Annotated in this window: 55 protein-coding genes, 1 tRNA gene and 1 pseudogene (2 of these 57 only partly in view); 40 read left to right on the top strand and 17 right to left on the bottom strand. The window is 61.7% G+C overall.

The features are described 5' to 3' along the window. The 3 genes in view from HB675_RS07440 to HB675_RS07430 are tightly spaced (at most 29 nt apart) and all read left to right on the top strand, a layout consistent with a single transcriptional unit that may run on beyond the window. On the top strand, positions 1–1,833 hold the 3' portion of the coding sequence (locus HB675_RS07440; protein WP_213877187.1) for an EAL domain-containing protein. It extends 528 nt beyond the left edge of the window; 1,833 of the gene's 2,361 nt are visible here — the last part of the coding sequence; its start codon lies off the left edge, out of view; it ends in the stop codon at positions 1,831–1,833. A 29-nt stretch (positions 1,834–1,862) separates the two neighbouring features. Next, complete coding sequence (locus HB675_RS07435) at positions 1,863–2,705, top strand: DUF3034 family protein (RefSeq protein WP_256737498.1); 843 nt, start codon at positions 1,863–1,865, stop codon at positions 2,703–2,705. Between the two features lies 1 nt (position 2,706). Next, positions 2,707–3,138, top strand: coding sequence for a group 1 truncated hemoglobin (locus HB675_RS07430; RefSeq protein ID WP_213877183.1), 432 nt, complete (start codon positions 2,707–2,709; stop codon positions 3,136–3,138). A 13-nt stretch (positions 3,139–3,151) separates the two neighbouring features. Here the strand turns inward: HB675_RS07430 and HB675_RS07425 are convergent, their stop codons facing one another. The 3 genes from HB675_RS07425 to HB675_RS07415 form a co-directional block, all read right to left on the bottom strand. Continuing rightward, positions 3,152–3,943, bottom strand: a complete 792-nt coding sequence (locus tag HB675_RS07425; protein ID WP_213877181.1) for a siderophore-interacting protein — start codon at positions 3,941–3,943, stop codon at positions 3,152–3,154. Next, entirely contained in the window at positions 3,940–4,488 is a 549-nt protein-coding gene (locus tag HB675_RS07420) for a PadR family transcriptional regulator (protein WP_213877179.1), read from the bottom strand. The genes HB675_RS07425 and HB675_RS07420 overlap by 4 nt, the downstream gene beginning before the upstream one ends. Before the next feature lie 150 nt (positions 4,489–4,638). Next, positions 4,639–6,075 (bottom strand): M48 family metalloprotease, encoded by a 1,437-nt coding sequence (locus tag HB675_RS07415; protein WP_213877177.1) that lies wholly within the window; start codon positions 6,073–6,075, stop codon positions 4,639–4,641. Positions 6,076–6,225: 150 nt separating this feature from the next. On the opposite strand from HB675_RS07415, the gene HB675_RS07410 reads away from it, so the two are divergent. Together HB675_RS07410 and HB675_RS07405 are read left to right on the top strand one after the other, a co-directional pair. Next, complete coding sequence (locus tag HB675_RS07410; protein ID WP_213877175.1) at positions 6,226–6,465, top strand: sulfurtransferase TusA family protein; 240 nt, start codon at positions 6,226–6,228, stop codon at positions 6,463–6,465. Between the two features lie 33 nt (positions 6,466–6,498). Then, entirely contained in the window at positions 6,499–7,569 is a 1,071-nt protein-coding gene (locus HB675_RS07405) for an AI-2E family transporter (protein ID WP_213877173.1), read from the top strand. A gap of 57 nt (positions 7,570–7,626) precedes the next feature. Here HB675_RS07405 and HB675_RS07400 read toward each other — a convergent pair whose 3' ends face one another. Both HB675_RS07400 and HB675_RS07395 read right to left on the bottom strand, forming a co-directional pair. After that, positions 7,627–8,100, bottom strand: coding sequence for a peroxiredoxin (locus tag HB675_RS07400; protein WP_213877171.1), 474 nt, complete (start codon positions 8,098–8,100; stop codon positions 7,627–7,629). Between the two features lie 16 nt (positions 8,101–8,116). After that, positions 8,117–8,677, bottom strand: coding sequence for a glycine cleavage system protein R (locus HB675_RS07395; RefSeq protein WP_213877169.1), 561 nt, complete (start codon positions 8,675–8,677; stop codon positions 8,117–8,119). 298 nt (positions 8,678–8,975) lie between these two features. On the opposite strand from HB675_RS07395, the gene dapA reads away from it, so the two are divergent. The 5 genes from dapA to HB675_RS07370 all read left to right on the top strand — a co-directional run bounded on the left by dapA (position 8,976) and on the right by HB675_RS07370 (position 12,687). Further along, a complete protein-coding gene (dapA, locus tag HB675_RS07390; RefSeq protein WP_213877168.1) occupies positions 8,976–9,854 on the top strand; it encodes a 4-hydroxy-tetrahydrodipicolinate synthase in 879 nt (292 codons plus the stop codon). A 33-nt stretch (positions 9,855–9,887) separates the two neighbouring features. After that, entirely contained in the window at positions 9,888–11,006 is a 1,119-nt protein-coding gene (gene bamC / locus HB675_RS07385) for an outer membrane protein assembly factor BamC (protein ID WP_213877166.1), read from the top strand. Beyond that, complete coding sequence (locus tag HB675_RS07380) at positions 11,007–11,765, top strand: MBL fold metallo-hydrolase (RefSeq protein ID WP_213877164.1); 759 nt, start codon at positions 11,007–11,009, stop codon at positions 11,763–11,765. A gap of 28 nt (positions 11,766–11,793) precedes the next feature. Continuing rightward, a complete protein-coding gene (gene purC, locus HB675_RS07375) occupies positions 11,794–12,504 on the top strand; it encodes a phosphoribosylaminoimidazolesuccinocarboxamide synthase (RefSeq protein WP_213877162.1) in 711 nt (236 codons plus the stop codon). A gap of 93 nt (positions 12,505–12,597) precedes the next feature. Beyond that, a tRNA-Ser gene (locus tag HB675_RS07370) sits at positions 12,598–12,687 on the top strand. A 446-nt stretch (positions 12,688–13,133) separates the two neighbouring features. On the opposite strand, the gene HB675_RS07365 is transcribed toward HB675_RS07370, so the two are convergent. Further along, on the bottom strand, positions 13,134–13,661 hold the full coding sequence (locus tag HB675_RS07365) for a helix-turn-helix domain-containing protein (RefSeq protein ID WP_213877160.1): 528 nt from the start codon (positions 13,659–13,661) through the stop codon (positions 13,134–13,136). Positions 13,662–14,774: 1,113 nt separating this feature from the next. Here HB675_RS07365 and HB675_RS07360 point away from each other — a divergent pair. Beyond that, on the top strand, positions 14,775–15,326 hold the full coding sequence (locus HB675_RS07360; RefSeq protein ID WP_213877158.1) for a hypothetical protein: 552 nt from the start codon (positions 14,775–14,777) through the stop codon (positions 15,324–15,326). 207 nt (positions 15,327–15,533) lie between these two features. Beyond that, positions 15,534–16,178 (top strand): hypothetical protein, encoded by a 645-nt coding sequence (locus HB675_RS07355; RefSeq protein ID WP_213877157.1) that lies wholly within the window; start codon positions 15,534–15,536, stop codon positions 16,176–16,178. Positions 16,179–16,764: 586 nt separating this feature from the next. On the opposite strand, the pseudogene HB675_RS07350 reads toward HB675_RS07355, so the two are convergent. Then, positions 16,765–17,037, bottom strand: a pseudogene (locus tag HB675_RS07350) (DUF4158 domain-containing protein); the annotation flags it as partial. A gap of 342 nt (positions 17,038–17,379) precedes the next feature. On the opposite strand from HB675_RS07350, the gene HB675_RS25780 reads away from it, so the two are divergent. Genes HB675_RS25780 through HB675_RS07330 form a run of 3 tightly spaced genes read left to right on the top strand, consistent with a single transcriptional unit; the run spans position 17,380 to position 20,550 of the window. Continuing rightward, positions 17,380–18,729, top strand: a complete 1,350-nt coding sequence (locus tag HB675_RS25780) for a hypothetical protein (protein ID WP_256737485.1) — start codon at positions 17,380–17,382, stop codon at positions 18,727–18,729. Between the two features lie 10 nt (positions 18,730–18,739). Beyond that, on the top strand, positions 18,740–19,657 hold the full coding sequence (locus HB675_RS07335; RefSeq protein ID WP_213877155.1) for a DMT family transporter: 918 nt from the start codon (positions 18,740–18,742) through the stop codon (positions 19,655–19,657). Beyond that, positions 19,657–20,550, top strand: a complete 894-nt coding sequence (locus HB675_RS07330; RefSeq protein ID WP_213877153.1) for a hypothetical protein — start codon at positions 19,657–19,659, stop codon at positions 20,548–20,550. The genes HB675_RS07335 and HB675_RS07330 overlap by 1 nt, the downstream gene beginning before the upstream one ends. Before the next feature lie 34 nt (positions 20,551–20,584). On the opposite strand, the gene HB675_RS07325 is transcribed toward HB675_RS07330, so the two are convergent. The 3 genes from HB675_RS07325 to HB675_RS07315 all read right to left on the bottom strand — a co-directional run bounded on the left by HB675_RS07325 (position 20,585) and on the right by HB675_RS07315 (position 22,617). Then, positions 20,585–21,487 (bottom strand): LysR family transcriptional regulator, encoded by a 903-nt coding sequence (locus HB675_RS07325; protein WP_256737484.1) that lies wholly within the window; start codon positions 21,485–21,487, stop codon positions 20,585–20,587. Positions 21,488–21,789: 302 nt separating this feature from the next. Then, entirely contained in the window at positions 21,790–22,089 is a 300-nt protein-coding gene (locus tag HB675_RS07320; RefSeq protein WP_213877151.1) for a hypothetical protein, read from the bottom strand. Between the two features lie 183 nt (positions 22,090–22,272). Continuing rightward, entirely contained in the window at positions 22,273–22,617 is a 345-nt protein-coding gene (locus HB675_RS07315; RefSeq protein WP_213877149.1) for a hypothetical protein, read from the bottom strand. A 197-nt stretch (positions 22,618–22,814) separates the two neighbouring features. On the opposite strand from HB675_RS07315, the gene HB675_RS07310 reads away from it, so the two are divergent. Together HB675_RS07310 and HB675_RS07305 are read left to right on the top strand one after the other, a co-directional pair. Then, on the top strand, positions 22,815–23,906 hold the full coding sequence (locus tag HB675_RS07310) for a catalase family peroxidase (RefSeq protein ID WP_213877147.1): 1,092 nt from the start codon (positions 22,815–22,817) through the stop codon (positions 23,904–23,906). Next, positions 23,903–24,469 (top strand): cytochrome b, encoded by a 567-nt coding sequence (locus HB675_RS07305; protein WP_213877145.1) that lies wholly within the window; start codon positions 23,903–23,905, stop codon positions 24,467–24,469. The genes HB675_RS07310 and HB675_RS07305 overlap by 4 nt, the downstream gene beginning before the upstream one ends. On the opposite strand, the gene fahA is transcribed toward HB675_RS07305, so the two are convergent. Beyond that, complete coding sequence (gene fahA, locus HB675_RS07300) at positions 24,466–25,773, bottom strand: fumarylacetoacetase (RefSeq protein ID WP_213877143.1); 1,308 nt, start codon at positions 25,771–25,773, stop codon at positions 24,466–24,468. The genes HB675_RS07305 and fahA overlap by 4 nt on opposite strands. A 110-nt stretch (positions 25,774–25,883) precedes the next feature. Between fahA and HB675_RS07295 the strand changes: the two genes are divergently transcribed. The 9 genes from HB675_RS07295 (at position 25,884) to HB675_RS07255 (ending at position 34,822) form a co-directional block, all read left to right on the top strand. Continuing rightward, on the top strand, positions 25,884–26,777 hold the full coding sequence (locus HB675_RS07295) for an alpha/beta fold hydrolase (protein ID WP_256737483.1): 894 nt from the start codon (positions 25,884–25,886) through the stop codon (positions 26,775–26,777). A gap of 541 nt (positions 26,778–27,318) precedes the next feature. Next, positions 27,319–28,041 carry a sugar dehydrogenase complex small subunit gene (locus HB675_RS07290; RefSeq protein ID WP_213877141.1) on the top strand — a complete coding sequence of 241 codons (723 nt, stop codon included), beginning with the start codon at positions 27,319–27,321 and terminating at the stop codon, positions 28,039–28,041. 12 nt (positions 28,042–28,053) lie between these two features. After that, the gene (locus tag HB675_RS07285; RefSeq protein ID WP_213877139.1) at positions 28,054–29,646 is read left to right on the top strand and encodes a GMC family oxidoreductase; all 1,593 of its coding nucleotides are present in this window, start codon (positions 28,054–28,056) and stop codon (positions 29,644–29,646) included. A 1-nt stretch (position 29,647) separates the two neighbouring features. Next, positions 29,648–31,057 (top strand): c-type cytochrome, encoded by a 1,410-nt coding sequence (locus HB675_RS07280; RefSeq protein ID WP_213877137.1) that lies wholly within the window; start codon positions 29,648–29,650, stop codon positions 31,055–31,057. Positions 31,058–31,109: 52 nt separating this feature from the next. Further along, complete coding sequence (locus tag HB675_RS07275) at positions 31,110–31,607, top strand: heme-binding protein (RefSeq protein ID WP_213877135.1); 498 nt, start codon at positions 31,110–31,112, stop codon at positions 31,605–31,607. Positions 31,608–31,863: 256 nt separating this feature from the next. Further along, entirely contained in the window at positions 31,864–32,715 is an 852-nt protein-coding gene (locus HB675_RS07270) for a transporter substrate-binding domain-containing protein (RefSeq protein WP_213877134.1), read from the top strand. 3 nt (positions 32,716–32,718) lie between these two features. Next, a complete protein-coding gene (locus HB675_RS07265) occupies positions 32,719–33,366 on the top strand; it encodes an amino acid ABC transporter permease (RefSeq protein ID WP_213877132.1) in 648 nt (215 codons plus the stop codon). Next, positions 33,363–34,022, top strand: coding sequence for an ABC transporter permease subunit (locus HB675_RS07260; RefSeq protein WP_213877130.1), 660 nt, complete (start codon positions 33,363–33,365; stop codon positions 34,020–34,022). The genes HB675_RS07265 and HB675_RS07260 overlap by 4 nt, the downstream gene beginning before the upstream one ends. After that, the gene (locus tag HB675_RS07255) at positions 34,019–34,822 is read left to right on the top strand and encodes an amino acid ABC transporter ATP-binding protein (protein ID WP_213877128.1); all 804 of its coding nucleotides are present in this window, start codon (positions 34,019–34,021) and stop codon (positions 34,820–34,822) included. The genes HB675_RS07260 and HB675_RS07255 overlap by 4 nt, the downstream gene beginning before the upstream one ends. On the opposite strand, the gene HB675_RS07250 is transcribed toward HB675_RS07255, so the two are convergent. After that, a complete protein-coding gene (locus HB675_RS07250; RefSeq protein WP_213877126.1) occupies positions 34,819–35,334 on the bottom strand; it encodes a MarR family transcriptional regulator in 516 nt (171 codons plus the stop codon). The genes HB675_RS07255 and HB675_RS07250 overlap by 4 nt on opposite strands. 328 nt (positions 35,335–35,662) lie before the next feature. On the opposite strand from HB675_RS07250, the gene HB675_RS07245 reads away from it, so the two are divergent. The 8 genes from HB675_RS07245 (at position 35,663) to HB675_RS07210 (ending at position 45,335) form a co-directional block, all read left to right on the top strand. After that, the gene (locus tag HB675_RS07245) at positions 35,663–36,928 is read left to right on the top strand and encodes an amidohydrolase/deacetylase family metallohydrolase (RefSeq protein ID WP_213877125.1); all 1,266 of its coding nucleotides are present in this window, start codon (positions 35,663–35,665) and stop codon (positions 36,926–36,928) included. 7 nt (positions 36,929–36,935) lie between these two features. Next, entirely contained in the window at positions 36,936–38,477 is a 1,542-nt protein-coding gene (gene hpxZ, locus HB675_RS07240; RefSeq protein ID WP_213877123.1) for an oxalurate catabolism protein HpxZ, read from the top strand. Then, positions 38,474–39,697 carry an amidase gene (locus HB675_RS07235; protein ID WP_213877120.1) on the top strand — a complete coding sequence of 408 codons (1,224 nt, stop codon included), beginning with the start codon at positions 38,474–38,476 and terminating at the stop codon, positions 39,695–39,697. Before hpxZ ends, HB675_RS07235 begins: the two co-directional genes overlap by 4 nt. Continuing rightward, complete coding sequence (locus HB675_RS07230) at positions 39,694–41,304, top strand: gamma-glutamyltransferase family protein (RefSeq protein WP_345945753.1); 1,611 nt, start codon at positions 39,694–39,696, stop codon at positions 41,302–41,304. Before HB675_RS07235 ends, HB675_RS07230 begins: the two co-directional genes overlap by 4 nt. 61 nt (positions 41,305–41,365) lie before the next feature. Next, positions 41,366–42,406 carry an aromatic ring-hydroxylating dioxygenase subunit alpha gene (locus HB675_RS07225; RefSeq protein ID WP_213877118.1) on the top strand — a complete coding sequence of 347 codons (1,041 nt, stop codon included), beginning with the start codon at positions 41,366–41,368 and terminating at the stop codon, positions 42,404–42,406. Further along, positions 42,393–43,349 carry a PDR/VanB family oxidoreductase gene (locus HB675_RS07220; protein ID WP_213877116.1) on the top strand — a complete coding sequence of 319 codons (957 nt, stop codon included), beginning with the start codon at positions 42,393–42,395 and terminating at the stop codon, positions 43,347–43,349. The genes HB675_RS07225 and HB675_RS07220 overlap by 14 nt, the downstream gene beginning before the upstream one ends. A 272-nt stretch (positions 43,350–43,621) precedes the next feature. Further along, positions 43,622–44,845, top strand: coding sequence for a GAF domain-containing sensor histidine kinase (locus tag HB675_RS07215; protein ID WP_345945752.1), 1,224 nt, complete (start codon positions 43,622–43,624; stop codon positions 44,843–44,845). 79 nt (positions 44,846–44,924) lie between these two features. Beyond that, on the top strand, positions 44,925–45,335 hold the full coding sequence (locus HB675_RS07210) for an ester cyclase (protein WP_213877114.1): 411 nt from the start codon (positions 44,925–44,927) through the stop codon (positions 45,333–45,335). Here the strand turns inward: HB675_RS07210 and HB675_RS07205 are convergent. The 3 genes from HB675_RS07205 to HB675_RS07195 are packed head-to-tail and all read right to left on the bottom strand — an operon-like array spanning position 45,327 to position 47,595. Beyond that, positions 45,327–45,770, bottom strand: a complete 444-nt coding sequence (locus tag HB675_RS07205; RefSeq protein WP_213877112.1) for a MarR family winged helix-turn-helix transcriptional regulator — start codon at positions 45,768–45,770, stop codon at positions 45,327–45,329. The genes HB675_RS07210 and HB675_RS07205 overlap by 9 nt on opposite strands. After that, the gene (locus HB675_RS07200) at positions 45,767–46,132 is read right to left on the bottom strand and encodes a response regulator (RefSeq protein ID WP_213877110.1); all 366 of its coding nucleotides are present in this window, start codon (positions 46,130–46,132) and stop codon (positions 45,767–45,769) included. The genes HB675_RS07205 and HB675_RS07200 overlap by 4 nt, the downstream gene beginning before the upstream one ends. Positions 46,133–46,152: 20 nt before the next feature. Continuing rightward, positions 46,153–47,595 carry an ATPase domain-containing protein gene (locus HB675_RS07195; protein WP_256737495.1) on the bottom strand — a complete coding sequence of 481 codons (1,443 nt, stop codon included), beginning with the start codon at positions 47,593–47,595 and terminating at the stop codon, positions 46,153–46,155. A 297-nt stretch (positions 47,596–47,892) separates the two neighbouring features. Here HB675_RS07195 and HB675_RS07190 point away from each other — a divergent pair, with 297 nt between their 5' ends. The 3 genes from HB675_RS07190 (at position 47,893) to HB675_RS07180 (ending at position 49,456) form a co-directional block, all read left to right on the top strand. Beyond that, positions 47,893–48,156, top strand: coding sequence for a hypothetical protein (locus tag HB675_RS07190; RefSeq protein WP_213877106.1), 264 nt, complete (start codon positions 47,893–47,895; stop codon positions 48,154–48,156). 59 nt (positions 48,157–48,215) lie between these two features. Beyond that, entirely contained in the window at positions 48,216–49,070 is an 855-nt protein-coding gene (locus tag HB675_RS07185; protein ID WP_213877104.1) for an oxidoreductase, read from the top strand. A gap of 95 nt (positions 49,071–49,165) precedes the next feature. Next, positions 49,166–49,456 carry a hypothetical protein gene (locus HB675_RS07180; protein WP_213877102.1) on the top strand — a complete coding sequence of 97 codons (291 nt, stop codon included), beginning with the start codon at positions 49,166–49,168 and terminating at the stop codon, positions 49,454–49,456. A gap of 101 nt (positions 49,457–49,557) precedes the next feature. Here HB675_RS07180 and HB675_RS07175 read toward each other — a convergent pair whose 3' ends face one another. Beyond that, positions 49,558–50,751 (bottom strand): YncE family protein, encoded by a 1,194-nt coding sequence (locus HB675_RS07175; protein ID WP_218626459.1) that lies wholly within the window; start codon positions 50,749–50,751, stop codon positions 49,558–49,560. 141 nt (positions 50,752–50,892) lie between these two features. On the opposite strand from HB675_RS07175, the gene HB675_RS07170 reads away from it, so the two are divergent. The 3 genes from HB675_RS07170 (at position 50,893) to HB675_RS07160 (ending at position 55,018) form a co-directional block, all read left to right on the top strand. Continuing rightward, positions 50,893–51,444 carry a class I SAM-dependent methyltransferase gene (locus tag HB675_RS07170; RefSeq protein ID WP_256737482.1) on the top strand — a complete coding sequence of 184 codons (552 nt, stop codon included), beginning with the start codon at positions 50,893–50,895 and terminating at the stop codon, positions 51,442–51,444. Positions 51,445–51,979: 535 nt separating this feature from the next. After that, the gene (locus HB675_RS07165) at positions 51,980–53,701 is read left to right on the top strand and encodes an ABC transporter permease subunit (protein ID WP_213877100.1); all 1,722 of its coding nucleotides are present in this window, start codon (positions 51,980–51,982) and stop codon (positions 53,699–53,701) included. Positions 53,702–53,713: 12 nt separating this feature from the next. After that, a complete protein-coding gene (locus tag HB675_RS07160; protein WP_213877098.1) occupies positions 53,714–55,018 on the top strand; it encodes a nitrate/sulfonate/bicarbonate ABC transporter ATP-binding protein in 1,305 nt (434 codons plus the stop codon). A gap of 77 nt (positions 55,019–55,095) precedes the next feature. Here HB675_RS07160 and HB675_RS07155 read toward each other — a convergent pair whose 3' ends face one another. Continuing rightward, positions 55,096–55,874, bottom strand: partial view of an acetate/propionate family kinase gene (locus tag HB675_RS07155; RefSeq protein ID WP_213877096.1) — the 3' portion only. It continues 325 nt past the right edge of the window; only the last 779 of its 1,104 coding nucleotides appear in the window; the start codon falls outside the window, past its right edge; its stop codon occupies positions 55,096–55,098.

Below are 55,874 nucleotides of genomic sequence, written 5' to 3'. Positions count from 1 at the left end.
GACGCCGCTTTCGCCAAAGAGCTGCATGAGCTGAGCAACCTCGAAGTATCTTTTCTGGCCGTGGATAAAGGTGTGCCCGGTCAACTGATCACCACTCAGCCCATCGTGATGCTGGACCCCTTGGTGCACTGGATCCAGAGCAATGCCGGTCAAGGCCGCACCATCACCCTCAGCGAGCATGAGGGCCAGCGCTTTCTCAGCCAGGTTCTGATGCTGTCTGGATCGCCAGACGCGGCCAGCAGTCAGGTCATTGCCCTGCTGCAAAGCCCGCTGGATGCGGCTCTCGGCGCTTTTGCCCCACTGGACCACAATATTCTGCTGATCGCCATGGCGGCTCTGCTGGCGTCGCTGATCGGTGCACTGTTGCTGGCTCGCAGCGTCTCTCAGCCGGTGCGGGCGCTGGCCGTCGCCGCCGACCGCATTCGTCTGGGTGACTATCACACCCAGTTGCCCGTACAGCGCGCCGACGAGCTGGGGCTTTTGGCCAACGCCATTCACAGCATGCAGCAAGGCATTGCCGAGCGCGAAGTGCTGCTTGCCCACAATGCCCTCCACGATGCCTTGACCGGTCTGCCCAACCGCGCGTTGGCCATGGAGCGTCTTGGCAGCGCAATCTCCGCCGACCGTCCCGTGGCATTGCTCTATCTGGGGGTCGATAACCTCAAGGCGCTGAGCGACACCGGCGGCCCTGCGTTCATCGACCGCCTGCTGCAACAGATTGGCGAAAACCTGCGGGAATTTATCCGCCCCGGCGATACCGTCGCGCACTTGATCACCGACGAGTTTCTGGTGCTGCTGGAGAACATGGACAGCGCCAGCGCCGTGGCCAGGGCCGACACCCTGCAGCAAGTCCTTTTGCAGCCACACCGGTTCGGCGGACAGGACGTGAGCATCGACTGCCGTATCGGCATCGCCGCCTACCCGGCCGACGGCATCACCGCCGAAGAGCTGCTGGGCCGCGCCGCTATCGCCATGAAGGATGCCGGTGACATGCCGGGTCGCTTGCAGGTCTATCAGCACGGCCGCGACCTGGCCCATCAGCGACAAATCCGCCTGATTCGCGATCTGCGCCGGGCGGCGACCAATGGCGAGCTGATGCTGCACTACCAGCCCAAGCTCGACATTCGCCAACAACGCGTGGTACAGGCCGAGGCCTTGCTGCGCTGGCAGCATCCGCACTTCGGCATGGTCTCGCCGGGCGAGTTCATCGAGCTGGCCGAGCGTACCGGCAGTATCCAGATTCTGACCCGCTGGGTGATCGAAGAAGGTATCCGCCAACTGGCCGAGTGGAACAGCCGCGGGCTGCGCATTCAGGTGTCGCTGAACATTTCGGCCGAAGATCTCACCGGCGGCGACCTGCTCGAACGGGTCCTCCGTCTGCTCAAGCTGCACAACGTACCGGCACAGCAGTTGATTTTCGAGATCACCGAGAGCGCCATCATGCGCGAGCCGGAAGCCGCCCTGAAAGTGCTCAACAGCCTGCGCAATTGCGGCATCAGCCTGTCGGTGGATGACTTCGGCACGGGTTACTCGTCTCTGGCTCACCTCAAACGCTTGCCGGTGCAGGAGCTGAAGATCGACCAATCGTTTGTCCGCGACCTGGATGAAACCAGTGAAGACGCCGTTATCGTTCGTTCCACCATTGAAATGAGCCACAACCTGGGGCTGAAAGTGGTTGCCGAGGGCGTCGAGTACGAACGCAGCCTGCGCTTGCTCGAACGTTGGGAGTGCGATACCGCCCAGGGTTACTTGATCAGCCGGCCGCTGCCGCCCCAGGCATTCGAAACCTGGGTTCGACAGCCCCTTACCGCCCCTTCCATTCTGGTCCATTAACCATGAAACGTTACTTGCCTGCTGTATTCATGGCCATGGCCTGCTCGGTGTCGCTGGCACCTCAGGCCGAGGCTGACGACGGTCGCCTGATCGCCACGGGCGGGGGCACCAGCATCGACGGCGCGGCCGGCGGCGGTATCACGCCGTGGGCAGTCATCACCAGCTACGGCGATGAAGGGCAGTGGGGCGCGAGCGCCTTTGCCACGCGGGTCTGGTTGCCGGACTATCGCCTGGATGTGGCCGGCCTCGCGGCGTCCTGGAACAACCGCGTCGAGCTGTCCTATGCCCATCAGGATTTCAACCTGGGCAGCCTGGTGCACAAGCTCAACTTGCCGCAGGACCACCTGGGCATGGACATTTTCGGCGCCAAGGTCAGGCTGTTCGGCGACCTGATCTACGACCGCCTGCCGCAGGTGTCGCTGGGGCTGGAATACAAACATCAGAATGACTTCCTGATCCCCAGTCTGGTGGGCGCCAAGCGTGACGCCGATGTGGACGGTTACCTGACCGCAAGCCGCCTGTTCATGGGGGCATTCTTTGGCTACAACCTGGTGGTCAACGGCGGTGTTCGCTACAGCCGCGCCAACGAAAACGGTCTGCTTGGCTTTGGCGGTGATCGCCGTGACAGCCGCAGTGTGCTCAAGGAAGGTTCGGTGGCGGTGCTGGTCAACCCCCACTGGGCCATGGGCGTCGAATACCGTGAAAAACCGGACAACTTGTCCTTTGCCGGTGAAAGTGACTGGGCTGATCTGTTTGTCGGCTACTTCCCCAACAAGCATCTGTCCTTCGTGCTGGCGTACGCGCAGCTGGGTGAAATCGCCACGCTGAACAATCAGAACGGCACCTACCTTTCCGTGCAGGGGGCTTTTTAAGATGAGTGCGTTGTGGCGTGGATGGACGGTGGCTTGCCTGCTCTTGCTGAGCGCCTGCGCATTGCAGCCGCCGAAAGACGACAGCCTCTACCGTGAGCTCGGCGAGCGGCCCGGTATCAACCGCATCGTCGAGGGCATGCTGATCAATATTGCCCATGACTCGCGCATCAATCGGCACTTCCAGCATGTCGAGCCGCTGCGCCTGCGCGATCAATTGGTGTTGAAGTTCTGCATGGAGGCGGGTGGCCCTTGCCGCTATACCGGCGACAGCATGGCCGAGGTCCACAAGGGCCAGAACATCGGCAAGGCCGAGTTCAACGCGCTGGTGGAAGACCTGATCGACAGCATGAACGCCCAGAACGTCCCGGTCCCCGCGCAGAACCGCCTGCTGGCGCGGCTGGCGGCCCAACGGGGAGATGTGATCAAGAAGTGATCACGGGCGGGGCTCAGGGGGCATCGTTTTCGTTCTCGTCCAGCCGCCAGTAGCCGGCGGCCTTGACTGCGCCTTCCGCCAGGCCATGATCCTGGATCAACACCTTGCGCAGGCGCCGTGACAATGCGGCTTCCAGGGCAATCCACGCATACAGCTCGCCCTCGGGCAGTTGCAGATCGGCCACTGTGCGTGCCAGCGCGTTATCGCTGGAGTGACGGTTGACCCAGATCACTTCCAGGTTTGCAGCGCTGTTCAGCGGCTGGCGTTCGGCTTCGTTCTCGATTTCGACGATCACCAGCGCGGTGCGTCCGGGAGACAATTCTTCCAGGCGGCGGGCGATGGCCGGAAGGGCAGTTTCATCGCCGATCAGCAGGTAGCTGTCGAAAATGTCCGGCACGATCAGCGAGCTGCGCGGGCCGCCGATGTTCAGGTGCTGCCCCGGTTCGGCTTGCGCCGCCCAGGTGGAGGCGGGGCCGTCGCCGTGGAGGACGAAGTCGATGTCCAATTCCAGATTGGCCAAGTCGATACGGCGCGGCGTGTAGTCACGCATGGCCGGTTTGGGGCCGTCGTCTTTCGGGCCACCCAGTACCATGGTCAACATGGCTTGCTCCTCCTCGGCATTGCGGGGGAAAAACAGCTTGATATGGTCGTCGGCGGCCTGGCTCAAAAAACCGGCCAGCTGTGCGCCGCCCAAGGTGATGCGGCGCATGCGCGGGGTCAGATCGGTGACCTTCAGCACTCGCAACTTTCGGCGTTTGATTTCATGCATGACGCGGTGGACGGCGTTGGAATTGTGTTCGGTCATTGCGCGTTCTCCAGGGCAGGGCTGTCGACGATGGCGCGGGCAGTTGCATTGAGCAGCTCGCAAACCCGCAGAATTTCTTCCGGGGTCCAGCGGCCGTGATGGGATTGCAGGGCGTGACGCACGTTGTGCACGGCTTCATGGATCTCGGGCGGACGATCATGGCCGCGCAGGGAACGTTTGCTGACGTCGATCCGAGTGCGTACGCCCTCCAGGGCAATGGCCTGGTCGATGACGGCCTGGCGCCCGCCATCGGTGATGGTGTACAGCTTCTTGCCCCCCTGAGTGTCGCCGAGGATATGCTCGAGTTCTTCAAGAAAGGTCAGGGTCGGGTAGATCACGCCAGGGCTCGGGCTGTAGGCGCCGTCGAACATTTCTTCGATTTGGCGGATCAGCTCGTAGCCGTGGCAGGGTTGCTCGGCAATCAGTGCCAGCAACAACAGTTTCAGGTCGCCCGGGGCAAATACCCGAGGGCCGCGGCCGCCACGCTCGCGGCCATGACGGCGCTCGAGGCCGTCTCCTTGTCCCAGATGGCGGGGCTCTCTCATGTGCTTTCTCCTGTCTAATTAAGATACATCGTAAGATATATCTTAATTAGACAGCAAGGGCAGGATGAGAATTGTTATCACCGTTTGTCTGATGCATGGATGGGGTCGCATCGCGGGCTTGGGCAGGAGCAGCCTGCGCCATTTGAAATATCATCCCTTCATCAATTCTTTCACCATCCTTTCCTGCTCTTCCAACTCCTTCTGCCGCGCATCGATTCGAGAAGCCAGCTGAAAGTTATCGTTGGCACGGCGCTTGGCGAAGTCCAGTTGCTGCTGGGCCTGGCGGAAATCGCCGGTCAGGGCGAAGTATTCGGCCCGAGCTTGGTGCAGGCCGATGATGTTGCCGTTCAGGCCACGGGTGTCGGCCACCATGTTCCACACGTCTGGATCGTTGGGACGGGTCTTGAGCAGGGCTTCCAGGCCCTTTTCGGCCTCGGCATTGCGGTTCTGCTTGAGCAGTACCTCGATATGGACCTGATTGAGCGGGTAGTTGTCGGGGTACAGCCTGAGCATCTGATCGACTCGAGCCTGGGCATCCGGTACACGGCTGTTGGCCACGTCCAGCTCGATCTCGGCCAGGTTATAGACGATCTCGTCGGGAGATTTGGCCAGCAGCGTCTTGAGGTTGGCCCGCGCATCGTTGAGCTGCCCGCCTTTGATCTGTGCGATGGCCAGCCCATAGCGGGCGGATTCGGACTTGGGGTTTTCATCCAGCAAAGCCTGGAAACGCTTGGCCGCCATTCCCGGGGTGTCTTCATAGATGAGCTGGACCCGCGCGCGCATCAGTTGATAGCGCAGGGTGTCTTCGATACCGCCCGGCGGGAATTGCTCGGCGCGGTTACGGGTGTCGGCGATGCGCGCCTCGGTGATCGGGTGAGTCAGCAGGAACTCCGGCGGCTTGGCGTCGAAGCGATACTGGCGCATCAGCCGCTCGAACATGTTCGGCATGTTGCGCGGGTCGTAGCCGGCTTTCTGCAGGTTGATGATGCCGATGCGGTCCGCTTCCTGTTCGCGCTCTCGGGAGAATGCCAGCTGTGACTGGATGGCGGCGGCCTGGCTGCCGAAGATGGTAGCGACCCCGACGTCGCCTGCGCCGGCCGCTGCCATGACGATCCCTGCCAGCAGTGCGGCCATCACCGGGACCTGCATATGGGATTGCTCCTCGATGCCCCGGGCGAAGTGGCGCTGGGAGACGTGCGCCAGTTCGTGGGCCAGGACCGCGGCATATTCGCCCTCGGTCGTGGCATTGAGGAACAGGCCGCCGTTGACCCCGACGATACCGCCAGGCGCGGCAAAGGCGTTGAGCTCATCGCTGTCGATCAGGATGAATTCCAGACGCCGATCCTCCAGTTGGCTGGTTTCGGCCAGGTGGTAGACGCTGGTCTCGACGTAATCCTTGAGCTGGGGGTCGGACAATTGACCCACCTCAGAGCGCAGGAGTGCCAGCCAGGCGCGTCCCAACTGGTGTTCCTGTTGCGGGGAAACGATGGCGGAACTGGCATCGCCAAGCAGTGGCAGGTCGTCGGCATGCCCCGGCAGCGCCAGCAGGCAGGCCAATGTCAGCAGAGTAGGGCGCAGAAATCTCATGCACAGCGCTCGAAGCGGGAGGAAGCCTTACTGTAGCCAAGTCAACACATGGCGACCAGTGGTGGCAAGGTTCAGGTATCCTAGGCGGCCGATTGGTACCGCCGCCTGCAAGGCGGCGGTTCTGCTGCCGATGCCTTTGCGGAGAGCCCCATGTCCGATGTACTCGCCTGTGATGCCGAAGTCGACGCCAGTGGCCTCGATTGCCCGCTGCCGCTGCTCAAGGCGAAGCTTGAGCTCAACCGATTGAGTCCCGGCGCGGTGCTGAAAGTGGTCGCCACCGACGCCGGTTCACAGCGGGACTTTCGTACCTTTGCCAAACTGGCAGGCCACGAATTGTTACAAGAACAAGCCGATAACGGCGTCTATACCTATTGGCTGCGCAAGGCGTAACCCGCAGACCATTTTTCCTCTGAAGGATTTTCGATGTTCAAGGTGCTTCGCGACTGGATTCAGCGCTACTTCTCCGACGAGCAGGCGGTGGTCCTGACGGTGTTGCTGGTCTTGGCGTTCACGGCGGTGCTGACCTTGGGCGGCATGCTGGCGCCGGTGCTGGCTGGCATGGTGCTGGCGTTTCTGATGCAGGGTCTGGTCAACGGCCTGGAGCGGCTGCGGGTACCGACCGGCATGGCGGTGGGGCTGGTGTTCGCTTTGTTCCTCGGGGCGCTGGCGGTCTTCATGCTGGTGCTGGTACCGCTACTCTGGCACCAGTTGATCACCCTGTTCAACGAGTTCCCCGGCATGCTCGGCAAGTGGCAGTCACTGATGCTGCTGTTGCCCGAACGCTACCCGCACCTGGTCTCCGACGAGCAGGTGTTGCAGGCAATCGAGACGGCCCGGGGCGAGATTGGCAAATTCGGCCAATGGGCGCTGACCTTCTCGCTGGCCAGCCTGCCGTTGCTGGTCAACATGATGATCTACTTCGTGCTGGTGCCGATTCTGGTGTTCTTCTTTCTCAAGGACCGCGAAATGATCAGCCGCTGGGTGCGTGGCTACCTGCCTCGCGAGCGTGCCTTGATCACCCGTGTTGCCCAGGAAATGAACCGGCAGCTGGCCAACTACATTCGTGGCAAGGTCATCGAAATCTTTATCTGCGGCATTGCCACTTATATCGCTTTCGTGGCCTTGGGGCTCAACTACGCGGCGCTGCTGGCCCTGCTGGTGGGTCTGTCGGTGGTGGTGCCCTATGTGGGCGCGGTGGTAGTGACCGTACCGGTGACCGCCATTGCCCTGTTCCAGTGGGGCTGGGGTGACCAGTTCATCTATCTGATGGTGGTGTACGGAATCATCCAGACGCTGGATGGCAACGTGCTGGTGCCGCTGCTGTTTTCCGAAGCGGTGAACCTTCACCCCGTGGCGATCATCTGCGCGGTGCTGCTGTTCGGCGGGCTGTGGGGCTTTTGGGGGATTTTCTTCGCGATTCCGCTGGCCACCCTTTTCAAGGCCGTGCTGGATGCCTGGCCAAGGAATCAGCCAACGGTGGCGCCGTTGCTTTAGATCGGCATCGCCAGTCTGGCACCCAAGGGCTGCCCACAAGGGCCCAGTCGACTCCGATTACGCCGCGTTCAAGCCCTGCGCCGCTTCCAGCACCGCTGCCACATGCCCCGGCACCTTCACGCCGCGCCATTCCTGACGCAGCACACCGTCCTTGTCGATCAGGAAGGTGCTGCGATCTACACCCAGGTACTCCTTGCCATACAGCTTCTTGAGCTTGATCACGTCGAACAGCTGGCAGACCGCCTCGTCCTTGTCGCTGATCAGTTCGAAGGGGAAGCCCTGCTTGGCCTTGAAGTTTTCGTGAGACTTCAGGCTGTCCCGGGAAACGCCCAGCACCACGGTGTCGGCGGCCTCGAACTGGGCATGGGCGTCGCGAAAACCCTGGCCTTGAGTGGTGCAGCCGGGGGTGCTGTCCTTGGGGTAGAAGTAGATCACCACCTGTTGACCCTTGAGGCTGGCCAGGCTGACGGTCTGGCCGCTGGTCGCGGGGGCTTCGAAATCAGGTACGGGCTGGTCGAGGGTGACGGCCATCTTGGCAAACTCCTTGTTACATCGGGTTCTGTGGACGCCACGGTTCGATCAATGCATCCAGATTCAGCGCATCGGCAAAATCGAGGAATTGGTCGCGCAGCCAGCTGATCTGTACGCCGGCGGGCAAGGTCACGGTGAAGGTGGCATTGAGCATGGTGCCGCCGGTCTGCGGTGCCTGGTAAGTGTCGCAGGTCAGGCTTTCGAGTTCGACATTGTGGTCAATGAAGAACTGGCACAGCTCGTTGATGATGTCCGAACGGTAGGCCGAGCTGACATAGGCCACGTACGGCAACGACAGCGGGCGATTTTCCAGGCTGGCGCTGCGCACGATGTTGACGGTGAAACCATGCTTCTTGGACAACGAACCCAGGGTGGTTTCCAGGCGCGCCAAGGCGTCCCAGTTGCCCGACACCTGGAGCACCAGGGCACTGCACTCGCCGTGGCGGCTCAGGCGGGAAGTCACCACCGAGCAGCGGCTGTCGTGCGAGGCACGGCACAGCACGTTGGTCAACTCCATGGGGTTGGGGCCGAGGGCACTGATAACAAGGAATTGTTCGCGAACTGTGGGGGTGGACATGCAGCCTTCCTAAAGCGATGAGCGGTCGAGACGAGGGGAGGCAGGCAATCATGAGGTGCGCAAGGCTCTGGAACGGGGTTCTGGCACGTCACTGGCAGGTGCGGACCGGGCGATTCTGCCCGCTCGTATCGATCAAAGTCTGAAGGGTAGCGAAAAGCGCGCCCGAGGGGAATGCTGGCGGTAACCTCCGTGCGCACCGACCATCAGGCGGACGTGCCTTATAACCGGCGTCTTTGCTTGTGCAAGCCTGATGGCGCCAGTACCATTACCGCTCTCTTTTTCCGGCAGGAGCGGTTGCATGATTGCGGGCAGTATGGTGGCACTGGTCACTCCCATGGATGCACAAGGTGGGGTTGACTGGAACAGCCTGAGCAAACTGGTGGACTTCCACCTGCAAGAAGGCACCAACGCTATTGTCGCAGTCGGCACCACCGGCGAGTCGGCGACGCTGGACGTGCACGAGCACATCGACGTGATCCGTCGTGTGGTGGACCAGGTGGCCGGGCGCATCCCCGTGATCGCCGGCACCGGTGCCAACTCCACGCGTGAAGCCGTCGAGCTGACCGGCAACGCCAAGTCTGCCGGCGCCGACGCCTGCCTGCTGGTGACCCCGTACTACAACAAGCCGACCCAGGAAGGCCTGTACCAGCACTTCAAGCATATCGCCGAAGCCGTGGCCATCCCGCAGATCCTCTACAACGTGCCGGGCCGGACCGCTTGCGACATGCAGGCCGACACCGTGATCCGCCTGTCGAGCGTGCCGAACATCATCGGCATCAAGGAAGCCACCGGTGACATGAGCCGCGCCAAGGCCATCATCCAAGGTGTGAGCAGCGATTTCCTGGTGCTGTCGGGTGATGATCCGACCGCAGTCGAGCTGATCCTGCTGGGCGGCAAAGGCAACATCTCGGTCACCGCCAACGTCGCCCCGCGCGCCATGGCCGACCTGTGCGCCGCCGCCCTGCGCGGCGAAGCCGATCTGGCTCGCGCGATCAACGACAAACTGATGCCTCTGCACAAGAACCTGTTCCTGGAAGCCAACCCGATCCCGGTCAAGTGGGCCCTGAAGGAAATGGGCCTGATGGCCGAAGGCATCCGCCTGCCACTGACCTGGCTGAGCACCCCCTATCACGAACCGCTGCGCCAGGCCCTGCGCCAGTCCGGCGTCCTGGTTTAACTTGAGCCTGCTTATTTTGAGGAAAGACCCCGCATGAAGCGATTGGCCGGCCTGTCCGCCCTTGCATTAGTCATTTCCAGCACCAGCGGTTGTGGTTGGATCTATGGCGAACACGGTTACTTTCGCGATCGGGGCAACGACTACCTCGAAGCGACCCAGACGGCGCCGATGCAGCTGCCCCCAGACGTAAAGACCGACAAGCGTCTCCAGCCCCTGTTGCCGATCCCGACCAACGTGGCCGACCAGACTGCCAACAAGGCCGAGTTCGAGATTCCTCGGCCCTTGCCGCTGCAAGTGGCCGCCGAGGCCAGCGATTACAGTCTGCAGAAGAGTGGCGACTCCCACTGGGTGCTGGCTCAGCACGCGCCGGCTGAAGTCTGGCCTGTGGCTCACCAGTTCTTCGAAGACAACGGTTTCCGCATTGCCCAGGAACGTCCGCAGGTGGGTGAGTTCACCACCGAATGGCAGCGTATCGACTCGCTCTCCGGTGCCCTGGCCCAGCGTCTGCAAAACGCCGCCAGCAGTGCTGCCAGCGAAACCCGCGTGCGCGTGCGCATCGAACCTGGCGTGCAGCGCAACACCAGTGAAGTCTACGTGGTCAGCGTCGAGCGCCCAGGTGGCAGCACCGACGACACGCAGTTTCCGGCCCACACCACCAACGTGCCGGTGGACTCGGTGCTGGTTGATCAGATGCTCGCCGGCATGACCCGGACCTCGGAGAAGGGCGGCTCGGTATCGCTGCTCGCGGCCCACGACTACGACACCCCTTCGCGGGTCGCCCTGACCACCGACGGCAACGGCAACCCGACCCTCAGCGTCGGCTCCGACCTGGATCGCGCCTGGGCCAGCGTCGGCAGCGCTCTGGACCGTGGCCAATGGAAGGTGGAAGACATCAACCGCAGCCTTGGCCTGTACTACATCAACCTCGCCGAAAAAGGCGGCAAGGACGAAGACAAGCCAGGCTTCTTCGCTCGGTTGTTCGGCTCTGCTCCGACCAAGGAAGAGCGCGAGGCCCGCGCCGAGCGCTATCAGGTTCGCCTGAGCAAGGTCGGCGACAACGTCCAGGTCACCGTGGAGAAGAACATCAACACCGTGGCACCGGCCGATGTGGCCCGTCGCGTGCTGAGCGTCATTCAGGACAACCTGGGTTAAGTGCGCTTCGCCAATTTGGGCAGCGGCAGCCAGGGTAACGGAACCCTGGTTGCCAGCAATGACACTTATATCCTGGTCGACTGTGGTTTCTCCTTGCGCGAAACCGAACGTCGGCTTGGCCGGCTGGGTGTCACTGTCGGGCAATTGAGCGCTATTCTGGTTACCCACGAACACGCCGACCACGTGCACGGCGTCGAACTGCTGTCGCGCAAGCACGGTGTACCGGTCTACCTGAGCGAGGGCACAGCCCGCAGCCTGCGTAAACCGGTGAACGCCAGGGGTTATGTGGCCTGCGGCGATACCCTGGAAATCGGTGATCTTCAGGTCGGCGTAGTCGAAGTCGCCCACGACGCCCGTGAGCCGATCCAGTATGTGTTCAGTGACGGCAAGCGCCGCTTCGGCGTGCTCACCGACCTGGGCTCCTGGTGCAACAAGGTGTTGGACCATTATCAGGGCCTGGACGCGTTGATGATCGAGTCCAATCATTGCCGCGACCTGCTGGCGCGTGGCCCTTACCCCAGCTTTCTCAAGCAGCGGGTGGGTGGTGCCTACGGACATTTGAACAACCATCAGGCCGCCAGCCTGGTGGCCGAACTGGAATGGCAAGGCCTGCAGCATCTGGTGCTGGCCCATCTCAGTCGCAAGAACAACCTGCCGCAGCTGGCCCGGCAATGTTTCGTCGATACCCTCGGGTGCGACCCGGACTGGCTTCAAGTGGCCGATCAAGATTCAGGGCTCGACTGGCGTCATATCGCCTAGCCCAACTACCTAGCAAGCGGAGCCCATCATGGAAAAACGTGAAGAACTCTACCGCGGCAAAGCCAAGTCGGTGTACAAGACCGACGACGCTGACCGCTTGATCCTGCTGTTTCGCAACGACACCTCGGCGTTCGACGGCAAGCGCATCGAACAGCTGGACCGCAAAGGCAGGGTGAACAACAAGTTCAATGCCTTCATCATGCAGAAGCTCGAAGAAGCCGGCGTGCCGACCCAGTTCGACAAACTGCTGGGCGACAACGAATGCCTGGTCAAGAAACTCGACATGATCCCGGTGGAATGCGTCGTGCGTAACTACGCCGCCGGCAGCCTGGTCAAGCGCCTGGGTGTGGAAGAGGGCATGAAGCTCAGCCCATACACCTTCGAACTGTTCCTGAAGGACGACGCCAAGGGCGACCCGTTCATCAACGAGTCCCATGTGGTCGCCTTCGGCTGGGGCACCGCCGAAAACCTCGTGCGCATGAAAGAGTTGTCCCTCAAGGTCAACGAAGTGCTGAGCAAACTGTTCGACGACGCCGGCCTGCTGCTGGTGGACTTCAAGCTCGAATTCGGCACCTTCCACGGCCAGATCGTGCTGGGCGACGAATTCAGCCCGGACGGCTGCCGCCTGTGGGACAAGGAAACCCGCAAAAAGATGGACAAGGACCGCTTCCGCCAAGGCCTCGGTGACGTCATCGAAGCCTACGAAGAAGTCGCCCAGCGCCTCGGCGTACCGCTGTAACGCCTTCTGGCGCGCAAGCGTTTGATAGCACGCCGTTTTTTTTGCGCTGGGGGCTTCGCTTCCAGCGATTAGCTTGGTATGATGCGCGCCATTGGAGAGATGCCGGAGTGGCCGAACGGGACGGATTCGAAATCCGTTGTACTGGCGACAGTACCTAGGGTTCAAATCCCTATCTCTCCGCCATTACGTATAAAGCCTCGTAAGTCTTTGATTTACGGGGCTTTTTTGTGCCTGATGGTTTTTCACTTTGCCCACTTAGTTTGCCCACTCCAATCGTCAGCGCCGCTGAAGGGAGTGAACCCCAAAGCTGACGCTTTGTACGTATGCACGAAAGCGGTTAGCTTTCAGCGTGATTCCACGTCACAGCGAATCACTTGCCAGCGGCGACACCATCACCGGTCCTGCCGTACCTCGACCAGTAATACAGAATCCCCAATCCCGCTCCTGCTCTGGCCTTGCTCCTGTCTGTACGTGCAAAGCTTCTGACGATCACGCTCCTAAGATCGTTCTTACTCTCTCTTTCTTGATACTCATTCTTATTACTGTGGGATTCTCCGACGCGACACCGGGAAAATTCCTACTCGTGGCGTGTGGATATTTCCGACTCGTGCAGGGAACAACCCGGCACGTCACGCTGCCTCACGCGTAGGAAGAACCGACACGTTGGCAAAAGGATCGTCTTCAAACTCAGAATCGAACGGTGTACTCGCTGGGATCATTGGCGCTGGCGCCACTGGTGTAGCTGGCGCATGTATCACCGGCACCTCTGGCACCTCTGGCACTGTTGGTACTGGTGCTGCCTTCTTGGCTGCTCTGGGTACGTGTGTAACCTCAAGGTCAGCAAGGATGACATACGTATTCTGCTGCTGGCTCCCACGTACAGGCGTGCGGGTCACCTGAAGGTATCCGTGCTGCTCAAGCGCCTTGAGGAATTCGACGACGGAATCACGGCTGCAATTGATGGCCTCGGCGATAGTTTCCTGGCTCTCGAACCAAGTGGTGCCACGACCCGTGAAGAACTCGTACCGGTCTTTGATGTGCAGCCAGAGATTTTTCTGCATGTGCGTGAGCGCGATCAACACACCGGTGGTTCGTGATTTCCAGTGCGAGGCATGCATGAGGGATTTTGGGAAATGTACGTAGCCGTTGGCTTTCATAGGCGGGATTCTCCTTTGTAAGTTCAAATGTTGATCACTTCCTTCAGCGCTGGGCGCCGCGTTTGGTTTTCGCCGTTAGTGGCGATGTCGTGGATTATACGGAATGGCGCGACGATTTGTCAATATTAAGGGGTTGACAATTTAGAAAGCGCATTTCGAGAGCTTGGGAGGCTCGCACGTAGCTGATGCCTTGTTTGCCGGGATACACACAGCGATTTCGCGAAAATAGCGTGGTCGACGTCACAGGTGCCTTACGGCAGGCATCGAAAAGCGCAATTCAGGAAAAAATTTTCACCCATCTTACAAACCTGTCGAAAGGTCCTACACCAGTTAGCTCAAGGGCTACAGCGTTTTACGCACGCCACACACACACTTTAACCACAAGTTATCCACAGACACGACTGGTTGCATTACCCCTGATGGCGCTTTATCTTGTATCCCAAGCGCAGAAAACCACTACATGTTGGGTTTTCAGGCTTTTGTGCTGGATGCTTATCCTGAACGGATAGCGGAAGGAAAGACTACGGATGAACACGCGAAGTTTGGCGACAGAACGTGTCCACCCGCATCACCCCCGAAGCTGGCATTCGAAAACGCATGACTCTGGAGCGAGCGCCATTAAGCCAACAGCGTGACGGTTTCGTCAACAGTTGGCGATCAGTGGGGCGTTCTCCAGATGAATGCACACCTTTGCAATTCAGAAGAGAATTACCCATATGATCACGCAAAATCGCAGAGCCCGCCGCACGTCCCTCCAGCGCGTCAAATCTATTCACGTGAATGCTTATCCTCGGTGGCGCTTTGGCCGCTGGGAACATGTACGGCAGCATTTCCGTAGCCCTCCGCAGCAGCTGAGCTTCGAGTTCTAAAAAGCCCATGCTCCTTGTCACACGGCAAGGAGCGTTTCCTACCCAAACCGGCCCCCCGGTTTTCAGCCTTATGCTAAGGGTGGGGGTCGTCCTGTGCAGGGCTGGCGAGAATAAGACAGGGCGGTTTGAACGCTGGTAGCGGATTTTCACTGTAGGTGAGAAACGCAAGCACCTGACGCTGGCGGGTGATGGCGTTGTGCGATGGTGGCGGATATCCTCACTGGATCAACCAAGGACGACGACCATGACTGTTCGACTCATAATGATTGTTGCACTGCTGTGCGGGTTAGGCGTTGCGGTCTCGGCTCAAGCGCTCACACAGGAGGAGGCAGATAGAGCCGTCAAAGTAATGAGCGAAAGAGACGCCCAGCAGGCACATGGGCAAAGTGGCCAGCTTGAAGATTGCTTACCGTATTCGTCACCGAGCAACCGTTTCTCAAAAGAATTCCTCGATTGCGTTTCCAGAAATCAAACGGCTGTTAACGCAAAGGAAGCGGAGAAACAGCAGGCTGAAACCGAACAGGCGTTGGAGGCGATGCGCAGAAACAGCCCCTCCCATTCTGGATGGTCGTATCAGCGGTGCGTGATAAAAAACGTACCTGATGCGCAAAACGATCTTTCCGCTCGCACGATTGATCAAGACTGTCAGCAGTACCCCTACTATGCAAAAGAACTGGGCACCGACTTCTTTGGATACAAGACGGCGGATGAATGCACGCTCGACTCTGGAAAAAAGACGGCAAGCCGGATCGCTTACATACTGATTAAACGAGCGTGTGACGGTCTTTACCCGTAAGCCAGTTTCTGCGGAAACTACCCCGCCGCCGTAAGAAAGGTTGCACATCGAAGGCCGATTGCCTGTGCTGGCCAGAGTGGTGTGGCGGTTGGGTGGCGAGTGAACCGACCGGCGTCAGAATGCAACCACTGGGTTGAAAAATCTCAGTTGCCTAAAAGTCAATCTGCCACTACCTTGCTACCTCACCTAAATTTTCAAGGAAGATCAATGAAATCCAGAAATCAGTACACCATTCACGACTTGATCGTTACCAATTATTCGATCGTGCCACTACCGTCTGGTAAATTTCTTCACCAGTTCACTCCCTCCACCACTGACACTGTGTACCAATTCGAGACCAACAACGGCAACGCGGAATTGGAGGAAGGCGAGCGTTACAACATCGGTTTCACTACCGATGCCGCAGGAAGAAAAATCATCGAGCCCTCTTCCATGGGGAAGGCAGATACGGTCAACAAGTTGCTGAGCTATTCGGCGGCGAAGCATTTTTCGCTTGATAAGCTTGTCGAGAATAAAGGCAAGAACGACGACAGGGTCAGGCACCGCGCTACAGACGGCTACTACTGGGGACGGAAGTATGCTTGGCGTCGTTTCGGCTTGGTGATTTCGAAGAACGCCTTCTACAACTATCTTGAAGAGATAGCCCATCCAAACGTCCCATGCCGGACCATAAACGACGACATCGGTGTTCACTCGAACGAAGAGTCCATCGCGTTCAAGGAAGAAGGGCTCGAAGATGCCATGGATAGACTGATCGAAACGGCAGAGCGGGTAGGTCGCTACTTTAAGTCGCCCCGGTACAGCAAAAAGTTTCAGATTCGCCCGATCCCTGCGATTTCTGACAAGAAATAATCCCCGCTGATTTTCAGGCCTTGCAAGGGGTGGGGGTCGCTTGGTGCATGGCTGGCGAGAGTAAGACGGGGCAGTTTGAACGCTGGCGACGGAGCATCGAGCCACCTGCTTAACGCAGGCCACCAGTGGCAAGGCCAGTTCTGACTAATTTCATAATAACCCTTGGGGTTCGCTGGCCATGGGCAGGCTGGAATGATCGCTGATGTGCAATGGATGTCACTCGCTGGCTTTGGTGCAGAGACGACAAAGCCCGCGCAAGCGGGCCTGTAGTGAGCCTGTGAAGGCTGTTATGCACTGGTCATCAGATGATGAATTGATCGTACGTTGCGTCTGTCTCGCTCTGTGTCAGGCCGATGTATGCCATGGTGATTGCTGGGCTTGAATGGTTGAGCACCTTGCAAATCATCTCGATGCTGATGCCAGCGCTGTGCATGACTGTTGCCGCTGATGCGGGATTGCCCTATACGCCGACGCAACGGTGCCCTACGCGATACGACTCACAAGGCAAAGCTGGAAAGGATTTACAGTGCGACAAGTCGGGTCAGTGAAACTTAAGCAGGTGGGGCAATTCGACCTCAGCGACCACACGCTCACCGTATTTTTCCCAGCTTTCGGGAGCAGCCTGAATCTGTCGTGCCACCCATTTAACGACCAGATCTGGTAGCACGCTGTCGCTGGCCAAAGCATAACCGGGGTAGCGCAGCAGACAGAGTTGCACGGCAAAGCCAAGCCGATTGGCATCACCCCGTCGCTGACGGATCAGCGATAGGTCGGACTCGTTGAAGGTGTAGTAGCGGATGAGGTCGTCCTGGCTTTCCGGCAGCGCAAGAAGAGTGTGGCGCTCTGACGCTGAGAGTATCGAGCGACGAGGCCGTTGGCGAACTGGGTAGGCAAGTCACCTGTTCGATCTGAAGCGCAGCGGGAAGAAGCCTTCGTACCATCCGAGCTGAGCACCTTCATTGGATGCGTAAGAAACCTGAGCAGCGGTAACACCTGAGGTGCAGGTCAGCTAAAAAGATTTAGCTTTTTAGCTGCCCTGGCATGCTCGTCACTGTTCTAGAGCGGGTCTTGCCTCACGGCAGAATCGAAATTACCGAATCCACTCAGCGAAATTTCTTGATAGTCGCCCATATCGCCGGAGCCTACCTTCACGCCCTTCGAGCACGACGCTCGACCAAATGATGGGATAACGGAGATTGATATGTTCGAGCGCTATCTGGATCGGAATGTAAACGTTGAAGCGGTCGCAGCGCCCGAGGTGGGGAGTACTATCGGCGCGCTTGAGCAGGCGCTTCGTGACCCCGAAGATCGACGTCCAATACCACTTTACGTAAACGCTTTGCGAGAGTTGCGCAAAGGCTCACAGGCGATCAGTGGGCACGGGGACGAGATTCGCTTTTCGCATACCGCTCATGCGCGTCTGGGGGCCGTTGCCACCGAGCTTGGCCTGAGCGCAGGCCACTATAACTTCGATACGTCCGGCAGCCCGCTGATTGTGCGTGAGTCCACGGGCGAGCACGTGATCTCGCCAACTCACTTTGAAAACGGTGCCTACTTCAGTCACCCCCATGCGGATCATCAGCTTGAGCAATCGACTGCTGATCTTCCCAAGATCCAGGTCGGCAAATACGTGCGCCTGGGACGTAACGCAGCAATCAACGCCGGTGGCGATGTCTATGTGGGGGACGCCGTCTGGCTCTCCCCAGGTTCGCAACTGCTGCGTCAGGATCATGATCCGTACGGTCGTCCGTCGGTGGGGTCTCGGACGGTAGCGATGACACGCCTCCCTGCCGTGCGCCTGTGCGATTACGCGTGGGTCGGGCGCGAAGCGATTGTCGGTTGGAACGCGGATTACCTGGGCAAAAGCAGTATCGTCGGATTGCGTAGCGTCGTGAACAGTTGGGTGGGCGACTACTCGATCGTTGGCGATCAAGGAAAGGTCCTCCAGTACCTGCCCTACAAAGCTTGGCTGATGGAGCGCTTCCAGCCAGCGGTTGAGCAAACCCTCCAAATCAGTGACTGGGCGGCGGTCAATTCGGACTGGCTTACGACGTACCGCGACAACCCTCTGCAATCGGCCCATACCGCAACGGAGGTGAAGGCACTGCTTGCAAACCTTCCCTCGTCGTCGTCGGTGCTATTGGTCGGGCCGCAAGCAGCGCAACTGGCGCCGTGCTTTGGGGAGCATTCGACCGATATCATTTCCCACTCCCGTGAGCACTTCGCCGCGTTGCTCCAATGGGCACAGGATAACGGCCAACGCCGCCTTCGCGTCCGTGGTGATCTGAGTGCAGCTGCATTGCCTTTTATCAGCGGCGGCCATTACCACTACCGTCGCAAGTTGGGCTACGGGGTGGTCATCATTGGCAGCAGCGATAGCAACGAACCCGCCGCCGACCTAGCCGAAGGGCTGCGAGTCTGCGCACCGGGCGGGGTGGTGCTTTACCCGCTGCCTGATTTGGAAGCTTCGCAGGATCTTCCAGGTGACTGGCAGAGACTGGCGGACATTCGTCTGGGCGCGCAGGACTTCGCCGTCCTTCAGAAAGCTTGAGGTGACGACGATGCCCTATCTGTATTTATCCTTGGCTGCCATTTTCTGGGGCGGCAACTACGTCGTCGGCAAGCTGATGGTTGTCGACATGGACCCGATACTTCTGTCCCAGGCTCGGTGGCTGCTGACCAGTGCACTGTTGTTGATCATCAACCTACGGCCGCTTGTTCGCTCCGCTGGTGAAATCCGCAAGGCCTGGTCAACATTGACCATGCTCGCAATCTGCGGCCAAGTGCTTTTTCCGCTGACGTTGTACATCGGTCTGCAGTACACGACATCGCTTAACGCGGCGATCTATCTTTCCGCAACGCCGTGCCTGGTGTTGTCGATCAATCGTTTCGTGTTTGGCGACACCATCACTCGGGGTAACTGGCTGGGCGTATTGGCCAGCACAATCGGCGTCGCTTGGTTGGTCACCATGGGACAGCTCTCGGATTTGAGCTTCCTCAAGCAATTCAACAAGGGCGACCTATGGACGATGCTGTCGGCTGCCAGTTGGGCGTCGTATTGTGCGTTTCTGCGCACCAAACCCAAGTCGATTCCTGGGCAAGCCTTCGTCACCTATTCGGCCGTTGTCGGGACTGTGCTGCTAGTGCCGTTCACTCTGTACACGCTCTATCAGCCTGCAACAGTCGGGGTGTTTGAATCGCTCAAATCGGTAAACCTTTGGGGCCTTGCCTACCTGGTTATCTTCCCATCCTATCTGTCCTACCTGTTCTGGAATCGCGGTATCGCTGAGATCGGAGCTACCCGTGGCGAGATCTTCACGCACCTGGTTCCCCTGTCCGGTGGTGTGCTTAGCATCATTTTCCTGGGGACGCCGTTGCACACCTACCATTTGGTCAGCCTGCTGCTGATTGCTGTCGGGGTGGTCATGTGCTCAGCCAAGCCAAAGCTCCAGCTCGCCGCTAAAGTGGAGGCTGCGTAATGAGAAAACTGACCGAATGGCTTTCTGACAATGGCACGCGTTGGGTAGAGATTTCCGAGGACCCCGCCAGCGTGTCGCGGCGAACAGTCTCAGGATTCACACGCAGTATCGATGTGCTCAGAAACCAATTGCAGAGCGGGTTGGAATGGGCGGATTTTCTTCACGGTATCGAGATCCACTCAGACGACGGCTATCGTGTTAACGGCGCCAGAACCGTGGTGCCCCTGCAGACTCAAGAGCCGCGAGACTGCTGGGTTAGTAGCTTTGGTTACACCCATCGGGAGGTCAACGGCGCCGCTGCCCCGCAGCGTGACGCCCCTGACTGGTACTTCAAAGGCAACGGCAGCGGCGTTGTGATTTCAGGGGGGGAGGTCACCACACCATTCCATGCCTGCGGCTCAGGTTATGAGGTGGAGTATCTCTGCGCGTACCTGGTTGATGAGCTGGGTAACCCTCGTTACTGCGGATATACCTTGGCCCTGGACTTTTCAGATCCGGATTTGCGCCATCGCCATCCAAGCCTTGCCGGCCTGTCAAAGCTTAGACAAACCGTCATATCGCCTGAGCTGATACTTGAGCTACCGCCCTTGAGCACAGTAGTCAGCAGCTCGGTTGTTCGGGATGGCCGACTGATCTGGCAGAAGTCGTCGAAGCTTGGGCTGGAGCAGCTGAACGTCTCACTGCCGGAGCTTGAAGCGATGCTGTTCCAGCATGACAGCTTCTGCGAACCTGGCTCTCTGCACTTCGTCTTGCTCGGCGCATCTATCAGCACCGACAGGGATGGATTGCGTTTGCAGCATGGCGATGTCATCAGGGCCAGCTCAGAGATCGGAGATCTTGATATTGAGGTAGCCTACGCCGATGAGGTGGTCCGGTGTTCCTGTAACAGTTGAGCCCATTGAAACGTAGCGGGATAGTGCGGGTGGTTCAATTAGCCCGCCTTTCACTCTCAATCACCGAGCATCTCGTGCCTTTGCTGGGTAGGAGAATCCAGTCCTCTAATCTTCTCGCCGCCGAGTAAGGTGAGGTGTCTGCGAAAACGAATTCTGTGCTGAACAGTGAAAATGAGCCCGTCAGCGCCAGGCTATTCACGTTGTAGCTGTCGGTTAGCGCGTCTACCAAGGACTTCGGCACAAGGGATACGCCGGCTCCGGCAGCAACCTGGGAAAACAGTAGCGCGTAGGATCCGCACTCCACGATCCGTGTTGGGTTAGCCCGATGGAGGGTCAACAATTCCTTCAGGTTACGGTGTGAGGCGCTTTGACTGCTATTGACCAGGAACTGGTAGCCACTCAAGCAAGCAAGATCAACAGCGGGATGTGTGTGTCCGTAGATCAGCACGAGCGAGTCGTCAAAAAGCTTTGATCGGCCCAAATGTGGTGGGGCCAACCCGGCACCGACGATGGCCGCGTTGCAGGTTCCCGCTTGGAGCGCTTCGATGAGGTGGGTAGAGCTCCCCACAGTGACATCAACCTGCAGATCTATCGCATTGCTGATGATGCGTTGCAGCAGCGGCTGCCTTGCGATGGTGATGTACTCGATCACACCCAGCCGGATTCGCTGGTTTACCTTTATGCTTCCCAAAGCCGCATGTGCACGAGAAGTCAGCTCAAGGATTTCAGAGGCGTAACCGTACAACTCTTGTCCGGCCCTAGTGGCGACGATCCGGCGGCCAACCCGTTCAAACAAGCGTACTCCAAGCCGGGACTCCAATGTCTTGATACGAAAAGATATGCTCGACTGAACCCGATTCAAGCGAACCGCCGCCTGCGTCACACTGCCGTGATCAACGATCGCCTTAAAGGCTTCCAGCTCAGCAATTTCCATCATGGAATGGGTGAATCCTTTATATTGTGGGGAGCCCGCCACGAATGATAGCTATTTGCCGCTCGTCGTTGGATGAAAACATGCCCTCAAAGCCGCAAGGAGCCAGTTTGGGAGTCTTGCTGTGGACGCTGATGTCGAAGTGACCCATTTGCTGAAATTTCATTGACCTCTGCTGTTGCCCAGTAAAGCCCTTCCTGGGACACGATCTGGATGCCGTTGAATGGCATTCAGTAGGACTATCTCTCCGCCCTATATAAAAAAGCCCTGCAAAGGCTGATTTGCGGGGCTTTTTTTCGTCTGCAGTTCTAGCGTTTGTCCACGGCACTCGTCCACCCGCGCAGGTGGCGGTGAGCGGTCTCAAGATCCGTCATACTTCTATTTTCGACCCCAGCGGAAATTCGTGCGTGGCTGCGATGACTCCACAGCCCGACGGCCGCAACCACCGAGAGCAAGGAAAGCAGGCCGGTTGCCGAATTTTCGACGACACCGCAGGGGTCCCACCCCGAAAATCCGCTGAAGACGGGTTGGCCGATGGCCGCCGCCGAAAACTCCCACAGCCCGAAGACGCCAAGCGTAAACAGTACACCGGTCAGAGCGGTTCTCATCGGTTCTCCTTGCTCTGTGCCAGAGCATTCGCTGAAGTGCGTCAGGGCGATCAGCCCGTACTCACTGCTACGACAAAAAGATAACCAATATTTCACAACTTTTTGACATTCGTTTTTTCAATTCAGTCTATCGACATGACCAATAGTCTGCGCGCGGACAGAGGAGCGGTGCCCGCAGCCGGACTACTTCCCCTGGGCCTGGTCGATGAGGGTTTCCAGGCGCGCCGAGGCCTGTGCCTGCTCCATTCCCTGGGGGCGGATGGCATCGGATTTGGTCGCCGCTTCGCGCAGGCAGGCGATCACTGCGGGCGCCTCGGCCGGCTTGTCGTCGAGGTGGCAGCTCACGGCAAAGCCGCCCATCAAGGCGCGATCCACACCCGGCAGGGTGGTGAAGGTCGGCCAGACCAACTCAAGCCGGGCCTTGATCAGCTCTCCGCTCTTCTGGCCGTGGCTCTGGCTGTAAAAGTAGGTGCCAACCAACCCCGCGATAATCAACGGAATCAGAATGTTCAGCGTGCTGCGGTTCATGCCCGGCGTTCCTTGAGAATGGGTGGCCCGGCATGATGCCGAGCCGTCCAGGGCCAGACAAGTTAATCCTCGGCTATACCGGAGAATGGCCCATGATCGAGTTTCAGAAGCTTTAATAACCCCCGCGTGGAATTAACCCTGCGCGCGTTCGTCCCATCTGTACCTGAAACGTGGGCCCCTCGGGCCTGGAGCTTCTAATGCCGGAAACACGATCAGACTCGCCCGCTGTTCCTTTAAGTCCCGCCAGTACCCTTCTGCGCCTCGGCGTCATCGCGGTGGTGGTGGCGGTTGCTGCTGGCGCTTTCGCCTACGTTCGCGGTGTGTTCGACCCTGGCCGCCTGACACCCGATGCCTTGGTCGATCAATTACAGACCGACAACGGGGTGTTCCCCGGCTACCGCCGCAACCACGCCAAAGGCGTGTGCGTGGTGGGCTACTTCGAGAGCGCCGCGCCGATCCGGCAGTATTCTTCGGCCAAGGTTTTTCAGGATGCCCGCACACCCGTGGTCGGCCGTTTCGCGCTGCCCACCGGCAGCCCTTACTCGCCGGATACCGCTGCGCCGATTCGCAGCTTCGCTCTGCGATTCTCCCAGTCCGACGGCGAGCAATGGCGCACCGGCATGAACGCCATGCCGTCTTTCCCGGTGGGCACGCCCCAGGCATTTCTGGAGATGCTCAAGGCCAGCGCACCGGATCCCGCGACCGGCAAGCCCAACCCCGCCCACATGGGCCAGTTCTTCGCCGCTCATCCCGAAGCAGCGCCGTTCCTGGCCTGGGTCAAGACCGCGAAACCCTCGGCCAGCTACGCCACCGAAACCTACAACAGCATCAATGCATTCTATCTGGTGGACGGGACCGGGCAGCGCCGCGCTGTTCGCTGGAGTGTGGTGCCGCACCCCGGCAACGGTGTCAGCGAGCCCGGCCTGCAGAGCGGCGACTTCCTCGACAAGGACCTGCAGCAGCACCTGGCCGCCGGACCGCTGCATTGGGACCTGAAGATGACCATGGCCGAGGCGGGCGACCCTGTGGACGATGCCACCAAAGCCTGGCCGGCAGAGCGCGCGCAGGTGATCGCCGGCAGCCTCACGATCGAGAAGGCCGAGGCGCAGAACGATGGCGAATGCCGCGACATCAACTACGACCCGCTGATCCTGCCCAATGGCATCCAGGCGTCAGGCGACCCGTTGCTGCCCGCGCGTTCGGCGGCCTACGCGACCTCCTACCTGCGCCGCACCAGTGAAGTCGATCAGCTCAAGAACGCCCATGCCGACCAGGAGCCGCGCTCATGACCCCGCACCGCGAACACTTCGCCCCCGTGGCGCGCCTGCTGCACTGGGGCATGGCATTGCTGCTGATTGCCCAGCTGTTCATCGGCGCCGGGATGGTCGCCTCGGTGTCCGAGCGGCATGAATGGCTGATCAACCTGCACAAGCCGTTGGGCATTGCCTTGCTGGCATTGGTGATCGTGCGCCTGATCGTGCGCCTGAGCACCCGCCAGCCGCCGTTGCCACGGGACCTGCCCGAGGTGCAGAAGCTGGCGGCCAAAGCCTCGCACCTGTTGTTGTATGGGTTGATGTTAATTCTGCCGCTGGTGGGTTGGGCCATGCTGTCGGCGGCGGGCGATCCGATCATGCTGGCCCCGTCCATCCGCCTGCCGGCGCTCATCGGGGCTGATCCCCATGCGTTTGCATTACTGCGCAAGGCCCATGGGTACCTGGCCTATCTGTTGTTCTTGACGGTGCTGGTGCATCTGGCGGCGGCGTTGTTTCACGGGCTGATTCGCCGGGATGGGGTGTTGCAGAGCATGGCCAAGGGCAAGTCCAGGCGCGGTATCCCGCTCGACGAACACTAGCGCCCCCACTCGAACGCGGACACGACAATCCCTCGGCACTCGCCAAAGCCTATGGAGGCAAAGCCCTCGCGCGCGCAACGGGCGCGAAGGATCACTTCGTCGCCATCTTCAAGAAACCGGCGCACTTCACCCGACGCCAGCGTGATCGCTTTCTTGCCGCCGTCGGTGATCTCCAGCAGGCTGCCGAACTGTCCGGCAGCCGGGCCGGACAAGGTCCCCGAGCCGAACAGGTCCCCGGCTTGCAGCTGGCAACCATTGATGCTGTGGTGCGCCACCAACTGCGCCACGGTCCAGTACATGTGGCGAGTGCTGCTCAGGCTCAAGCGCTGGGCCGGCAGTTGCTGGTGGCGCATGGCTTCGGTGCTCAGCAACACCTCCAGCTCGATATCCAGCGCGCCGGCCGCTTGATCCTGTGCATCCAGTAAATATCCCAGCGGTTGCGGGTCGCCAGTCGGGCGTTTGGGTTGGGCCACACGAAAGGGCGCAAGCGCCTCTGCCGTCACCACCCATGGCGAAATACTGGTCATGAAGCTCTTCGACAAGAAGGGCCCTAAAGGCTGGTACTCCCAAGCTTGGATGTCCCGCGCCGACCAGTCATTGAGCAGGCAGAAACCGCCGAGGTGTTCGCCGGCCTGGCCAATGGTAATCGGTTCGCCCAACGTATTGCCCTGGCCAATCCAGATGCCCAGCTCCAGTTCGAAGTCCAGGCGCTGGCAAGGCCCGAACACCGGCGCGCTCTGGCCAGGTGGCAGCGTCTGGCCATTGGGTCGGCGTACCGGCGTGCTGGAGGGACGAATGGTCGAGGCGCGGCCATGATAGCCGATGGGCACGTACTTGTAGTTGGGCAGCAGGGGGTTGTCGGGACGCAACAGCTTGCCGACGTTCTGCGCGTGTTCGATGCCGACGTAAAAGTCGGTGTAGTCGTTGATCCGGGCCGGCAGGTGCATCTGGCAGTTGGCAGCCAACGGCAGGACCTGCGTGCCCAGTGCTTGCAGCTCGGCACGCCAGGGGCTGTGTTCTTCCAGCAGTTGCACCAGTCGCTGGCGCAGGGCCTGCCGAGGCCCGGCGCCCAGTTCGAAAAAGCGGTTCAACTGGCCGTTGGCGGTGGCTTGTACCGCACGCAGGGCCTCGCCCTCGAAGAAGCCGGCAGCCGCTTGCAGGTCGAAGATGTGATCGCCGATGGCGACGCCGCAGCGGGGGGCTGATCCGCCGGTGTCGAAAATGCCCAGCGGCAGGTTTTGCAGGGGAAAGTCGGGGTGATGGCGGGCCGAGGGGATCCAGCTTTTAGCGATGGACAAAGGCATGGGAGGTTCCTGTCCGGGGTGGGGTGATCAAAAGGGGAGTGTGAATGCGAGCAGTGCTTTTCAGAGATTAGCTGCACGCGCGGTGAACACGGTTTCAACGTTGGAAAGCCATGGGGCTGATACGCCTTGAACGTATTGGCAAAACAAGAAAAAATATTATCGCTCGGCCTTGGCACGCCGCGATTCAGTTCGCGGGCCGTTTGGGGCGAACACGCCGGCTTGAGGCCGGTTTATTCGTTTTTGAGATTAATACACGGATGTCTGAAATGCCTCGATCTCCCATTCTCCTCATCCACGGCCTGATCGGCAGCCTGCGGGACCTGCTCCCTGTGTTCGCTCGTCAGGGCATTCAAGCCTTCGCCCCGGATCTGCTTGGCTACGGCACTTTGCAGGATACGGCGCCCTCCCTCATCCACCTCGATGGACAGGTCGCCCATCTCGCCTGCTGGCTGAAGGAAAACAATATCGAACGGGTCAACCTGCTTGGCCATTCCGTAGGCGGCGCTGTGGCCATGCGCTTTGCCCGCGCGTATCCAGAACGCGTTGCCTCCGTCATCAGCGTGGAAGGCAATTTCACGCTGTCTGACGCCTTCTGGTCTGCCGGCGTGGCCCGCATGGCCCCTGTCGAAGCCGAGGCTATGCTGCGCGATTTTCGGGGTGCGCCAGGTGCGTGGCTGGCCAGGTCCGGTATCGATGCGACGCCGGCCAATCTTGAAATGGCGGCGCGACTGTTGGCCAATCAGCCGGCTTCCACCCTTCAGGCGACAGCTTGCTCGGTGGTCGACGTCACCGGAGCACCCTCGTTTCTGGAGGGCGTTCAAGCCGTGTTTGGGGGGGCGATCCCGGTGCATCTGGTGGCAGGAGAGCGCTCGTTTTCCGGCTGGAATGTCCCTGCCTGGGCATTGGAGAGCGCGGCCAGTATCACGCGGCTGCCAGGTGGGCATTTGATGATGGTGGAAGACCCGGAGGGGTTTGTTTCGGCCATGGCCGGCATGCAGAGATGACCCTTTAAAAGTGCAACTCTTCTATCACTGTCAGGGGTCTCGGAAGCCACGCGTGAGTGTGTGGGAGCCGCCCGTGGGCGCGATGGCATCACCGCGCAGTACCGTTTCACCGCGTCGCCTGCATCGCGGCCAGCCCTGCTCACAAGTGCAAGTGCCGGCCCAGCCCATGGCGGGCAACTATGGATGCTCTTGCACGCCATCATGCGGTATGTAAGATGAAACATTGACGCAAAGCCATCATTCAACTTGTCTGGAAGTACGCTTAACTAATTTGTCATTTTGACCTGAACAACCCCCGACCTATTCTTTCCCCCCTTAGTTCTATCTACCCTGTCGATAGACTGAATCTGCAAAAATAATATCAAACTAACGTTACACCTTGGGTATGTTGTTTTCGCTTGAGACCGTTCTCACTGTCGCTGCAAAGCGGACAGGTTCTCATTCAACAATAGCGCCCCACGCCGCCCTCGAACGAACTTCGCGAGGCGACAGTGTGTGCACAAGGATTCTCCGTGCAGTCTGTTACCTAAGGTTTGACGCCATGGATCGAAGAAGCTTTCTGATAGGTGCCATCTCCATTCCCCCCGTGCTGGGTTTTCTGTCGTCGAACGTCGCTTTCGCGGTTGAAGATTCAGAGACTAGCTTCCTCAAGGTCAGCCGGGTGCTGATCGGACGAAATGACCTTTCCCCGGACATTGCCCGGCGCATCGAGACGCTGCTGGCGCAACGCGTCCCCGGTTATACGCAGAAGATCAACGAACTTGCCCTGACCTGTACCTCGGCCATGCAGGACCCCAGCCAGCGCACGGCGCTGCTCAAGGGTTTGTCGGTGGATGACCTGGATTTCGCCCTGGCAATCGCCAAGCCCTGGTACCTGGGCTACGTAGGTACGCCGTCGGGGTCGATCCTCAAGGACGATGCCGTGTTCGTGACCTACCTGGATGCCCAGGCCTACGAGGTGGTGAGCAAGGATCTGCCGCGCACCTCGTATCCGCCGGGCGGGCAGGGGTGGTGGCAGGCGGTACCGGAAGGGGTGACGTCGCCGGCGATGCCGGAGCGAGTCACGGATTGGACATGGCAACCGGAAGGGGCCACGGGAGTGATCGCCAAACCGGACCCCGCCTGGCGGGCGTTCGGCATGGGTCAATACGCCAGCGTCGAGCTGGCACGCGCTGCGTTGCCTGGCGCGAAGGCCAAGCCCACGCGCCCGGCGGGTAATACGGCTGGCGCGGCGACCACCCCCAAGACCAACCCCACCCCTTGATCGGAGCTGACCATGGCAGATTTTGATGCAGATGTGATTGTCGTCGGCTCCGGGGCCTTGGGTTCGCTGGTGGCTTACGAAGCGGCGAAAGCCGGGCGCAGTGTGATCATTCTGGAGGCGGGCCCCGAGATTCCGGACTGGAAGGTGACCGAGAACTGGCGCACCTTGCCCGAGCGCTACAACTGGAATGCGCCATTTGGTGATGTGCCCCATGCGCCCAACAGCCAGACGCCGGGTTATCTGGTGCTGGACAACGCGCCCATGAAAAACTTCCCCGGCACCCTGCGCGTGGCGGGCGGCACCTCGCGGCACTGGACGGCATCCGCCTGGCGGCCATTGCCCGAGGATATGAAGCTCAAGACCAGCTACGGTGTGGGCCGCGACTGGGCGCTGGACTACCACGAGCTCGAGCCGTTCATCACCGAGGCCGAATACCTCATGGGCGTCAACGGCGTCGACATCGAGGACCAGTCCGGCGGCCATCAGCACGGCTATCCGCCGCGTTCCAAACCCTTCCCTCTGCCGCCGGAAGCCAAGCCCTACATGTTGCAGCGCATGCAGATGCGCCTGGCTGCCAAGGGCTATCGAGTACTGCATGCATCGTCCTCGCGCAGTTCACAACCGTGGAACGGTCGGCCCGGTTGCGTCGGCAACAACATGTGCCAGCCCAACTGCCCGATCAATGCCAAGTATTCGGGGCTGATGACCTTGCGCATGGCTCAGGAAGCCGGCGCCAAGCTGCGCACCGATGCGGTGGTGGACAAGATCGAGAAGGGCACCGATGGCAAGATTACCGCGCTGTCCTACTTGAGCCCCAAGGGCCAGCGCACCCGGCTGACCGCGCGGCAATTCGTGATCGCCGGCCATGGTTTCGAAACACCGAAATTGCTGCTGCTTAACGATCTGGCCAACAGCTCCGATCAAGTCGGGCGCAACCTGATGATTCACCCCGGCACCGGCTTCACCTTTTATGCCGACGAGCCGCTGTGGCAGGGGCGCGGGCAGTTCATTTCCGGGGCGATCCTGGAGCGGCGCAATCAGGCCGACCGCGACCGGGTGGCCGCCATGCACTACGACGTGATCAACATCATCTGGACCGATCAATTCGCCACCGAGCTGCTGACCAAGGAAAAGCTCATCGGTGATGATTTCGAAAGTGCCTTGCGTGATCGCCTCTCGCGCTTCGTGCAGATCCAGACCATGACCGAAGACTTGGCGCGGCCCGATAACCGCATCACCCTTAACCGGGGATGGAAGGATGCCATCGGCCTGCCGGGCCTGAACCTGCACTATCGGCTGGACGATTACAGCCGCGCCACCCAGGCCAACGCCATCGACGATTACGCCAACTTCCTCGAGGCGCTGGGTGGCACGCCCGCGTCGCCGCCCACCGACTGGACCGGCCAGGACCACGTCATGGGCACGGTGATCATGGGGCACGACCCCAAAGACTCGGTGGTCGATGCCGATCTGCGCACCCACGACCATCCCAACCTGTCGCTGGTGACCACCGGGGTCTTTCCCGCCTCGGGTTCGGTCAATCCGACGCTGGCCGGCATGGCCCTGGCGATTCGCGCCGGGCGCCGCATCGCGGCGGAGGTGTGACATGGTGATCAAGTCTGCTTATGGTTTTGCCCTTGCCGCCGCCCTCAGTGTGCTGACCTTGCCCGCGCTGGCCCAGGACAACGACACCGACGCCATCAGCCGCGGCCGCGCCGTGGCAACGGCGGGAGACTGCTCGGCCTGTCACCAGGACCATCGTCCCGGTGGCTCGGCCTTTGGCGGCGGGCTGGAGATCGTCTCGCCGGTGGGCTCGATCTACGCGTCCAACATCACCCCGGACAAACAACACGGCATCGGCGCGTGGACCTTCGAACAGTTCCGCGACGCGATGACCAAGGGCGAGTCGCCGACCAAGGGCATGCTTTACCCGGCCATGCCCTATACGGCCTACACCAACATGAGCGACGACGACCTGCACGCGCTCTATACCTACCTGATGACAGGTGTGCAGCCGTCCGACCACGAGCCGCCGGTGACCGAGTTGCCGTTCCCGTTCGTCCGCCAGGCCATGCACGCTTGGAACCTGCTGTTCCTGCACACGGCAGGCAGTGCCGGGGCCACGGCGCCGGCCGGCTCGGTGGCGCGTGGACAGTACGTGGCGCAGGCGCTGGAGCATTGCTCCACCTGTCATACGCCGCGTAATGACTTCTTCGCCGAAAACACCAGCAAGCTGCTGTCGGGCGCGCAGGTCGGCAGCTGGTTTGCGCCGAACATCACCTCCGACAAGACCGGCATCGGGGCCTGGAGTGACGAGGAGCTGACGCAATTCCTCACCCAGGGGCATAACGATCACGCGTCGGCCGGGGGCGACATGGGCCTGGCCGTGCAGCGCAGCCTGTCCAGGTTGCCGCCGGAGGACATCCGCGCCTTGGTCGCCTACCTGCGCAGCCTGCCGCCGGTCTCCACGCCCCATGCCGCCGGCCGGGCGCATGCGCCGGCGCCGGTGGACGTGGCGGCGGTGGAGCCACAGCAGCACTTCGATATTGCCACTCTGGCCAACGGCAGCAGTCGTGATGGTGCGCAGTTGTACCAGTCCGCCTGCGCCGCCTGCCATGCCGCCAACGGTACGGGCACCGTCGACAAGACCCATCCGGATCTGGCGAGCAATTCGACGGTCCTGCTGGCGTCGCCGAATAACCTGATCCTGACCATCGCCGAAGGGGTTCACCGTACGGTCAATGGCCAGAAAACCGCCATGCCCGGCTTCAGTGCCGACCTCAACAACGCGCAGATTGCGGCCTTGGCCACCTATGTGCGGCAAACCATCGGCGGCCTTGCCTCGTCGCCGGCCATCACCGTGGAGGATGTGGTCAGGGTGCGTGGCGGCGATGTCCAGCAGAACTGGCTGACCCACTATGCCAAGCCGCTGGCCATCGTCGGCCTGATCGTCCTGGCGATCATCGTGCTGCTGATCGGCAGCCGTCTGAAGCGCCGCAAAGTCATACCCAACTGATTTCCCTTTAGCGCATGGCATACCGCCTTGCGCCTTTTTCGAAGAGATAACCATGAAAGCCATGTTTCAAAAAACCGGATTCCAGAAAGCGGCCCTCGGCCTGGGCACCGCCTTGTTGTTGAGCGGTTTTGCTTCGCAGGCCAGCGCTATCACCAATGTCCCGGTGCTGCAGGACAGCGACGTGATGAAAATCGTCGACGCGGCGAAGAAATCCATGGACGCCAACCACACCAAAGGCTGCATCGCCGTGGCCGACGCTGACGGTCAGTTGCTGTTCATGCAGCGCCAGGAAGGCTCGGCACCGGACTGCCTGGAGTCGGCTGAAGGCAAGGTCAGGACTGCTGCGCGCTTCCAGGAGACCACCAACACTTTCTACAAGATGCTGAACCAGAACAAGCTGGTGATGGTGGCTGTGCCTGGCCTGGCGCCACTGCCCGGCGGCGAGCCCATTCGTCACAACGGTGTGGTGATCGGTTCGGTGGCGGTCAGCACGCCGGATGGCGACCTGGACTTGAAAGTCGTAGCGGATGCGTTGGCGGCAATCAAGTAAGGCCGTTTTGGGCAGGTCGGTCTTGTCGGGGATATCCGACGGGCCGGCGCTGCCGATAAACGATCATCTGTGAGGCATACCACCTATTAATTGGTTTTTTTTGGTGCGCGACCAGCCCTGCGAATATGGCTGTCTCTGTAGATCCAATGGCCTTCACAAAGCCATCTCCCGACCTTGAGCCCTGACATAATAGGTGGCATGCCACTTGCTTTGTCGGTTGAGCGCAGCCTGCGCTCTCGACGACAAGGGAATTCTCATGACCACTCTATTGCAGACCCTCCAGCGCCGGCTGCGTGCGCGCGCGCCGTTGTTGACTCTGGCCATGGCCTTGACCGCCACCCTGGCCCATTCCACCCTGACCCAGGCCGGCACCCTTGATGAGGCCAAGAGCCGGGGCTACTTGCTGGTGGCTACTGAAGATGATTACCGCCCATTCGAGTTCATGGATGAGGGCAAACCCACCGGCTACGATAACGAATTGCTGGCCCTGGTGGAGAAATCCACCGGCTTGAAGATTCGTCAGCAAGTGCTGCCATGGGCCGGGATCCTGCCCGGCGTCACCACTGGCAAGTACGACATGGCGCTGTCGGCGGTGCTGGTGACCCAGGCGCGCAAGGCGACCTTCGATTTCACCTCGCCGACGGCCGAAGTCACCACCTACTTTGCCACCAAAAAAGGCAGCCCCATCCTCAAGCCCGAAGACCTGATCGGCAAGACCGTGGGCGCCGAGACCGGCAGTGCCATGCTCACCGACCTCAAGGATTTCGACGCCAGACTCAAGGCCAAAGGGCCGGGCCTGAAAGAAATCGTCGAGTACCACGGCTACCCCGAGGCCTATCAGGACTTGGGTAACGGCCGCCTCGATGCCGTGGCCAATACCGACATGTCCTTGCAGGACCTGATCAAGCAACGCGGCGACATGTTCGTCATCGCCCAGCCCATCGGTGCGCCGACCTACCTGGCCTGGGCCGTGGCCAAGGGCAACAGCAGCGTGCTGAAAGCCGTCGATGCGGCGCTGCTGGACGCACGCAGGAGCGGCGAGATGTCGCGCCTGCAAACCAAATGGCTGGGCAAGAGCCACGACGACATGCCGCTGGACGTCAACTGATCCATGACCGCTTACGACTACTGGAGCATTGTCGTCGGGGCACTTTCGACGGTGGGCGTGTCGCTGGCCAGCATCCTGCTCGGCGTGCCGGCCGGGCTGGGGCTGGCATTGCTGCGCTGGGGCAAGGTGCCGGGGGTGACACAACTGGTGTTCCTGTATGTCAGCGTCATGCGCGCGTGCCCGGCGGTGACGCTGATCCTGCTGATCTTCTTCGCGTTGCCCCAGTTCGGCATTTCCCTGGATCCGGTCACGGCCGGGATCCTGGCCTTGAGCCTGTCCACGGCGGCGTTCAACTGCGAAGTCTGGCGCGGCGCGCTGATCGCCTTCCCCAAGCAGGAATACGATGCGGCGCTGGCCTTCGGCATGCGTCGGGGTTTGCGTCTGCGCCTGATCGTGCTGCCCCAGGTGTGGCGCTCCAGCCTGCCGGGGCTGGTCAATGAAATGACCATGCTGCTCAAGTCCAGCCCGGCGGTGGCGGTGATCGGCATGGTGGACATTACCCGCGCAGCTCAGAGGGTCGGGTCGCGGACCTATGAGCCGCTGCCGCCGTTCATTTTTGCGCTGTTGATCTACAGCGCGCTGGTGTATGGGTTGATCCGCCTGCAACGGCGGCTGGAACGGCGCAGTAGTGGGCAAGAGGCGTTCACATGAGCCACGACTTCCTGACCATCTGGGGACAGTTGCCCGACATTCGCAGCGGTTTCATCAACACCGTGATTCTGGTGGTGATTGCTGCCAGCGTCTCGCTGCTGCTGGGCATGCTGTTGACACCGATGCTGATGTCCCGGCGCCGCGGTATCGCCCGGGCCGCCAACCTGTTCTGCGACGCCATGCGCTGCGTGCCGTTTCTGCTGTTCGTCTACCTGATCTACTTCGCCCTGCCGTCCATGGGAGTGCGCCTGTCCAACTGGAGCAGCGGGCTACTGGCGTTGGTGCTGTACAACGCGGCCTACATGGCGGTGTTGCTGCGCGGCGCCTGGCTGGACCTGCCGGTGGACGCCATCGAGTCGGCGCGGGCGTTCGGCTTTCACGGTTTTTCCCTGATCCGCCGCATCATCATGCCGCCGGTGTTGATACGCGCCTTGCCGGGGCTGGGCAACCAGTTGATCCAGATCGTCAAGGACAGTGCCTTCCTGTCGATTATCGCGGTCACCGAGCTCACCAGCGTGATGAACGCCATCCAGTCGACTTATTTCATACCTTTTGCTGCGTTTCTCTCGGCCGTGCTGCTGTACTGGCTGCTGTGCCTGTGCATCGAGATCCTCACCAGCATCCTGACCCGCTTGGCCGAGGAACGCCGCCCATGAATGCTCTCCCGACAACGGCCCTGGACGGTCTCGCCGTCAGCAGTGGCAAGGTATTGCAACTGCAAGGCCTGTCCAAGTGGTTCGGCGACAACCACGTGCTCAAGGACGTGTCCCTGGACGTTGCCAGCGGCGAAGTGGTTTGCCTGCTGGGGCCGTCCGGCTGCGGCAAGTCAACCTTGCTGCGCTGCATCAACTGGCTGGAGCAGCCGGACGCCGGCAGTGTCTACCTCAAGGGCCAGCGCATGGGCGTGAACAAGGGCGGGGTGAAGATGAACGACGCCGGGCTGGCGCAGATGCGTGCGCGCATCGGCATGGTCTTTCAGCATTTTGCCCTGTGGCCGCATTTGAGTGTGTTGGACAACCTCATGCAGGCGCCCCTGCACGTGCAGAAACGCTCCCGCGACGAAGTGCGCGAGGAGGCGCTGGCGCTACTGGCGCGGGTCGGGCTGGCCGACAAGGCGCACATGTTCCCCTCCCGGCTATCGGGTGGCCAGAAGCAGCGCGTGGGCATCGCCCGGGCGTTGGCCATGAAGCCGGACATCCTGCTCTTCGACGAGCCCACCAGCGCCCTCGACCCGATGCTGGTGGGCGAGGTGCTGGAAGTCATGCGCGGGCTGGCGGGGGAGGGCGCAACCATGGTGATCGTCACCCATGAAATGGAATTCGCCCGCCAGGTGGCCAGCCGCGTGGTGTTCATGGACGCCGGCCACATCGTCGAAAGCGGCGCGCCGGAGGCCTTTTTCTCGGCACCGCAGACGCCCCGGGCGCAGCAGTTTCTGGCGCGTTTTCGCCCTGCCTAGTTGTCGTCACGCAGCTTGAACGGCGCACTGCCCAGATCGTTGTTGGCCTCCACCAGGCGGATCAGTTGCAGCATGAAAAGGCTGCGCTGGTCGGCGGGAATGTGTTCGATGGTGCGGTCGTGGGCGCGCTGGACGTTGGCGTCCATTTTCTTCAACAGGTACAGGCCCTTGCGGCTGAGCTTGACCCGCTTGACCCGCCGGTCCTCGGTGCTCTGGCGCCGCTGCAGCAGGCCGCGTGCCTCAAGACGAGGAATCACCTCGGCGACGCTGGTGCGCTCCAGGCCGATCTCGAGGGACAAGGTGTTCTGGTCCATCTCGCCGTGGGTACCCAGCGCGGTCATCAAGCTGTACTGCACCGGGGTGATATTGAACTCGCGGGTTTCATCGAGAAACAGGCCGCAGTGGATCTGATGCAGACGACGGATCAGGAAACCCGGCCGGCCCAGCAAGGCCGACCGGCTCAGGGCGAGGTTCAGCTCGGTCTGCACATCATCGTCTTGCGTCGTACTCATGGGTCACAGACCACCTTGGCTGGAAAAGAGCCCCGATTATAAAGCACAAAGGGGTATGCCTCCTTGTTTTTGATTGCCCCTGAAATGCCTCGTCCAGCTCATCTGATAGGAGGTATGCCACGCGATGCTTCAGGGTGGTGCGTGGCGATTTCTATTGGTGCAGTCACAGAGGCCGGCAGAGGACTTCAAGACGCCAATAAAGAAGGTATACCACCTAAATAAAAATGATTATTTATCAATTAGTTGAATCCAGTATAGGGTTTATTTTTTTCGCATTGGCATGCTGATTGCGTAGTCCTGTCTACCTTCTTTTGACCCGATGCCTGCCATGAAAAAAATCCTTCTCCACAGTGGTCGTGTGATCGATCCCGCGAACCATATCGACTGTGTCTGTGACGTGCTGGTCGAAGGCAGTCGCATCGCTGCCGTCGGCGCCTTGCTGGCCAGCCATGACCGCAGTGACGTCGAACTGATCGACTGCAGCGGCCGGTTGGTGCTGCCTGGCTTGATCGACACCCACAGCCATGTCTATCAGTACGTCACCGGTCGCTTCGGCCTGAATGCCGACATGTGCGGCGTGCACTCGGGCGTCACCACCCTGATCGACCAGGGCGGCGCGAGCTGCATGACCTTGCCGGGCTTTCGCAAGTTCGTTGCCGAGCCGGCCGAGAGCCGCGTGCTGTCGTTCATTTCTGCTTACCTGGTGGGTGGCCTGGAAGGGCATTTCTACCCCGAGCTCTATCGCCCGGAATGCGCGGATGTCGCTGCCACGGTGAAGTCGGCTCTGGCCAACAGCGACCTGGTCAAGGGCATCAAGGCCCATGCCGAGCTGGGTGGTTTTGCCCGCTGGGGGTTGGACGTGATGAAAAAAGCTTCGCAGATCGGCGAGCAGACCGGCTTGCCGGTGTACATCCACTTTGGCCAGCTGTGGCCGATGCCGGACGAGCCGGCCTTCGAGATCGACCCGGACAGCATCTTTCCCCAGGTGCTGGAGGTGCTCAAGCCCGGCGATGTGTTGGCCCATCCGTTCAGCCGCCACCCCGGTGGTTTCGTCGAGCAGAGCGGGCAGATGCATCCCTTGGTCAGTGAGGCCATCGAGCGCGGTCTCAAGGTGGACGTGGGCCACGGTTCGCACTTCAGCTACAAGATGGCCGGCAAGGTACTGGGCGCCGGTGTATTGCCAGACACCCTGGGCTCCGACATGCATGGCTATAACACCACGGTGCCAGCCCCGGCCGGCACACCGGACGAGCATCCGGACGAAGAGCATCTGTTTACCGGTACCTCGCGCTTCAGCCTGGTCTCGGCCATGGTCAGCATGATGGCGCTGGGCTTGAGCCTGGAACAGGTGGTGCCGATGGTCAGCGTCAATGCCGCGAAAATGGCCAACATGAGCGATGCGCTCGGCACCCTGGGCGTGGGCCGCGAGGCGGACATCAGCGTGCTCAGCGACGAGCAGGGTCGTTGGCTGTTGCGCGACAACGAAGGCACCGAGGTGATCGCCAAGCGCATGTTGCAGCCGTTGTTCTGCCTGCGGGCCGGCAAGCGTTTCGACGCTACGGCGTCGATTCTGCCGGTGCCCCATGCCGTCTGAGCGACCGATGACCGCGCCTGAGCTCGCACTGGCCCCTGCCTTGGCGCGGCTGTATGCGGTGCGCCCGATGTGGACGGATGTGCGCAGCGCCGCAGAGGCTGTCGGGCTGGCGCCAATGACGTTGCTCCACGCCGGGCCGCCGTTCGCCGACCCCTGCCAGCCAAGCGCGCCGGTGCTGTCCTCGGCGGTGCTGTGCTGCCTGTACGAAGGCTGGGCTCGCAGCGAAAGCGAGGCTCAGGGCTTGATCGCCAGCGGGCAGGTGCGCCTGCGTCCGGCTCAGGACCTGCGAGTGGTCACGCCTTTGGCGGCGGTCATCTCGCCCGCTACCACGTTGGTCGAGGTGCGTGATGGCGTAGGCGCGCGCAGTTGGTCGTTGTTGGGCAGCGGCAGTGGACCGCAGATCCGTTTCGGCACGCGCAACCCGGCCGTGCTCGACCGCTTGCGCTGGCGCGATGGCCGCCTGGCAGCCGTGCTGCACCAGCGCTTGCAAGCGGCGCCGGTGGCGTTGTTGCCCCTCGCGGTCGCTGGCCTTGAGGGCGGCGATGACCTGCACAGTTGCACCACGGCGGCCACCACGGCGCTGCAGCACAGCCTCGGGCTGGATGACCTCGACGTCACGGCGATGCTCGACAGTACGCCGCTGTTCTTCCTGACCCTCTGGATGGCGGCCTGCCACTTGATGCTGGACGCCACCTGTGACCCGGCGCGGCCTACCCGGCTGGTGCTGGCGCTGGCCGGCAACGGTGTGGATGTCGGCGTACGCCTGGCAGATCAACCACAACGCTGGCTGACCGCGCCCGCTCATGTCCCCGATGGCCCGCGTATCAAACCTGGCGCCACGCTGGCCAGCCCGATGCTGGGCGACAGCGGGGTAATCGATGCTGCCGGTTTCGGCGCCCAGGCCTGGCATCACAGCATCGATGTGGCGCGCTCGATGAATCCCTGGCGCTCGCCCGGCGAGTACCGTCGCCCAGGCTGGCTGCGGGGTGAGCACCCCCTGTTCGCCGGGTTCCATCTGGGCAGCGCTATCGACGCCAGCCGAGTGACCTTCGACCAGCCTGCCCCCTGGGTGGCGATCGCCATGCTCGATGGCGCTGGCGAGCAAGGGTTGCTTGGCCGTGGCCTGTGCCGGATCGATCCCGCGCTGTTCGGTGCGCCGGCGCAAGCGGGACCGCACATCAATCAACCGCACACCCTGGCGGCCTTGACCGAGCAGTTTGCCCATTACGAGCAGGCCCTGATCAGCAACGACATCGCCGTGCTCGACGCATTGTTCTGGAACAGCCCCCACACCCTGCGCTACGGCCCTCGCGAACACCTGTACGGTTATGCAGCGATTCAGGCTTTTCGTCAGGGCCGGCCGGCGACCGGTCTGGACCGAGCCATTGAGCAGAGGTCCCTGACCACCTTCGGCAGCGAGTTCGCCGTGACCCATATCGTCTTCAGCCGGTTCGGCCAGCCGCGCCTGGGCCGTCAGACCCAAAGCTGGGTGTGTTTTGCCGGCGAGTGGCGCATCGTCGCGGCCCACGTCAGTTGGATGGATCTATGAACAGGGCGCTGCAACCCGGCCTTCACGGCGCATTCATGGCGCAGGGTTTCGGCCTGCTGGCACAGCGACCCGAGCCCGTGGGCGTGCAGTCGCTAGCCGGCGTGCGTCTGGCGGTCAAGGACGTCTATGACGTCGCTGGCCTGACCTGCGGCGCCGGCAACCCGCAGTGGCTGCAAGGGCAACCCCAGGCCCGGGTGACTGCCGCGTCGGTCAGCACCTTGCTGGCGTGCGGCTGCCATTGGGTCGGCAAAACGGTCACCGACGAATTGACCTACAGCCTGGCGGGGATCAACGTTCACTATGGCACTCCGATCAACCCGCTGGCGCCAGAGCGTTTACCGGGTGGCTCGTCGTCGGGTTCGGCGGTGGCCGTCGCTGCGGGCTACGCCGACCTGGCGCTGGGCACCGACTGCGGTGGCTCGGTGCGTTTGCCGGCGAGCTATTGCGGGATCTGGGGGATTCGCCCGAGCCACGACCGGGTTTCGGCCGAGGGCTGCTTCACCTTGGCGGGCAGCTTCGACACGGTAGGCTGGTTCGCTCGGGACGGCCAGACCCTGGCGCTGGCCCTGGACTGCCTGTTGCCAGCGTCCACCGAGGCCACTGGGGTGTCCCGGCCACGGCTGATCGTCAGCGAGGACGTACTCGGCTTGCTGGACGACGATGTCCGCGACGCTTTCGAAGCCTGGCTCAAGACGGCTGCCATCGACCCTGAGCGTCTGCCCCCCGGCCGTTTGCCATTGGCTGAATGGGCGGCGGCCTTTCGTACCCTGCAAGCCGGTGAAGTCTGGCAACGGCACGGCGACTGGGTCAGTCGCGTTTCGCCGCGCTTCGGGGCAGACGTGGAAGGCCGCTTCGAAAACGCCAGCCGCATCACCAGCGAACAGCGTTGGCAGGCGGCACAAACCCGGCTCCAGGCCCGCAGCACGCTTGCCCGACTTTTGGGCAGCGATGCCCTGTTTCTGCTGCCGCCGGTCCCTGCTGGTGCACCGCGGCTTGACGCGTCGCCGGCGCAGGTCAGCGAAGTGCGCTTGCGCTCGCAGCAATTGCTCTGCATGGCCGGGCTGGCGGGCTTGCCGCAAGTGGTCATGCCGTGGCGGCGCTTTGACGGCGCGCCGTTGGGGCTGTCGCTGATGGGCGCCCATGGCACCGACCATCAGGTGCTGGAGGCGGCACGTTTTCTGTATCGACAATGCATCCAGCCTTTGGAACCTGCCCCGTGAAAACACACAGCCTCAACCCCATTCGCGGCACCCGTGCCATGGCTGTGGCGCCTCATGCCTTGGCGGCGCAAAGCGCGCTGGCGGTCATGCGTGAAGGCGGCAATGCAGTGGAGGCGATGATTGCCGCCGCGGCCACCATTGCGGTGGTCTATCCCCACATGAACAGCCTGGGCGGCGATGGCTTCTGGCTGATCGCCCGTCCCGGTCAGCGGCCCATGGCGCTTGACGCCTGCGGCGCGGCGGCCATGGGCGCGACGCTGGACAGCTATCGCAATCAGGGCTTGCAGAGCATTCCGTTTCGCGGCGGGCTGGCGGCCAATACCGTGGCCGGTACCGTCTCCGGCTGGGAGGCGGCGTTCGACTGGCAGCGCGAGGCCCTGGCCGGCCGGCTACCGCTGTCGCGCTTGCTGGCGGACGCCATCGAGTACGCCCGCCAAGGGATTCCGGTGACCGACAGCCAGCGCCGCTGCACCCTCGCCAAGCAGGAAGAATTGGTCGGGATTGCGGGGTTCGCCGAGACCTTCCTGCTCAACGCCCGGGCGCCGCTGGCCGGGCAGCGGTTTCATCACCCGCGGCTGGCCGATACGCTGGAGCAATTGACGGTGGCCGGTCTGGGGGATTTCTACCGAGGCGAGCTGGCGGAAAATATCGCCCGCGAGCTGGCAGCGGCCGGTAGCCCACTGCGCTTGAGCGACCTGAGAAATCATGCCGCGCAATGGCGCAAGCCGCTGGTGCTGAGTCATTCCCGCGGCGAGGTGTACAACTTTCCACCGCCCACTCAGGGGCTGGTGTCGTTGCTGATCCTCGGCCAGCTCGACCGCCTGCTGACCCCGGACATGGACGCCCTCGGCGCGCCGTTCGTGCATGCCTGCGTGGAGGCGACCAAGCGGGCCTTCGCCATTCGCGATCGGCACATCACCGACCCGGCCTACATGGCCGATCAGGCCCAGGATTTTCTCGACTCGCCACGGCTCGATGCCATGGCCGAAGCCTTCGACCCTTCGCAGGCCGCGCCTTGGGGCAAGGGCGTGGGCCCGGCCGACACGGTGTGGATGGGCGTGGTGGATAACCAGGGCGTGGCCGTGAGTTTTATCCAAAGCCTGTACCACGAATTCGGCAGCGGCCTCGTGCTGCCCACCTCCGGCCTGAACTGGCAAAACCGGGGTTGCAGTTTTTCCCTCGACCCTGCAGCACGCAACCCGCTGACGCCGGGACGCAAGCCTTTTCATACGCTCAACCCGGCCATGGCCCGGCTGGAAGACGGCCGCACCCTGGTCTACGGCAACATGGGCGGCGACGGCCAACCGCAATCCCAGAGCGCAGTGTTCAGCCGCATCGTGCAGTTCGGCATGAACCCGCAGGCGGCCATTGATGCGCCGCGCTGGTTGTTGGGTCGCACCTGGGGCGATGCCAGCGACAACCTCAAGCTGGAGTCGCGCTTTTCCAGGGCCTGCCAGGAAGCACTGGCCGCCAAGGGCCACGACTTGCAAGTGCTCGATGATTACGACGAAAGCATGGGCCATGCCGGCGCCATCGTGCGCCACGCCGACGGCCTGCTGGAAGGTGGCAGCGACCCTCGCAGCGATGGCGCCGTGGCCAGTTGGTAACCGAACAGGCAATACAACCGGGGCCGTGCCCGGTTCAACCGATATCGACAAGGTGACCCTGATGAACTGCAGAGAACATTTGAACCAGCTGGACACACCGCTGGAGCCGGCATTGCTCAATGACTGGCACGTGGTCGCGGCCAGCGATGAAGTGGTGGCGGGGACCTTGTACCCGACTACCCTGTTTGGCCGCGACCTGGTCATCTGGCGCGACTCCCAGGGCCAGGCCTATGTCTGGGAAGACCTGTGCATCCATCGCGGGGCACGGCTGTCCAAGGGCTTCATCGCCAGTGACAAAGTGGTCTGCCCCTACCACGGCTGGAACTACGACGGCACCGCCCAGTGCACGCTGATCCCGGCGTCACCCAATGAAACCCCGATGAAGAAAGCCAAGGCCATTGCCCACCACGTCAAGGAAGCCTATGGCCTGCTGTGGACCTGTCTCGGCGAGCCGGAACACGAGATCGCGCCGTATGAGGAATGGCACGACCCCCGCTACAAGAAAGTGGTCTGCGGACCGTATCGGTTCAAGTCCGGCTACCGCGCACTGGAGAACTTCATGGACCCCACCCACTTCCCCTTCGTCCACGCGGGTGTCAACGGCATCCTCGAAAGCCCGGACCCGATCGGCCCTTACGACGTCTGGGAAAAAGACGGCTACCTGCACACCGACGAGGTGCGCCTTACCCAGCCCTACGGCGACCCGCGGGAAGTCCCGGTAATTGCCTATTACGCCTACAAGGTGTTTCGCCCGGGCGTGGCCTACTTCAAGAAACGCCTGGTGATCTCCGACCCGGAGCGTGCCCATGAAGGCAACGAGGCCGACCGTTTCTGCACCTTCTTCACCATGCAGCAGGTCAGTGAAACCGAAAGCATCATCCGCATCACCTGCGCCATGAACTTCGACCCACAGCCCAGCGATGCCGACGTGCGCCGCCGTCAGGACTTGGTCTACGCCCAGGATGCCGCCATCGTTGACACCCAGCGCCCCGAGCGCATTCCCACCGACCTGCGCGAGGAATTGCACCACCGTACCGACCTGTTGGGCATGAAGTACCGCAGCTGGCTGCGTGCCATGGGGATCCGCTATGGCGCCGTTTGAAGCGGGGAATTGCCGTGTACGCCTGACCGGTATGCGCTACGGCGCGCAGGATATCGTGCTCTATGAACTGGAGGCACTGGACGCCGCCGACCTGCCCAGCGTGGAAGCCGGGGCGCATCTGGACCTGCACATCCCGGGAGGCCTGGTCCGCCAGTATTCACTGGTGGCGCCGCTGTGCGATGCCCGCCGCTATGTGATCGGGGTCAAGCGTGAGGAGCGCGGCCGCGGCGGTTCGTTGTGGCTGCATGACCATGCCCGGGTCGGTCAGATCCTGGACGTGAGCGCGCCGCGCAATCATTTCGCACTGGTGCACGATGATGCTCCGGTGATCCTGCTGGCCGGTGGCATCGGCATCACGCCGATCTACTCCATGTACCGCGCGCTGCTCGACCAGGGCCGCGCCGTGCAGTTGCACTACTGGTGCCGCACCGGCGAACACGCGCTGTTCCGCTCTACCCTGGAGGGGCAGAGCGGCGTGACGTTGCATTATTCCCGGCACATCGACCCTGGTCGCAAGTCACTGGCCCAGGCCCTGCAGGGCATGGCGGATGACGCCCATGTTTACTGCTGCGGGCCGCAAGCCATGCTCGACGAGCTGGAAGACATCGGCGCTGACCTGGGGCCACGTTTACACCTGGAGCGCTTCCAGGCTGCTGCGCCAGCCGCGGTGGCCGAGCAAGGGTTTACCGTGGTTTTGGCGCGGTCCGGCAGCGAAATGCTGGTCAGCCCGGGCGAGAGCATTTTGCAGGTGCTGTGTGATGCGGGGGTGGATGTCATGTATTCCTGCGAACAGGGCATTTGCGGAGCCTGTGAGGTGCGGGTGCTGGAGGGTGAGCCGGTTCATGCCGACAGTGTGCAGAGCGCCGAGGAGCATGTTCGGCGGGGGACGATGATGGTGTGTTGTTCCAGTAGTCGGTCGAGTCGGTTGGTGTTGGATCTGTGAAGCAAGTTGCCGGCAGACCGGCGAATGTGGCCGGCGCAGCAGTACCACGATTCGCCCTTGAACCGGCTTTTCGGGTCGCGATAACGAGCTCGAAGTAGCCCCGGCTGACCTCCGCCGGGGCTCGCGCCGACAAGACAGTTACAGATGAGCGGTGATTTTTCTCTGCGCCGGCGAGGGCCGGTGGCCGTACGAGTGGGGTATTCTGCACGGGCTGATGGCCCTTGGCCCCTTGCGGACCCGCTCATTCGACTGCCCAGGAATCGATTTCAATCGTGACTCAACCCTCGCCTGACTCACTCGATCCGCCCGTACAGGACTTCTCCAGCAGCGTGGCCGCCGTCGCCAGGATCGACGCGGTGCCGCTGATTCTGGAAATGGTCAAGCAGACCACCGGCATGCGCTTCGCTGCCGTGGCGCGGGTCACGGACCGCAACTGGGTAGTCTGCGCGGTGGATGATTCCATCGAGTTCGGCCTGGTACCCGGTGGGCAGTTGGTACTGGAATCGACCATCTGCCACGAGATCCGCCAGCATCGCCAGCCGGTGATCTTCAACCACGCCAGTCAGCACCCGGTGTTTTCGCAGCACCACACTCCCCGGACCTACAAGCTGGAAAGCTATGTGTCCATGCCCATCATCACGGCCGATGGCGAGTTCTTTGGCACGTTGTGTGCCATCGATTCGCTGCCGGCGCATTTCGACGAGGCCGTGGTGCTCAAGACCCTGGGGCTGTATGCGCAGTTGATCGCCATGAACCTGGACCTGTATCAAGGTTTGCTCAAATCCGAAGATGCCCTGGCCGATGCCACCGAAGTCGGGCGCTTGCGCGAGCAGTTCATCGCCGTACTGGGCCACGATTTGCGCACGCCCTTGAGTGCCGTGCGCATGAGCGCCGACCTGCTGGAAACCCGTATCGCTGACCCCCGCAGCCTGAGAATGGTCCAGGCCATTCGCAAGAGTGCCCTGCGTATGGGCAGCCTGATCGAAGACGTGCTGGACTTCGCTCGGGGCAAGTTGGGTGGGGGGATTCCGGTCAAGCCGGTAATGACCGATGACCTGCAGGGGCAGTTTGCCCTGGTGATCGCCGAGTTGCGAGCGGCTCATCCGGAGGCGCACATAGAGGCGACGTTGGAGGTGTCGGATGGGCTCTACTGCGATGCCCGGCGCTTGACGCAGTTGCTCTCCAACCTGCTGGGTAACGCCATTGTCCACGGCGCGAAGGGCGAGCCGATTCTGGTCCGCATTCACACCCGTGACGACACGCTGGTGCTGGCCGTGCGCAATGCCGGGCCAGCCATCGCCGGCGAATTGATGCCGCTGTTGTTCCAGCCGTTCCGCCGCGCTGAAGCCGGCCAGCGGGAGGAAGGACTGGGGCTGGGATTGTACATCGCCCACCAGATCTGCCTGGGGCACAAAGGCACCCTGCACGTGCAGTCCGAGGAGGGCTGGGGGACAGAATTCGTGGCCACGGTGCCCGCACGACTGAAGTGGACGTAACGCGCCGGTGAGTGGTTGATTTATACAGTCTGACTGTATAGTTTGGGTATTTCATATTCGTTCATTCGAGGGTGATCCCATGTCAGCCGCCAACAAGGCCGTCGTTCAACGCTTCAATCATGAAGTCATCCAGGCTTGCCAGCGGGAGGTCTTCGAAGCCTTGGTGGCGGAGGATTTCGTCAATCGCACGGCACCGCCCGGGCAGCCCGCAGGCCGGGAAAGCCTGTGGATGACCTTTCACGATGTGCTGCACCCTGGCTTGTCCGAGCTCAAGGTCGAGATCCTCGATCAGATCGCCGAAGACGACCGGGTGACCACTCGTAAACGCATCACCGGCCAGCACACGGGCGCGCTCATGGGCATTCCGGCCACGGGGCGCGCAGTGCTGATCGAGGTTATCGATATCGTACGCGTGCGCGATGGTCAGTACGTTGAGCATTGGGGCATGAACTCATTGGCCAGCGTCCTTGCCGGCCTGCGTTCAGCGTGATGGGCCGTCGGCGGCCAGCAGCTTTTCCAGAATCTGCACGGCGGCACCCAAGGTCTGTCGTTCCGCGCTGCTGACCTGTTGCGCCAGCCGAGTGGCCAGCCAGTCGCGGCGCTGGCGCTGCTCGGCGAGTAACAATTCAAGGCCTGCGGGCGTCAGTGCAAGCAATTGCTTGCGGCCGTCGTTTGGGTCCGCTGCCCGGCTCACCAGTTGCCGGGTTTCCAGCTGAGCCACCACCAGGCGCATGCTCTGGTGCTTGACCTGGCGATGGGCCGCCAGCTCACTGACACTGGCGGGGCCATGACGGTCGATGAAACCCAGGGTTTCGGACTGGGCCGAGGAGGGCGTCTGCGCCTCGCCGCGCACCTTGCGCACCAGGTTGCCGACGACCTGACGCAGCGCTTCGGCCAGCTGCTCGGGGGCAGTGAAATCGGTCACGGCGTGTCGCCAACCAGCTCGGCGACAGCGGCCAGCATCGCCCCAATGTCGAACGGCTTGTCGAAGACCCGGGTAAACAGGTCTGGTGCCGAGCGGCCCTCGCGGCCCTGGCCGCCGGTCATCAGGATGATCGGCAGATGCTCGAACGCCGCGCGCTTGCGAATCTCGCGGGCAAACTCGGCACCGTTCATGCCGGGCATCATGTAGTCAGTGATGACCAGGGATGGACGATCACGCTCGAGGATATCCAGGCCTTTGCGCGCACTGGAGCCCTTGACCACCATGTACCCCTCGTCCTCGAGGGCAAAGGCCAGGATGTCCGCTATCACATATTCGTCATCGACGATCAGAACGGTGCTCATCTCGATTCGACTCCGCCCGCTCACGACTTCGCAATCGTGGAGGCACTACCGGACCAGGCAGACTCCACATGAGTGAAAGCCGTCCTCAGGTCGAGACCCTGATCGTTGATCACCACTTCGAACAAGGCCGTGTCATAGGTGCTGTCTCTCATCTTGAGTACGGACAGCAGGCGCTTGAGCTCGGACTGGTGCTCGACGAAACGCATCAGCAGCAGGTTGTCGACGATGCTCGAGAGGTCGGGGGTGGGCGCATCGATCTCAGGGCCGAACAGCCCGCGGATTTCCCAGGTGGCGAACACCAGTACGCCGCGGGCGCGCATCTCACCCATCAGGGCACTGAAGAACCCGCTCAGCCGGGCGGGGTGATTGCAGGGGATGATCATGCCGCCAAAACTGTCGATCACCAGCCGCTTGATGTGGTATTGGTCCACCAGCGCAATCAGCCGGGCGCCCAGGCCATCGAGCAGGCCTTCGGTGGTGGGTTGCCAGACGATGTGCAAGGCGCCGGCGTCGCGCATGGCCTGAAAGTCGTGCCCCAAGGCCTTGGCCTTGAGGGTCAGGCGATCGGGCGTTTCGTAGAAGCCGAAATGCAGCCCCGGCTCCTCGGCGGTGGCGGCCGAGAGAAAGTTGATGCCCAGGGTGGTCTTGCCCACGCCCGAAGGTCCCAGTGCCAGGGTCACCGAGGCGCGCGGCAGGCCGCCTTCGGTGACGCGATCCAGTGCCGGGACGCCGCTGGTCTGGCGCGCCATGTCGGTCTCGCGCAATTGCGAGGGATGGCTGTAGAGGGTTTCCAGGCGCGGGTAGACCACCAGGCCGTCATCTTCGATCACGCATTCATGCAGCCCCGACAAGGCGCCGCTGCCGCGGGTCTTGCGCAGCTGGATGCGCCGCACCGAGCGGGTGCCCATCAACTCTTCGCCCAGTTCGATGACGCCGTCGACCATGGTGTGTTCCGGGCTGCCGTCGTCCAGCCGCGAGCTGGTCAGAAACAGCACCGTGCAACCGGCAAAGGCCGCGTGGCCCTGCAGCTCGGCGATGAATTTCTTGGTGTCGATGGGCGATTCGGCCTGGGACCGGGCGTTAAGCAGGCCGTCGATGATCAGCACCGAAGCCTTCTGCCGGATCATCTCGCGGCGCACCAGGCGCACCACTTCGTCCAGGCCTTCGTTTTCCAGGGTGTCGAAGGCGCTGACAAACTGGATGTCATTGCCGATGTAGCGCGGGTCGAAAAAGCTCAGGGTGGACAGGTACTGGAACAGCCGTTCATGGGATTCGGACAGCAGCGTGGCCACCAGCGCCCGGCCGCCCTGACGGATGTGGTGGAACGCCATCTGGTTGGCCAGGATGGTCTTGCCTGATCCTGGCCGGCCTTGAACGATGTAGGAGGCGCCGGCCACCAGGCCGCCTTTCAACAGAATGTCCAAGCCGGTGATGCCGGTCTCGAGGCGTTTGAGCTGTTCCAATGTCGGGCCTGCCTGGTCAAGAAGGGATGAGTGATGACGGCCATCCAGGCCATCGCAATGACTCATGGTGAAAGGATTCTAACCCCATGGGCGTCTGGACAACAGGCAGCGGTGCCTCACCTGCCGGACGAGGCAAGGCCTTGGAGCGTGTTCATGAAATTTTGGAAAGCTGGCGGGCGAAAGTGTTCCGTCGCAATCGCCTACCAATCGTCAGCTCGCGGGCTCCATCGACGCAGGCTGGCGTCTGACTGAAGGAGCGGCCTGCAGTGTGAAAGGGCCGAAAACCCAAGGGATCGTATGACGTTCATTTACCAGGGGCCGGCCGAGGTCTTTTTTTCCCCCTCAGATACACCCGAGCTTTCCATCGTGCCGAGTGCTGCCCACACCGTGACGCTGACCGAGCTGGCGGTCGGCACCTACGAAGTATCATTCCTCAGCTCGCCGCCTGACGAAAGCGGCGCTTACCTGAAGATCATCCTGCCGGACGGCTCGGCCCACGGCGGGCGCATTACCTCGCGCAACGGCTCGCTGATGGCCTTTCTGGGCAATGTGATCATCTGACCGGGGCGCAGCGCATGCTGACTGAACGTGTCGATTCTTTATCAAAGGAGCACCGCACCATGGCAAATGACTCAAGAAATACGCCAGTCTGGTTCATCACGGGTTGTTCGACCGGCTTCGGCCAGGCCCTTGCCCGGCTCATCGTGGCACGTGGCTGGCGGCTGGTGGCTACCGCGCGCGACAAGGCGCGGGTTGCGGACCTGGCCGAGGGCGCGCCGGATCGCGTGCTGACCCTGGACCTGGACGTTGGCCGCAGCGAACAAGTCGAGGCGGCGGTGGCCGCGGCCAATGAGCGCTTCGGCCGTATCGATGTACTGGTCAACAATGCCGGCTATGGCTACCAAAGCTCCATCGAGGAGGGCATCGAAGCGGACATCCGCGCGCAGTTCGACGCCAACGTGTTCGGGTTGTTTGCCGTGACTCGCGCGGTCCTGCCGCTGATGCGCGCCCAGCGCAGCGGGCATATCATCAACATCACGTCGGTGGCTGGCCTGATCGGCTTTCCGGGGTCTGGCTATTACGCCGCGTCCAAGCATGCCGTAGAGGGTTTTTCCGATGCGTTGAGTGCCGAGGTCAAGCCGCTGGGCATTGCTGTGACCTGCGTGGAGCCGGGGCCGTTTCGCACGGATTGGGCCGGACGTTCGCTGCACCAGACGCCGTCGAAGATTGCCGATTATCAAGACACGGCAGCCAAGCGCATGACGTCCACCGCCGAAGGCAGCGGCAAGCAGGCTGGCGATCCGGTGCGGGCCGGCGAGGCCATGATTGCCCTGACGCAGACAGCAACACCGCCGCGTCATCTGCCGCTGGGTGCATGGGGATTCGACGCGGTGGTTGCCGACCGCAAAGAGCGACTCAAGGCGATCGAAGCGGTGCGCGATATCAGCCTGGGCACTGATTTTCCAAAGGATTGAGCGAGGTGATCGAAAATCGCTGACGGGTTGGTTATGCTGGGCTGTGATCGATCATAGTCCGGCATCCGCCCGCGAGGGTGACCCAGGAGGCATACATGAAGCCATGGCTGTACACCGCAATTTTTTTAGCCTGCGTGCAGAGCGCCCACGTAATGGCGGCAGGCAAGAGCTTTCATGGCACGCCCTGCAAAAACGACGAGGAGTGTTCCAGCCTGGCAGGGGGGTATGAGTGGGCCAAGAGCGAGAAGCTCACCGACAAGTCCTCCTGCAACACGCCCACGGCGACCTTTAACCAAGGGTGCCAGATCTTCATCAAGGAAAACGCCGGCAAGCCTCAGCCGCCAGACGGCAATGAAGACGACGATGATGGGGATGAGGAGGATTGATCGCCAGTTCTGCCATGCAGGCTCCCCAGGGCTGAGTCTGCTCGGGAAGACAATGATCGTCATTCCCGCGCAAGCCCTGCCTTGGAGGGGACGCGACAGGCTTATCGCGGTGCGCTGCGCAACGACGACGGGCCGCCGTCGATCTTGATGCGCTGGTGGGTGTCCACCAGACGCCCGCCTTGCAGGCTGTACAACCCCAGTTGCTTCTCGACGTTGAACTGCACGATCAAGTGTTTGCCGTCGGCGCTGAACACCATGCCCTGGGACGAGTTGCCGTCCGCCACATCGTTGACCTTCTCGGCGTGACCGTGCTCCAGCTTGAACAAGGTCACCCGGCCCTGGGGGCGAAAGCCGGGGTTGTCCGGCAGCAGGTTGGAGCCATCGATGGACTGGGCGGCAATCCAGTGGCCATCCGGTGAAATCGCCACTGCCTCGGGTACCGATGGCACAGTGATCTGTTGCACCGCGCGAAAGGGTGTCTTCGACACGTCGATCAGTGTCACGCTGTCGGCATCCCCGGCCAGACGCCCTTTATAGCCAGCCAGTCCCGCGAGCCCGACGTTGCTCACTACGGCCCAGTGACCGTCACTGGAAACATCCACGGTATAGGGCGCAACGCCGGTGCTGACGCGGTCGCCGCTGTCCAGCCATTGGCCGTTCTTCAGGTCGAGCACGGCCAATCCCTGTTCGTCACGCAGCGAAGCAAGGACATGCTGCCCATCATGGGTGAACGCCACGCCCGCCAGGCGTTTTTCACCCAACTTGATGCTGCCCAGCACCGTGACCTTGTTGCCTTCTATACGCAGCGGGCGTACGCCGCCATCGACACAGGTGACCATGCCCCACTGACCGCTGCGGTCAAAGGCGACCGCTTGCGGGTGGCTGCCCAGGTCGACGCGGCTCACGGTGGCCGGCTGGGTGCTCAGGTCCACCACCTGCAGGAAGGTGTCCAGCACCAGTGTCTGCGCACCATGGTCGTAGCGCGTTGGCGCGGCCACCAGCGCCAGCTTGCCATCGTGGCTGATGGCGGCGGCCTGGGGCGGGCCCTGAATGCCATTTTCCACCGGCACCGTCTGCGCCACCCGGGGTGGAAACACACTGGCGTCGAGCACCGTCAGGGAGTCGGGGCGGGCAGGTTCGGGGTAGGTGTCACGCCCTTGCACGCGCTGGTATTTGCCGTCATTGGACGAAACGATCCAGTCTGCGGCGTGCACCGCGTGGCTGGCCAGGAGCAAGAGTGCAGGCACACCAAGGGCCTTGAGGGTATTGCGCAGCAGGTAGGGTGCGATAGGCAAGGCAATGTTCTCGATAAAGTGGATCTCATTATGGGCTGAGACTATAGCTCAGGGTCGGCGCTTTACTTTTGTCGATCGCCGAATACTATCAAGTACATCTGCCTGGACCGCGAATCAACGCTCCAGCCCGTGGGAGAGAGCATGCCGACTATCCAGGAACTCAACCAATTCATCGCAGACCCGGTCTTGCAGGAGAGCGTCACCCAGGTCTGGAAGCTGGTGGGCGAACATTTCGAACAGGCCCAGGCGACCTTGCCTGCCGAACAGGCCATGGCCCGGCGCGAGCTGTCGTTCCATGATCACGTGCGTCTGCTGGGCTATTTGTGCGTATTGCTCGAAGGGGTGCCCGGCGACCTGGTGGAAATTGGCGTGTGGAAGGGCAAGTCGCTGGTGCTGATGAACGAGATCAGCAACCGTCAGCGCCGCGTCATCGGCATCGACCCGTTTGTACTGCCCAATCAGTTCGAAGAGTTCGACCACTATCGGCGCGCGCTCTTGCCCGATGCCTTGTTCATTCGTGGTTTTTCGGAGTTCTGCGGCGAGCACTTCTACAAGATGGCGCCCAAGGTGGCCCTGCTGCACATCGACGGTGGCCATACCGGGCGCAACGTGCTGCTCGACCACCCAGCGTGGTACCCGGTGGCTTTGTCGTCTTCGATGATTATGGTGACCACCAGTACTCGCCCGAGGTAGGGCCTGCGGTGGACTTGCTCAGGGCCACGGGTTACTTCAAGGATTTTCATGTGCTGGGCTGCGCTTGCGGCTTTGAAAACAGTTATGTGTTGCAGCGGCTCGGGTAATTCGGCAGCGGCTCCGATGCCTTGCATGAAACTCCCGAACGCAGCATTGACCCACCGTTTGACCAAGCGTATAAAGCCTGCGCCCATACTTTGGGCAGCCCTTTTTCTATGAAGAGAGCCATGGACAGTATTCCCGGTAGTCGGCAACCCGCCAGCCTTGATGGCGGGTTGCATGATCAAAACACATATACACGACAGTGCCCGCAAGGGGCCGGTCGGATGAGCCCGCTACCTGGCTGAAGCCTCGTTTTGACTCACCTGCCCGGTCCCTGGGGTCGAGGTGAGTCTATGCAGTACATCTTTTGCACATCTGCCCGTCTCCGGGGCGAAGCCGGCCCTGATCAAGTTGTCATAATTCCGTCATCTACAAGCCTCACCCTGCGTGCGGCTGACGAATTCCAGGTCACGCTTTCCTGAGGCAACTTTCCATGGCCGCACTCTTTAGCATTCCGCCACGGCTGCGTGGTACTGCCCCCAACCGTTGGGACTGGCTGCTGTTGCCGCTGGTCCTGGCGTTGCTGGTGCTGATGGCTTTCGGCGCCGCCCAGATGAGCAAGCCGTTCATTGTCGGGCAGGCATTGCCCATCTCGCTGGACCCGATCAACCTGCCGTATTACCTGCTGCGCACCATCCTGCGGATGTTCACCGCGCTGCTGGTGTCGCTGCTGTTCGCTTTCGCCTTTGCCTATGTGGCGGCCAAATACCGGGCCGCTGAAAAAGTGTTGATTCCGTTGCTGGACGTTTTGCAGTCGGTGCCGATCCTGGGCTTTCAGGCCATCGCCATCGCGCCGTTCATTGCCCTGTTCCCCGGCAACCTGCTGGGGGTGGAGTGCGCGGCGATCTTTGCCATCTTCACGTCGCAGGCGTGGAACATGGCGCTGAGCCTTTACCAGTCATTCCGTACCGTGCCACCCGAGTTGAGCGAAGCCGCGCGGATTTTTCGGCTGTCCGGCTGGCAGCGTTTCTGGCGTCTGGAGCTGCCCTTCGCCATGCCGGGGTTGCTGTGGAACATGATGATGTCGATGTCCGGTGGGTGGTTCTTTCTGGTGGCCGCCGAAGCCATTACCGTCGCCGGTCAGGACATCAAGCTGCCCGGTATCGGTTCCTACATCGCCGTGGCCATCGACCAGCGCAACCTGGGCGCCATCGGCTGGGCCGTCGGGGCCATGCTGGCGGGCATTCTGGTCTATGACCAATTGTTCTTCCGGCCGCTGCTGGCCTGGGCCGACCGCTTTCGCTTCGAGGACACCCAAGGCGAAACCGCCCAGCGCTCCTGGGTGCTGGACTGGGGCCGGCGCAGCCGCTGGGTGCATGCCCTGACCCTGCGCATCAGCCGCTGTTTCCAAAAGGCAATGGGGTGGTTTCCATCGCGCGGGGACGGTACGGTCGCCCCTCGCCGCACCATGCGTCTGCCGATCTGGTGGCCGCGAGTGTGGGACGTGATCCTGACGTTGCTGTGCATTGCCGCGTTCACCGAACTGGGCCTGTTTGTGCATCAGGATGTCGGCTGGGCCGAGGCCTGGCATGTGCTGGGCCTGGGTTTCCTGACGTTGATCCGGGTCATGGTGCTGATTGGCCTCGCCTCGCTCGTATGGGTACCGCTGTCGATCTGGATCGGCCTCAACCCGCGCTACTCGCAGAAGGTTCAGGCGTTGGCGCAGTTTCTCGCGGCCTTCCCGGTCAACTTGCTGTTCCCGCTGGTGGTGGTGGGGCTGGTGCATTTCCAGCTCGACCCGAATATCTGGCTCAGCCCGCTGATGGTCTTCGGCACCCAGTGGTACATCCTGTTCAACGTGGTGTCGGGTGCCGCCACCATTCCCTACGAACTGCGCCTGGCGGCCGATAACCTCGGTCTGCGCGGCTGGCTGAAGTGGAAGCGGGTCTACCTGCCGGCGGTCTTCCCCAGCTTTGTCACCGGGGCCATTACCGCCAGTGGTGGCTCGTGGAACGCCAGTATCGTCTCCGAGTACGTCACCTGGGGTGACACCTCGCTGCAGGCCCAAGGCCTGGGCAGCTATATCCGGCAAATGACCGATGCCGGTGACTTTCACCGCATTGCCCTGGGGATCGGGGTGATGTGCATCTACGTGATGCTGGTCAACCGCTTTTTCTGGCGCCGCCTGTACTTGCTCGCCGAAAACCGTCGTTAAGGGGTGAATGAAATGACTGCCGAAACCTTGATCGAACTCAAGTCTGTCAACAAAGGCTTCAAGGCCTCCGACGGCACTCTGCGCACAGTGCTCGAAGGCGTCGATCTGCGCCTGCATGACCGCGAAATCGTCGCCCTGCTGGGCCGTTCGGGCTCGGGTAAATCCACGCTGCTGCGTATCATCGCCGGGCTGGTGGGCGCTGACCACGGGCACGTTACCTACCGTGGGCAGGCGATTCACGGGCCGGTGGCCGGGGTGGCCATGGTGTTCCAGTCTTTCGCCCTGTTTCCCTGGCTGACCGTGCAGCAGAACGTCGAACTGGGCCTCGAAGCTCAGGGGGTGGCCGCCGCCGAGCGCTCGCGCAAGGCCAGCGATGCCCTGGAGTTGATCGGCCTGTCCGGCTTCGGTGGTGCGCTGCCCCGCGAGTTGTCCGGCGGCATGCGCCAGCGCGTGGGCATTGCCCGGGCCCTGGTGACCAATCCGCAAGTGCTGCTGATGGACGAAGCGTTTTCGGCGCTGGACGTGCTCACCGGGCAGACCCTGCGTGACGACATGCTGGAGTTGTGGGACGAGCAACGCATCGACACCCGCAGCATCCTCGTGGTGTCCCACAACATTGAAGAAACCGTGATGATGGCCGACCGCATCGTTGTGCTGTCCAGCGACCCCGGTCGCGTGCGCGCCGAACTGCGCATCGAACTGCCGCGTCCGCGCGACGCCGACTCGGAAGAGGTGCGAGCGCTGATCGCCAAGGTCTACGCCATGATGACCCAGTCCAGCGGCTCGACCCCGGCCGCTGCCGCCGGCGCTCTGGAGCTGGGCTACAGGCTGCCGGACGCCGACGTCGGCAGCCTGGAGAGCGTGCTCGAATTGCTCGCCGACGAGCCGTTCAAGGGCAAGGCCAGCCTGGCCCGGCTCGCCGAAGAAACCGAGCTGCCCGACGATGAGCTGTTCCCTATCTGCGAAGCCCTGGGCCTGCTGGGCATGGCCCATCTGGTGGACGGCGAACTGCGCATGGACCGCCAGGGCCAGCACTACGTCAACGCCCGCCAGGCCCGCCGTCAGGACCTTTTTGCCCGCCAGTGCCGGGGGCGCGTGGCCTTGGTCAACTTCATCCTGGACGGCCTGCGCGCCGACCCGGGTGGGGTGCTCTCGGAAAAGACCGTGCTTGATCGTCTGGAAGACTTGATGGACGACGACGAAGCGGAACGGGTGCTCAAGGTAGCGGTAGAGTGGGGGCGGTATGCGGAGTTGTACGAGTATGATTTCCACACGCGGCAGCTGACGCTGCGGCGCGAGGGGGTTGGGGTTTCCTGAGGGGGGCTTGCTTGTCGAGGGAGGTCATCAAGACTCACCGGCCACCCGCGCGGCCGGTGGCCGTCCTTGATAAGATTTCACGCCATGCATCGCGCACTCAGCCGCGCAATCTCCTCATCCTCCAGTGAAGGCAACACCCGAACTTTGCCCTCCACCTCCAGCCACCCAAGCCCGGCGCAGATGCGCTGGCGCACAGGTGTGTCGTGCTCGCCGATCCCGCCGGTGAACACCAGCAGGTCCAGCCCTTCCAGCACCGCCACCATGGCCGCGATCTGTTTGCGTGCCGCCTGGCAGAACATCTCGATGGCCAAGGCCGATTGCGGGTCAGAAGAAGCCGTTTCATGCAGTTTTCGCATGTCGCTGGCCACCCCGGAAATGCCCAGCAGACCGGATTGATGATCGATCAACTGCTCCAGCGCCTGAGCATCCATGCCTTGCTCGCGCATCAGGTAGATCAGCACGCCAGGGTCAAGGTCGCCGCTGCGGGTGCCCATGATGATCCCGCCGCTGGGGGTCAGGCCCATGCTGGTGTCCACGGAGCGGCCCTGTTTGACGGCGGTGACGCTGGCGCCGTTGCCCAGGTGCACGATCACCAGCCGGGAGGGCAAGGCCTCGCCCAGTTGGCGGACGATGGACGCGCAGGACAGTCCATGAAAGCCATAACGGCGGATGCCCTGTTCGCGCAACCTGTGAGGCAGGGCGAGGGTGTGCGCCAGGGCGGGCATGTCAGCGTGAAAACCGGTGTCGAAGCAGGCCACCTGGGGCAAGTCGTTGAAGTGCTGCCGGGCCTCGGTAATGACGGCCAGCGCCGCCGGCGTGTGCAAAGGCGCAAAGGCGCTGGCGTGGTTGAGCTGCT

Origin of the sequence: Pseudomonas sp. dw_358 (assembly GCF_018449655.1) — a bacterium.
Classification (GTDB): domain Bacteria; phylum Pseudomonadota; class Gammaproteobacteria; order Pseudomonadales; family Pseudomonadaceae; genus Aquipseudomonas.
The sequence above is the reverse complement of the archived record's forward strand: the minus strand, read 5'-3'. Positions and strand labels throughout refer to the sequence as shown.

Excerpts from the sequence above, each read along its gene's own strand:
- HB675_RS07435 (WP_256737498.1), top strand. The coding sequence starts at position 1,863 with ATGGCCATGGCCTGCTCGGTGTCGCTGGCACCTCAGGCCGAGGCTGAC.
- HB675_RS07430 (WP_213877183.1), top strand. The coding sequence starts at position 2,707 with ATGAGTGCGTTGTGGCGTGGATGGACGGTGGCTTGCCTGCTCTTGCTG.
- HB675_RS07425 (WP_213877181.1), bottom strand. The coding sequence starts at position 3,943 with ATGACCGAACACAATTCCAACGCCGTCCACCGCGTCATGCATGAAATC.
- HB675_RS07420 (WP_213877179.1), bottom strand. The coding sequence starts at position 4,488 with ATGAGAGAGCCCCGCCATCTGGGACAAGGAGACGGCCTCGAGCGCCGT.
- HB675_RS07415 (WP_213877177.1), bottom strand. The coding sequence starts at position 6,075 with ATGAGATTTCTGCGCCCTACTCTGCTGACATTGGCCTGCCTGCTGGCG.
- HB675_RS07410 (WP_213877175.1), top strand. The coding sequence starts at position 6,226 with ATGTCCGATGTACTCGCCTGTGATGCCGAAGTCGACGCCAGTGGCCTC.
- HB675_RS07405 (WP_213877173.1), top strand. The coding sequence starts at position 6,499 with ATGTTCAAGGTGCTTCGCGACTGGATTCAGCGCTACTTCTCCGACGAG.
- HB675_RS07400 (WP_213877171.1), bottom strand. The coding sequence starts at position 8,100 with ATGGCCGTCACCCTCGACCAGCCCGTACCTGATTTCGAAGCCCCCGCG.
- HB675_RS07395 (WP_213877169.1), bottom strand. The coding sequence starts at position 8,677 with ATGTCCACCCCCACAGTTCGCGAACAATTCCTTGTTATCAGTGCCCTC.
- dapA (WP_213877168.1), top strand. The coding sequence starts at position 8,976 with ATGATTGCGGGCAGTATGGTGGCACTGGTCACTCCCATGGATGCACAA.
- bamC (WP_213877166.1), top strand. The coding sequence starts at position 9,888 with ATGAAGCGATTGGCCGGCCTGTCCGCCCTTGCATTAGTCATTTCCAGC.
- purC (WP_213877162.1), top strand. The coding sequence starts at position 11,794 with ATGGAAAAACGTGAAGAACTCTACCGCGGCAAAGCCAAGTCGGTGTAC.
- HB675_RS07365 (WP_213877160.1), bottom strand. The coding sequence starts at position 13,661 with ATGAAAGCCAACGGCTACGTACATTTCCCAAAATCCCTCATGCATGCC.
- HB675_RS07360 (WP_213877158.1), top strand. The coding sequence starts at position 14,775 with ATGACTGTTCGACTCATAATGATTGTTGCACTGCTGTGCGGGTTAGGC.
- HB675_RS07355 (WP_213877157.1), top strand. The coding sequence starts at position 15,534 with ATGAAATCCAGAAATCAGTACACCATTCACGACTTGATCGTTACCAAT.
- HB675_RS25780 (WP_256737485.1), top strand. The coding sequence starts at position 17,380 with ATGTTCGAGCGCTATCTGGATCGGAATGTAAACGTTGAAGCGGTCGCA.
- HB675_RS07335 (WP_213877155.1), top strand. The coding sequence starts at position 18,740 with ATGCCCTATCTGTATTTATCCTTGGCTGCCATTTTCTGGGGCGGCAAC.
- HB675_RS07330 (WP_213877153.1), top strand. The coding sequence starts at position 19,657 with ATGAGAAAACTGACCGAATGGCTTTCTGACAATGGCACGCGTTGGGTA.
- HB675_RS07325 (WP_256737484.1), bottom strand. The coding sequence starts at position 21,487 with ATGATGGAAATTGCTGAGCTGGAAGCCTTTAAGGCGATCGTTGATCAC.
- HB675_RS07320 (WP_213877151.1), bottom strand. The coding sequence starts at position 22,089 with ATGAGAACCGCTCTGACCGGTGTACTGTTTACGCTTGGCGTCTTCGGG.
- HB675_RS07315 (WP_213877149.1), bottom strand. The coding sequence starts at position 22,617 with ATGAACCGCAGCACGCTGAACATTCTGATTCCGTTGATTATCGCGGGG.
- HB675_RS07310 (WP_213877147.1), top strand. The coding sequence starts at position 22,815 with ATGCCGGAAACACGATCAGACTCGCCCGCTGTTCCTTTAAGTCCCGCC.
- HB675_RS07305 (WP_213877145.1), top strand. The coding sequence starts at position 23,903 with ATGACCCCGCACCGCGAACACTTCGCCCCCGTGGCGCGCCTGCTGCAC.
- fahA (WP_213877143.1), bottom strand. The coding sequence starts at position 25,773 with ATGCCTTTGTCCATCGCTAAAAGCTGGATCCCCTCGGCCCGCCATCAC.
- HB675_RS07295 (WP_256737483.1), top strand. The coding sequence starts at position 25,884 with ATGGGGCTGATACGCCTTGAACGTATTGGCAAAACAAGAAAAAATATT.
- HB675_RS07290 (WP_213877141.1), top strand. The coding sequence starts at position 27,319 with ATGGATCGAAGAAGCTTTCTGATAGGTGCCATCTCCATTCCCCCCGTG.
- HB675_RS07285 (WP_213877139.1), top strand. The coding sequence starts at position 28,054 with ATGGCAGATTTTGATGCAGATGTGATTGTCGTCGGCTCCGGGGCCTTG.
- HB675_RS07280 (WP_213877137.1), top strand. The coding sequence starts at position 29,648 with ATGGTGATCAAGTCTGCTTATGGTTTTGCCCTTGCCGCCGCCCTCAGT.
- HB675_RS07275 (WP_213877135.1), top strand. The coding sequence starts at position 31,110 with ATGAAAGCCATGTTTCAAAAAACCGGATTCCAGAAAGCGGCCCTCGGC.
- HB675_RS07270 (WP_213877134.1), top strand. The coding sequence starts at position 31,864 with ATGACCACTCTATTGCAGACCCTCCAGCGCCGGCTGCGTGCGCGCGCG.
- HB675_RS07265 (WP_213877132.1), top strand. The coding sequence starts at position 32,719 with ATGACCGCTTACGACTACTGGAGCATTGTCGTCGGGGCACTTTCGACG.
- HB675_RS07260 (WP_213877130.1), top strand. The coding sequence starts at position 33,363 with ATGAGCCACGACTTCCTGACCATCTGGGGACAGTTGCCCGACATTCGC.
- HB675_RS07255 (WP_213877128.1), top strand. The coding sequence starts at position 34,019 with ATGAATGCTCTCCCGACAACGGCCCTGGACGGTCTCGCCGTCAGCAGT.
- HB675_RS07250 (WP_213877126.1), bottom strand. The coding sequence starts at position 35,334 with ATGAGTACGACGCAAGACGATGATGTGCAGACCGAGCTGAACCTCGCC.
- HB675_RS07245 (WP_213877125.1), top strand. The coding sequence starts at position 35,663 with ATGAAAAAAATCCTTCTCCACAGTGGTCGTGTGATCGATCCCGCGAAC.
- hpxZ (WP_213877123.1), top strand. The coding sequence starts at position 36,936 with ATGACCGCGCCTGAGCTCGCACTGGCCCCTGCCTTGGCGCGGCTGTAT.
- HB675_RS07235 (WP_213877120.1), top strand. The coding sequence starts at position 38,474 with ATGAACAGGGCGCTGCAACCCGGCCTTCACGGCGCATTCATGGCGCAG.
- HB675_RS07225 (WP_213877118.1), top strand. The coding sequence starts at position 41,366 with ATGAACTGCAGAGAACATTTGAACCAGCTGGACACACCGCTGGAGCCG.
- HB675_RS07220 (WP_213877116.1), top strand. The coding sequence starts at position 42,393 with ATGGCGCCGTTTGAAGCGGGGAATTGCCGTGTACGCCTGACCGGTATG.
- HB675_RS07210 (WP_213877114.1), top strand. The coding sequence starts at position 44,925 with ATGTCAGCCGCCAACAAGGCCGTCGTTCAACGCTTCAATCATGAAGTC.
- HB675_RS07200 (WP_213877110.1), bottom strand. The coding sequence starts at position 46,132 with ATGAGCACCGTTCTGATCGTCGATGACGAATATGTGATAGCGGACATC.
- HB675_RS07190 (WP_213877106.1), top strand. The coding sequence starts at position 47,893 with ATGACGTTCATTTACCAGGGGCCGGCCGAGGTCTTTTTTTCCCCCTCA.
- HB675_RS07185 (WP_213877104.1), top strand. The coding sequence starts at position 48,216 with ATGGCAAATGACTCAAGAAATACGCCAGTCTGGTTCATCACGGGTTGT.
- HB675_RS07180 (WP_213877102.1), top strand. The coding sequence starts at position 49,166 with ATGAAGCCATGGCTGTACACCGCAATTTTTTTAGCCTGCGTGCAGAGC.
- HB675_RS07170 (WP_256737482.1), top strand. The coding sequence starts at position 50,893 with ATGCCGACTATCCAGGAACTCAACCAATTCATCGCAGACCCGGTCTTG.
- HB675_RS07165 (WP_213877100.1), top strand. The coding sequence starts at position 51,980 with ATGGCCGCACTCTTTAGCATTCCGCCACGGCTGCGTGGTACTGCCCCC.
- HB675_RS07160 (WP_213877098.1), top strand. The coding sequence starts at position 53,714 with ATGACTGCCGAAACCTTGATCGAACTCAAGTCTGTCAACAAAGGCTTC.